Origin of the sequence: Nocardia transvalensis NBRC 15921 (assembly GCF_000308875.1) — a bacterium.
Classification (GTDB): Bacteria; Actinomycetota; Actinomycetes; order Mycobacteriales; family Mycobacteriaceae; genus Nocardia; species Nocardia transvalensis.
Map to the genome: position 1 here is coordinate 1 of NZ_BAGL01000016.1, position 48,280 is coordinate 48,280.

Genomic DNA, 48,280 nt, shown 5'->3' on the forward strand with positions numbered 1-48,280 from the left:
ACGGTCCCGCAGGCATGGTCTCCGCAGGGCCAGTACGGCGGCATGGTGCCGGGCCAGGTGCCCGGGCAGCCCATCGATCCGGCGCTCGCCGCGCAGATGCAGTTGCAGCAGCAGCTGATCTCGGCCGGCGTCCAGATCGGCACCTCGGCGATCAGCGCGGGCGTCGATATCGGCACCCACTTGATCGACAAGATCGCCGAGGTCGGCACGCACGCCATGGATACCGTGGCGGCCTCGGCGGACAAGGCGATCACCGAGGCCATCAATCCCGGTGCGGCCGACGGCGCCTCGACCGGCGGCAGCGGTAGCGGCAAACTCTTCGATTTCGGCGGTACCGGCCAGAGCGGTCAGTCGACCTCCCCCTCGGGGACGACGCCGGGCGGCGTCGTCATCCCGCCGGCCTCGGGTGCGCCCGCCGGTCCCGAGAAGGCGGACCTCAAGGCCGCCCCGGCCGCTCCGGCGACGCCGCCCCCGCCGCCGTCCCCGGTTGTGCCGCCGTCCGACAGCAGCCCGGAGGCGGCCCCGCCCGCACCGAAACCGGCCGCGCCCGACCATGTCCCGCCCGGCGCCGCCGGTGGTCTCGCACTGCCGCCGCCGTCCTCGGGCGATCAGGATCACAAGCCGCGCGGCGAGGGCCAGCTGGGGGTGACGGTCCCGGCGATGGTCGAGGAGACGGTCCCGGCCGCCGTCATCGGCGACTTCGGCGATGACACGCTCTGACTCAGGCCCGCCGGACCCGGACGACAGCAACCCGTTCGACACGGGCCTGCCGATGGTGCGGATGCCGGTTCACAAGCAGAAGCGGCGCCGGCCCGGCCGTCGCGGATCACGTCGTCGCCGTCCACCGCCGGAGGTCGACTTGCCCGAGGACCTACCCGCCGGGGGCGGGCCGCCGTACGACCCGGGCGACTGGGAGCAGTGGCTGAATCAGCCCGCCCGGCAACGGGAGTCGTCGGTCTCGGTGCAGCGGACCGAACCGCCGGAATCGTGGGGTGAGGAGTTCCCCGAGGAGGACAACTCGGGCCTCATCCCGGCGATCGTCGACCGGTCCGGGGGCAATCCGGGTCCCCGGCTGCGTCATCCGCGTCGGCAGCAGCACACCGACACCCGTCGCCGGGACAAGGCGGTCGCCGCGCTGACCATGATCGGCCTGGGCATCGTGGTCGTGGCCATCGTGCTGACCGTCATCCACACCAAGCGGGACCGGACGCCGACGGTAGCCGCCAAGACGACCGCGGCCCAGGCCGCTCCGCCCCGCGCGACGGCGGCTCCGGCGGCCCCGACCACCCAGCCCACGACGTTCGCGACGGACGACTGCGAGCAGCGCCGCACCGCCGATATCGTCTCCGGCACCGATCCCGGCGGCACCAGCAACGGCCCCGACGCCATCCTCGCCTTCGAACGCGCCTACTACGTGCAGCGTTCCGGTTTCGCGGCGCGCGCGGTGGTCTCCGACGACGCGAATGTGCCCGCGGCCGAACAGATCCAGCGCGGTATCAACCAGGTCCCCGTCGGCACCCGCTACTGCGTGCGGATCACCCGCTCCGGCGAGGAGGGCCAGTGGGAGGTCCGCCTCACCCAGCAGCAGCCCGAGGAGCAGCCGCACTCCTTCACCCAGATCATCACCACGCGCGTGATCTCCAACCGCACGCTGATCACCACGATCAACCCCGGGTGAGATCCGATCGCCGGTAGGGTGACCGACGATGTTCGCCTGGAGTCACAATGCCTTCTACAGCCGCATGCTCGCCCGCCGTGTGCCGCGGCCGAGCCGCCGGATTCTCGACGTCGGGTGCGGGACGGGCGCCTTCGCGGCCGAACTCGCCCGGTACGCCGAGCATGTGGACGCGATCGACCGCTCGCCGGACATGATCGACAGCGCGATGCGCACGGTCCCCGGCAATGTCACCTGCATTCTCGGTGACGTCCTGGACTGGGAGTTCCCCGAGGAGAACTACGACGCGATCGTCTCGGTGACCGCGCTGCACCACGTGCCGCTCGACGAGGCGCTGCCCGTCCTGGCCCGCGCGCTGCGGCCCGGCGGAGTGCTGGCCGCCGTGGCGCTTCCGCGATTCGATCCGCGCGAGGTGCCGTTCGACCTGGTGGCGATGGTCGCCCACCGGGTTCTGGCGGGCCTGTTCTTCCTGCTGCGCGTGCTCGGGCGTGGCCGCTGGTTCGCGGTCGATCAGGATCCCGCGATGCCCGTCGTCCTGGACCCGCCGCTGACCACCCGCGAGGCCCGGCGGGTGGCCGAGGCGCTGCTGCCCGGAGTGCGAGTGCGGCGCAGGCTGTTCTGGCGGTACTCGCTGGAGTGGCACAAGCCGACGGACGGCACGCGGTCGGAACCGCGCGTGTACGAAGCCGGCGAAAAGTACTAGGAAACCACCGATCTCACCGCTCTTCCCGGAGCCGGCCGCGGTCCATACTCCAGCGCCGCGTGGCGCGCACGCTCTCCAGCATGCGGCGGTCGTGGGTGACCAGCAGCAGTGTCCCGGTGAACGAGTCGACGGCCTGTTCCAGCTGTTCGATGGCGGGCAGGTCGAGGTGGTTGGGTGGGCTCGTCGAGGACCAGCAGGTTCACGCCGCGCGCCTGCAACAGCGCGAGGGCGGCGCGGGTGCGCTCGCCGGGGGAGAGAGTGTCGTTGGGGCGCAGCACATGTGGTCCCCGCAGGCCGAATTTCGCGAGGAGCGTGCGGATGTCGGCCTCGGCCCAGTCCGGCACCTCGGCGCTGAAAGTATCGGCGGGCGTGGCGTTTCCGCGGAACAGCCCGCGTGCCTGATCGACCTCGCCGACCGCCACCCCCGACCCGAGAGCCGCCGATCCACCGTCCGGCCGGATCTTGCCCAGCAGCACCGCGAGCAGCATCGACTTCCCGGATCCGTTGGCGCCGGTCAGCACGATCCGGTCGCCCCAATCCACCTGTGCCGTCACGGGTCCCAGCGTGAACTCGCCGCGGGTGACGGTGGCGCCGGACACCGTCGCGACCACCGATCCGCTGCGCGGCGCCGCGGCGATCGACATCCGCAGCTCCCACTCCTTGCGCGGCTCCTCGACGGCGTCCAGCCGTTCGATGCGGCGCAGCGTCTGGCGGACCTTCGATGCCTGTTTCTCGGTGGACTCGGCGCGCATCTTGCGACCGGCCTTGTCCGAGTCCACCTTTCGCGGATCGCGCGCCTTGCGCCGGGCGTTGCGCACGCCGTGTTCCATCCAGTTGCGCTGCGTCACCGCGCGCGACTCCAGCGCGGCCTTGGTGTCGGCGAACTCCTCGTAGGCCTCGCGGGCGTGGCGGCGGGCGATCTCGCGCTCGGCCAGATACGACTCGTAGCCGCCGTCGTACACGTCGACCTGCTGCTGCGCCAGATCCAGCTCGACGATCCGATTCACCGTGCGCGCCAAGAACTCCCGGTCGTGGCTGATCACCATCAGTGGCACCCGGACGCCGGTGACGAACCGCTCCAGTCGCTCCAGCCCGTCCAGATCGAGGTCGTTGGTGGGCTCGTCGAGCAGCAGGATGTCGAAGCGGGACAGCAGGACCGAGGCCAGCCCGGCCCGCGCCGCCTGACCGCCCGACAGCGCCGTCATGGGGGTGTCCAGGCCGTTCGGAAGTCCGTTCAGCAGGCCCAGTTCGGCCGTGACCTCCGCGGCGCGCTGGTCCAGATCCGCGCCGCCGAGCGCCAGCCAGCGCTCCAGGGCGGGGGTGTACTCGTCGTCGCCGTCCGCGGAATCGGCGAGTTTCTCGGCGGCGGCGTCCATGACCCGCTGCGCCGCGGCCACCCCCGTCCGCCGGGTCAGGAAGCCGGTGATCGTCTCGTCCGGTACGCGCTCGGGCTCCTGCGCGAGGTAGCCGACCGTCGCGTCGGGCGGGCTGAGCGTGATCTCGCCGGTCGCCGCGGTGCGATCGGCCAGCATCCGCAGCAGTGTGGACTTGCCCGCGCCGTTCACGCCGACGAGTCCGATCACATCGCCCGGCGCGAGGACCAGGTCGAGGTCGCTGAACAGGATGCGCTCGCCGTGACCGGCCGCCAGGCCGCGGGCATGCAGGGTGGCGCTCACGCCCACACCTCGCTGGCGCTCGGTGTCGCCGTGCGCGCCGCGCGCTGCATCCATGGTTCGCTCGCACGCTCGCTCACAGTGGTGAGTCTGCCGTGCTCGGGGTCCGACCCTGAGTCCGGCCCCGGGAAAATCAGGGTGCGGATGGGTCCGGCGCCCGATGCCGGGCGGGCACGCGGCGGCGCAGAGTGGAGTCGTACCGATCGAGAGAAGGAGAGATCCCATGACCGCCCCCACCCGCCGGCTCACCCGGTCCCGCAACGACAAGTGGATCGGCGGCGTCTGCGGCGGCCTCGCCGAATACTTCGGCTGGAGCGCCACCGTCGTGCGCCTGCTGTTCGTCCTGTCCTGCCTGCTGCCCGGCCCGCAGTTCATCCTGTACCTCATTCTTTGGGTGGTGATCCCGAAGGCGTGAGGCCGCGCGCGGGCGCGAGATCCCACCTTCCGGCTCCGCCCTGGCAAACCTGGTCGGCGCCGCGGCCCGGGTTCCGTTGCCAGGCAGCGGAACCGGTGTCCGGTCCGGTGGAACCCCCGAGGCGCTCATAGTTATCCACAGGCAACGACCTGCGTCGGATACGTGATCTCGCTCGCACCGGACCGGTTGTACACAGGAGGGCTGCGCGAGGACCCCGGCGGATGCCAAGATGGACGGAAATCCGCCGCACGCCCCGAGGAGCAGCACATGATGACATCGGACGATCTGCCGGGTCTGAACCTGCCGGACGTCGATGCGCACTCCGATCTCGGCGGCCTCGGCGCCGTCGAACTCCACCACCCCACCCAGGACATCGACGCGGACGGCATACCCGACACCGAATCCGTCCAAACCCCCAACGGCACCGACATCTGGACCGACACCGACCACGACGGCTACGCCGACCACGTCACCACCATGGAAAAAGACGGCGCCTACGCCGCCTGGGAATTCCACCAGCACCCCGACGGCACCAGCGAGTGGGTCCGGACGGACAAGGGGCAGCTGGGGAAGTAGATTCCCTGCGGGCCGGTCGCGCACGCGGTGCGTCGGCTGTCGATGGAACCGGGAGCCGTCGGCGCGCGTCAAAGGTTGGTAGGACTGAGCCGACCTCGGACCGTCCGAAGCCCGGAGGCCGAACGCGATGGAGGGGATGAGGTACGCGGATGACCGAAAATGTCGTCGTCGATACCGTAGCGCTGCAGCGGCTGGCACAGTCGCTGCGTAACTCGGCAACAGAGGTGAGCACCCGGGCGAAGGACGTCCACAACAACCAGTTCGAGGCTGCCAAGGCGGGGGCCGCCTATGCCGCGCAGGGCGCCAAGATCCACGACGGTCTCGAGAAGGTCGGCAGCTGGCTCGATCACTGGGTGCAAGCGACCAATGCGACGGCCGACGCATTCGGCTCCGCGTCGGTGACGTACTCGAATACCGACAAGGAGAACGCCACAACTCTGGACACCGGGAAAAAATGATGGTGGTGGGGTATCGCGGTATGTCGTCGTCCGTCCCCAGGGGGTTGATCAATGTCGGGTGAGAAGTTCAGTATCCCCGCCGATGCCGACGTCAAGACCCTTATGGACATCGCGTCCAAGAGCCTGTTGTACTTCGAGAATTTCGAGGTCAGATATCAGCGTGCGTGTGGCGGCAACCTGCCCGCCGGAACACCCGCATACGGCACCCTCGCGCAGCTGTACGACCAGCAGAAGGGCATGGACGACGCCAAGTTCGCGACGATGGCGACGGACTTGGAGAAGATGCTCGGCGCGGTCGGGACCCAGCTGGATACCCAGCGCCGCGAGGCCCAGAACCTGAGTTCGCTCTGGCAGGGGTCGTCGGCCGAGTTGGCCCTGTCGCTGCTGAACGAGCAGTTGGACCGCGCCGGGACGGATAAGGCGGCGGTCCAGGCCATCAAGGATTCCGTTGCCAAGGCGCCCGGTGGCCTGCGTGCGGCGGTTCGGATCAAAGCGGCTGTCGTCGAGCAGATTCTCGAAAACGGAATCGACATCAAGATCGACGGTAAGACGCCCGGAGATATCGACACCATTATTTCCGGTGTCACCGCCGGCGCGACATGGGACCTGGGCCTGTGGAATACCACGCTGATCAGCAGGATCAAGAATATATTCCCGGACCTCGATCCGGACGAGAACATTGTTTCGACTCTGCATTCCCTGGTTTCGGGTGCGGGTATCTACGACAGTGACAACGCCTATATTCACCGCGTTCAGACTCGGTGCCGGGAATGGGTCGAAGATATCTTCAAACCCGACTACCAGAACAAGGTGACGAAATTCAAGGAGGCCTGCACCCAGGCCAATGTGGGTGTCGAGGCGGTCTACAAGGAAATTGTGGACTCGATGGAGAAGCTGTCGCCCGCGGGCTATCCGCGTCCGGCGGGAACGCAGACTCCGTCGACGCCCGGTCCGTCACCCGGTCCGAGCCCCGGCCCGGGGCCGTCGCCCGGTCCGAGCCCCGCGACCACTCCGGTGACTCCGACCGGCACCACGCCGACCACGACGAGCAGTGTCGACGGCCTGGCTCAGCTCAGTCAGCTGGCCAGTCAGGGTACGCAGCTGGCCAGCAGCCTAGGCCAGACCCTGACGCAGGGGGTTTCGTCGCTGTCCGGGATGGTTCAGCAGGGCCTCGACGGAGCGATGGGGCAGCTTCAGCAGATTACGCAGCCGCAGAACGCGAGTGGGACGCCCAAGGCCGAATTCGATGTCGCTGGTAAGCATCTGAAGTTCGAGATGGGCCCCAACGGCGAGTTGAAGCTGGCGATGTCCGGAGACAATGGCGAAAAGAAGTCGTTCAGCGTGAAGCTGGACGAGCACGGCAATCCGGTGATCTCCACCGAGGAGGGGGAGCCCGGCGAGGGCGACCCGAAACCTGGTGAAGGCGACGGGGCCGACGAGGGCGGGTTGCCGGACGGCGAGCACAAGCCGGAGGGTTCGGGCGACCCCGCGCCGGGCGATCAGCGGCAAGGGCCTCCGCCCGGAGATCAGGACGGACCGCCCGACGGGCAGAACGGACTACCGCCCGGTCAGCCGAAACCCCATTCGGCCGGAGGTGACTCGAGTTCCGCGGGCGGACAGCAGGATCGGCAGCCTCCCCCAGATGGCCCGATATCCGGTCCGCCCGGCGGGCAGCGCGGGCAACAACCCGAGCACAAGCCCGACCAGGCCGCCGGCCCGCCACGGCAGAACCCCCCGAAGGCCCGTTCGACTCCGGGGCGGAACTGGCCGAAGCCGGACCGCTGTAGAGATGATCTGAGGTACCCACAAGGTGAGTCACGCCGAAGAAATCGAGCGCATCGCACAAGAATGCCGGCGCCGGGAACAGATACTGGTCGACGAACTGGCCGAATTCAACGCACACATCGCCAACCGCTCACGCGAATTGGCCGAACGATCCGCACAACAGATGCGCGAGTTCTGGGACGAGTACGGCGAAGAGCTCGAGAAGGCCAAAGCCGAGGCCGAGGAAAAAGAGCGCCTGGAAGCCGAGGCCCGCGAACAACGCGAAGCGATAGCCCGCGCCGCGGCGGCCCGCAAGGCCAACCAGTTCGTCGCCCCGGTCGACGACGAAGACGAGGACGACGCCTACTACCGCCGCAAGAGCTGGCTGGAGTGAGGGCAGTCCGCAACGCCCGTCAGTCGGGGGCGCGGTTGAGGATGTCGGTGTAGAGGAGGCGGCCGCCGAGCAGGCGGAGGGCGGCGGTGCGGGTTTCGGCGCGGCCGAGGGTTTCGGTGCGGCTGCCGCGTTCGTAGTAGAAGACGTCCCACCAGCCGTCGGGAGCCTGGATCAGGCACCAGGTCTGTTCGCGCACACGGCCTTCCGAGACGAGGGCGCCGGGGACGTCGACCTTGGAGAAGCGCGCGAGTTGGCTGATCGGGTCCTGCGGGAAAAGGTTCGCGAACGACGTCACTTGTCCATCTCCTCGATGAAACCCGCCCCGACCAGATCGGCCGCCGGCATCAGGGTGAAGTACTGCTTGCCGCCGCCCGGGCGACCGAACCACGGTGCGGTCGGCCCGACCCATACCGCGGTCGGCTTCAGCACACGCCACCGCCGGTAACCGGATTGCGCGTAATCGAGTGGCAGGGACCGTGTTCCGAAGGGAGTGCCCAAGTCGTAGAGCAGGCGCGTGAAGGTGGGGCCGAAGGAATCCATGAGACGACCGGGCTCGAGCCGGGCTGGTGCGCGATCGGTCGGTGAGGCGAACCCGTCCGGATGCTGCCTCCCGTCGGGCCAGATCAACCGGCGCTGCCCGATCGGAAGCCCGTGGTCCTCGGGAACGACGAACCGCTCGATCCATTCCTGCTCGGAGAGGCCGCCGAAGACGGTGCCCTCATCCCCGTCGATCAGACTCCGGACCGAGGGTTGCGCGATGGACGCGCCGCCGAGTGCGTTGCGGACCCCCTGCCCGCGCAGCACCGGCTGGATCCCACTCAGACCGCCGCCGATCAACCCGAGAAACCCGAAACACCCCGCCGACTCGCTGTCGTACACGCAGAAGTCGTATTTACCCCCACGCTCGTACCAGAAGACCTCGTATTTACCCTCATCGGTCGGCACCAGACAGTAGTGATCGTCCGCATACTTACCCACCGATGCCACGGAGTCGGGCACCCCGAGTCCTCGGAGAATCACCCCGAGTTCATTGAAATCCACTGGCAATCCCTCTCGTCCCCGCACCACTCACTTGTCGGAACCGAACTGGTTCTCGAGTTCCTGCGCCGCCCGTTCCAGTTCGTCCTCGGACAACTCGTCCGGCCGGAATTCCTTCGAGCGCGCGTGTTCGATGAATTCCGCAGGCACCTCGACTCCGTAATTCTTGACGAAATACCCCCAATACGCCGGCCACGCCCATTCACCGTCGGTGATCCACCCGTGCGGCACGGACCTCTTCTTGCTCGGATCGAGCGGATCGTCATCCGACTGGGTCACCATCAGGCACGTCGAATCCAGCAGATACTCCGACAGCGGTCCACGCAAATCGTCGGCGAGCCGCCCGATGCGCTCGCGGAGCGTCGTCCGGGGAAGCTTTTCTCCACCTTTGTGTTGCACTTCCTGAAACACCGGAAGCATGCGCACTTCAGATCATCCTTCCCATTCGGATCTGTCTGTCAGTTCCGTAACGTTGCCATCGGGCGAATATCGATGGAACGTGCCGGGCAGACGCTTGACGTCCCAGTACGAAATTTCTTTGTTTTCGCTGTCGACGCCCATCCTACCGTGACCGTTGAGATACAAGTATCCGTCCGGCGCGATAACGTCCGTGCCCAGCGCCTGCGCGAGTTGGCGTGCGAAGGTGCCGTCGGCATGCCCCGTATTGCACGACAGCAACCTGATAGGCGTCCCCGGTTCATAGTCGGATCTGTGGCGAATGATTTCGGCAAGTTCTCTCGGCGAGAGTGACCGGCCGTCGGTCGAGTCCATGGATACCGATCCGGGTGTGCCGTGCGCGACGACGTCGTAGTGTCCGGGCAGCGGTTTCAGTGCTTTTCGCGCGTTCCGGTAGAACTGGTCGTCCTCGGCCATCACCGAGAAGCCCGGGCGTCCCAACGGGTGGGTCTGCGGCGAGAGAACAGGAGTCCCGTTCTCTTCCAGACCGGCGGCGACCGGAACGTCATGATCATGGTCAGACGGCGGCTCCGTGCCGTGCCCGGACGAAGGCGCGTGGGCCTGCGGCGGAATTTCTCGCAGGTACCCGCCCTCGATCAGCGCGGATACCGATACCGGCAGGAAATGCTGGACGCCCAGCCCGGGTTCGCCCATCTGCGGCGCGATTCCGCCCTCCCACACGGGCAGTGGCCTGATCACCTCGTACTGGTGATAGGAGCTACCGTCCAGATTTGTCGGGGGCAGCGCCCGTTCCGGATACGGCACACCGGGCGGGGAGGTGAACTTCCCGTTCGGACCACCGAATCGGTCGATCACCCGGCCGGGTTGCAGCACGACCGGATGCCGATCGGTGGCGGACATGAACCCGTTGGGATGGACGGTGCCGTCGGCCCAGGCCAGATTTCCGTCCGGCCCGGTGATCGACTGGATCCGCTCGTCGCGGCTCATCCCGTGATTCGGGTCGTATCCGTCCGGCAGCAGTGCCTCGACCGCAGGATGGCCGCGCCCGACGCCCGGATCCGGGGTCGGCCAGCGTCCGTGCTCGTCCCGGTACGCCTGCGCGTCCGCGGACAGACGCCGCTCGATAGCTTGCAGCCGCTCCCGTTCGGTGGTTTCGAGATCGGGGTGAGTGAGATTCTCGGTCGGGATCGGCGTGCCGTCGGCGTCGAAATATTCGTCGTGCGGCAATGACGGTGTGTCGGCGGGCGAATGGCCGGCGACGGCCACAGGCCCCCTCTCGGCACCGTCGTCCGACGGCTTGTCGAACTGCCGATCGTCTCCCGCCGGCCCGTGCTCCGCGGGCTCCGGGTGCGCCGGTGCCGATGGCGCGGTGGACCGGGAAGCGGTCGGCGAAACCTGTTCGGGCGATAAGGTTTCCGGCGACCGAGACTCGGGCACGCCTACCCATCGACCGTCAGGACGCTGAGCGTCTAGTCCTCGAACGTCCCCTGTTCCGGCCAGGCTCCGTCCCGCCGGTTCTGCATTTCCGTCCACGCGAGCACTGTTTCCGCCAGCAGGGCCGGCGGCCGATAGGTGAGGGTCCGCTTGTCGATCGTCAGCCGGTACTCCTCGTCCGGGTTCGGCTGACCCAGATGCTCCACCGTCACTTGATAGTCGACGGTCTCCGGATTCTCCGCGGTCCGGCGATAGTTCACTCGCCATTGATGTGGGTAGATCTGTCTGCCCTGCGGGGGCCTGCCGGTCTGTACCGCGTCCGTGTAGTCCTCGGCCACCATCTCCATCGCCCAGCTCGGGTACTCGATCACCGTGCCGGTCCGGGAATCGACCATCAGCTTCGTCAGTCCGAGATCCCGTCCTGCCGCCGTCTCCTCCGGCGTCAGGACCGGCGTGCACACCCACCCGTACGGGGCCTCCAGCATCCGGAACCTGCGGTCGGGATGGAAGATCTGTGCCAGCAACTGTTCCACTTGTTCCCTGGTTTCCAACTCCGGCATTGCCTGCTCCTTGCTGCGGAGACGTTGTCATGAACATCAAATTGCTCGAATTACCGACCATTGAACTCGGCGGGTGATCCAGCATCGTTCTGGCCTGGGGGTCCCACCACACCGGTCCACTGGCGCCGTGCGGATAGACGATGGCGGTGGCATGACTGCCGCCTCCTTGCCACGCGTTGACTACCAGTGCGGAAGAGCCTGGTCCCATCTGGCTGACCCAATTGTGAAGTGCGGTGAATTGATCGGGCACAGCGCGACCGTCGTTGAAATTTTGCCAGGTGCCACCGATCCACGACTCGGCACGTTGTAGTCCACCTTGTTCTCCGCTTCTCGTGTCGTCGGAGTTGTCGGGAAGCAGGTCTCGCCACCGCGGCGCGGCGACCTCTGGTCGCCCGTGGAAGGAAGACAACGCCGACAACGAGCAATCCAGACAATTGTTGCCACGCCCACGTACGGTGTTGCCCCCGTCATTGATCAGCTGGCCGTATGGGTTCGTACGCGGGTCGGCACCGATGAGAAAACGGTTGCCGTCGCGTAGCGCGTCCTCGACGGCCGACTGATATTCGGGGCGCTCGACGCCACTGAGACGACCGATGCCAAATGCCCTGAGGTCCGACGGGTTACCGAACGGTGCCGGGGTATTCGCGTGTGCGATGTCGTTGCTTATCTGGCGGATGTCGTTGGGGCTGAGGCCGTTCCCGTTGTCCGGCGGGAGGCCGAGTTGGTCTCGGAGGGCGTGGGCGATGGCTTCGGGGTGGGTGTTCGGGTGCCAGGTGTTGGGGCCCGGGCGGTCGCTGACGTGCATGCGGACGTTGGCGGCGTTCGGGTCGGGGGTGTGGACGATGTCGATGAGGACTCGGTCGCCGGAGAGGAGGCGTTGGCCGTGGTTGAAGTTGCGGTCCGAGGCCAGTTGCATGTTTTCCCACAGCTGGTTGACCGCGTGGGGTGGGATGTGGCCGTCGACGGATACGTGGACTCGGACGCTGACGACCGAGATCGGGCCGCCGCGGGCGTTCGGGTAGCGGCGGACGTCGTAGGCGGGTGGGCGGTTGGGGTCGCCGGTGGTGACCGGGGTGGTGCGGCCGTTCTCCGGCATCTGGTTCCGGAAGAACTCGCGCGCCTGGCGGGCCTCGGCGGCGTGCTGCATCTCCGGCGAGGGCCGGTGGCCGGGGTCGGCGGGGTGGTGCGGTCCCGCCGGGACATTCGGTGTTTGCGACGGATGATGTTGGGTGACAGCGGGCGTCGGCCGGTGATTCGGCGGTAGCTGTGGCGCCGGCCGTTGGTTCGGCGGCGTAGCGGACTGCCGGTTGTCAGGCGGTGTGGAAGGTGTCCGCTGGTGGTTCGGTGAGACCGGGGGTGTCTGCTGACGGTTCGGCGAGACCTGGGGTGTTTGCTGGTGGTTCGGTGGGACGGTGGGTGTCGGCCGTTGGCTCGGCGGGACGGGGGAGTGTGGTGATGGCCCGGGCCGGTGGGGCTGGGGCGGGTTGTTCGGGTGCTGGGATCGGCCGACGTCCGGTGGGCCCGATTCCGGTGCGCGAGTGAGGTGTTCGCCCGGAATCTGTGGTTGTGCGCGGTCCTCGGGCCGCGGAGCGGAGTGGGGCTCCGATCGGTCGGGCGAGGCGGTATGGGTGGGGGCGGGACCATGGTCGGGTCCGGGGGTGTCGGCCGTGCGGGGCCACCAGTCGGGCAGCTGTGACGCTTTGACGTGGTGCAGTGGGTCCTGATGTGCCCACTGCGGCGATCCGTCCGGCCCGGGTGGGGTGGGTGAGTGGTCGCGCCCGTCGGCCGAGGGAGGCGCCGCATGCGTGGCCGGAACGTTCGACTCGGGAGCGTGTGTTGTCTGCCTCGGAGACGAATGGTTCTGTGGCTGTTGGTAATTCGGGGAAGAATCCGCGCGTTGCGACTCCAGGTACTTGCGTACCTGCACATCATCGGGGCTCTCGCCCGGCGGATGTGCCTTCGCGGTCTGGATCTCTTCCCAGGTCGGCTGGTACCGGCGGATTTCCGGGCTGTACATGCCGCCGTACATGGGGTCGGGCGGGATCAGCCGGCCGTTGTCGTACCGGGCGACATATTTGTGTCGTTCCGGGTCGAAGCCGTGGCGATCCGGCGGCTGGGCGACAGGTTCCGGATCTACTCCGAAGCGTTGCCCTGATTGCGCTCGATCCGCTTCAGTTCCGAGTCGCGCCAGCGGTCCCAGTTCTTCTGCTGTTCCTCGGTCGCCGGGGGCTGCTCGCTCTCCTCCATCTCCCGTAGCCAGGCGATAGCCTGATCCATCTTCGCTCGAGCTTCCGGACCGCGCTCGTCCCGCAGTGTCGGGCCGAGGATCTCCCGGGCTGTGCGCAGATTCTCCTCCGGAGTGATGGCCATCTGAATCTCTTCCTGGATTGGTCAGTGTCCCGTCGGGGCGTGCGGCGGGATCGGCACGGCGAGGGTCGGGACGCGAGCGCGCGGGATCGGCGCTGGTGGGTGGTGTCGTGTTCTCGTGGCGTGCGGGCTCTGAGGTAGGACGTCCAGGGGTGGTGCGAGGCGTGTTGTCGGGACGTTGTTGGGCTGCGTCCGGGCGGGTTGGCGTGCTGCCGGGGGGAGTGGGTGAGTTGAGGCCCGATGTCTCGGATGCCGGGGTGTGGGTGGGGGCCGTGGAGCGGTGCCCGGCGTCCGGGGTGGGCGAAGCGGAGCCGAGGCCACCCATGCTCGGGACTCCGGATGTGCCTGTCGTCGGCGGGGCAGAAGCGGTCTGGGTGGATGCGGCAGTGGTGTCGGAGGGGGTGTCGTGTGCACTGCCGGTCGACGAGGAAGGGTCTGTCGGTGCCGGATTGTGTTGCGGGCCAGCGGTATCTATGCCCGGAGTAGTCCCCGGAGTCGTGACGCCGGGGTCCTGGGATGGGATGTTGTGGGATGGCTGCGCGCCTGAATCATGTGGGCCGTGTTGTCCCAGGTCTGCCCCTGGCGATGACGTGTCGCCGGGCGAATGCGGGGTCGTCGCACCGCCGCTATCGGACGGCGAGCCCCCATCCGAAGAGTGTTGGGGCGCACCGGTCCCCGACGTTTGAGCGCCGGAATCCGACGGCTGACTGTGCGTGCCATCGGTGCCGGGATGCTGGGCGTGCGTATCACCGCTCGACGGCTCGGCCGGTGCGCTGTTGGTCCCAGCCGACTGCCCGGGCCCAGTGCCCGTCGGCTGGTTGTGCGCGCCGCTGTCTTGTGAGGGAGCGGGGGAGCCACTGTCCGATGGCTGCGTGTGCGTACCGGTGTCGGCGTGAGTAGGTGCGCCGCTATCCGACGAATTGGTCGGTGCGCCACTGGTTTCGGTGGGTTGGCTGGGCGTACCGGTGTCCGCGTGAGTAGGTGTGGCGCTATCTGATGGGTGGGTCGGTGCGCCACCAGGTTCGGACGAGTGGTTGGGCGTGCCGCTGTCGGGGTGAGTAGGTGCGGCGCCGTCGGACGGAGGCGCGCCGCTGTTCCCCGAGGGCTGGGTGGGGCTGCTGTCCGGTGAGTGGTTGGGCGAGTTGCCGGTTCCCGAGGGCTGGCTGGGTGAGCCGCCACCGTCGGATGGCGTGGCACCAGTCCCCGACGGCTGGGTGGGCGTGCCACCGGCACCGGACGGCTGAGTCGGCGTGCCACCAGCCCCTGAGGGCTGAGCAGGTGTGCCGCCGGACGGTTGGGGAGCAGTGTCGGTATTCCCCGCGGGCTCAGTAGGCCCCGGGTCACCCCCGCCACCCGAGTCGGGTTCCCCACCGTGTTCGCCCGAATCCGAGTGCCCCCCACCGTGTGTGAGCGCGCTGTGGGTGCCGCCGACGGCCGCGTTGGCGAGGCCGTCGGCGGTGAAATCGACCTTGAACTCCTGGTCCAGGAAGGCGGCGCCGAAGCCGGCGGAGGCCACCTGACCGGCGGCGTCGGCGGCCAGTTCGCCGCCGGTGTCGGCGACCGCGCGCCCGGCGAGTTTGCCGACGGTGCTGCCGGCGTTGTCGGCCAGGTCCCCGATGCCGCTCTTGCCGAATACCCCGCCGACCGCGCCGCCGGCGGCCCCGCCGACCGCGGCCTGGATCGAGTCGCCGATGCCGAGCTTGTCGGTGGAGCGGTCGCCCTTGGCGACTTGGAGCAGGCGGGCGCCGAGGTCGACGCCGCCCTCCTCGAGCGCGCCCCATCCGGCCTCGATCAGTGCGGCGCGGGCGGCGGCCTTGAGCGCGGCGCGGGTCAGCATTCGGGAGATCAACTGCCGGATCGCCATCCGGATGGTTACCTGCGCGGCGACTCGCGCCGCCGCGCTGACGGTCGCACCCACACCCGTCAGCGCCCAGGCCATCTGGGCGGCCGTGATGATCATCGTCGCGATGATCACCAGCTTGGTGTGCTCGATGTCGTTGGCGCCGTCGTCGAGCAGTTCGGCCTGCTTCTCGCACCATTTGACCATCTTCTGCAGTGCGCCGTCTTCGCCCGACAGCTGCTTACCGGCCTGGTCGAGGGCGTCGTGGGCCTGTCCGGCCTCGATCGCGCCGAGGACCGCGCCCATCAGCTGCGCGGCGTCGTCCTCGAGGCCGCCGAGTGTGGTCGCCGCCTGGGTCCAGCCGTCGGCGACGCGGCGCATGGCCGTCTCGTCGCCCTCGGGCCAATCACCCGCGCCCAGCACCCATTTCGCAACCCACTGCAGTGAGTCGGGGATCTCTATGCCCATGTCAGGACTGTTGCTGCTTCAGTGCGGCCGCGTGCTCCTGATCGGTCTGCTGCAACAGGTTCGCGGTGGCGGTCACCGAGTCCCCGAATTTGCCGACGGCGCCCGCGAGTGCGCCGATCCCCGTGAGCCCGTCGCCGACGCCCGGGGTGTAATTCTGCGCGAACGACTTTCCCGTCTCGTCGCTGCCCCAGCACTCGCCCTCGGCATCGATCACGCGCTTCAGGTCGGCCAGCGCGGTCCGCACCGTATCCGACAGCGTCGCGAACTTGGGCTGTGTCGCCCGCATCGCGTCAGGGTCGAAACGTATTCCGGCCACCGTGCTCACCCCATCTCCCCGACAACTCTCTCGATGAATCCGACGCAGCGGGGCGGCGTCCGGTTCCATCGACCGGGAGATTTCATCATCGAGCCGGTGGGCGCCGCAACGTCACCCGCCGCCGAAACGAGAACCTGTTACTTCCGCAGCATCTGAACCGCTTGCAGCAGTTGCAGTTTGGACGGCTTCTCCGGCTCCTCCTCGTCCACGGCCTCCGGATCGACGACGCGGGTGTGCGGGAGGGCGGCCTCGGGATCGGCGAAAGGCTTGTAGGTCTTATCGCCCAGCAGCTGGTAGGTGAGGTATCCGACGAGCAGGCCGCGGGTGGTGCGGTCGGTCTTGGTCTCGTACTTCGCGGCGCCCAGGGCGGCCAGGGCGCGGCGGCCCTCGACGATGCCGTTGTGGGTCGCCTTGTCGACCGCGCGCAGGATCATCGGGCCGCCCCAGGCCGCGGCGAGCGGGATGGCGTTGGAGCCGACCGAATCGATATCGTCGCCGGCCAGGATGAGGGCGGGCGACTCGATATCGGGCGCCAGCGATTCGGCGGACGGGGCGGTGGGCGCGGGGTAGAGCGCCGCGACGGCGGCGACCGGGCGCTGGGCCGCGGCGATGACGGCGGCGCCCGCGCCCATGCCGTGGCCGGCCAGGGCGAGTTTGTCGGGATGCACACTGACAGCGCCGTTGCCCAGGCGCACGCCGGTGCAGATATCGAGGGTGGTGACCAGGTCCGTCGCGAGGTTCAGGTGCGACGGGATCGGCCCGCGCTCGGTGTCCGGACCGGCCGCGACGAACCCCCAGGACGCGAGGTGTTCGAGCAGCTTGCGGTAGTTGCCGACACCGGCGAGCCAGCCGTGCCCGAAGACGACCGCGGGCAGATTGAGGCCCTTTTCCGGGGTGAACACCACGCCCGGCTGCCCCGCGATGCCCAGGTTGCCGCGCATGACCCGGTGCGGGCCGGGGGTGCAGAGGGTACTCAGAAGAGACTTCACTGACGCCGACACGCGCTCGAACTTATCCGATGACGGCCGCCGCGCGGCGTTTCGCCCGGCCCGGACGCGGCCGGCATATCGGTGATCGGGTTCACTCTCCCGGACACGCCCAGGTCGGAGCCCATCGCGCGCGCGAATCCGACGTCTTGACAGGCGGTTCGCGCGGACCCGATCACCGTCCGGATCCGGGCCCTGCGGCCCCGTCGCTCGTGCTCCCGGCTCCAAGTACGCTGAGACACCATGTGCGGAATCGTTGGCTACGTCGGATACCGGGACGCGCTCGGCGTCGTCGTGGACGCGCTACGCCGCATGGAGTACAGGGGGTACGACTCCGCGGGCGTGGCGATCCTGGACGGCGCGGGCGCCATCGCGGTGGAGCGCAAGGCGGGCCGGCTGGCCAATCTGGAGGCCGAACTCGGCGAGGCGGGCGCCGCCCGCTTCAGCGGGACGACCGGGATGGGCCACACCCGCTGGGCGACCCACGGCGCGCCGACCGACCGCAACGCGCACCCGCATCGCGACGCCTCGGGGTCGGTCGCGGTGGTGCACAACGGCATCATCGAGAACTTCGCCCCGCTGCGCGGCGAACTCGAGGCCGCCGGTGTGGAGTTGCGCAGCGATACCGACACCGAGGTCGCGGTGCACCTGGTCGCGCAGGCGTACGCCGCCGGACCGACCGCCGGTGATTTCGTCGCCAGCGCGCTGGCCGTGCTGCGCCGGCTGGAGGGCGCGTTCACGCTGGTGTTCACGCACGCCGATCACCCCGGCACGATCGTGGCGGCGCGCCGCTCCACGCCGCTGGTCGTGGGCGTCGGCGAGGGGGAGATGTTCATCGCCTCCGATGTCACCGCGTTCATCGAGCACACCCGCGAGGCCGTCGAATTGGGCCAGGACCAGGCGGTGGTGATCACCGCGGACACCTACGAGGTCACGGATTTCGACGGCGAGACCGACGGCGTGCGCACCCGCCCGTTCACCATCGACTGGGATCTCGCCGCCGCCGAGAAGGGCGGCCACGACTACTTCATGCTCAAGGAGATCGAGGAGCAGCCGGCCGGTGTCGCCGAGACGCTGATCGGTCACTTCGCGAACGGCCGCATCGTGCTGGACGAGCAGCGTCTCGCCGAACAGGAGCTGCGCGAGTTCGACAAGGTCTTCGTGGTCGCCTGTGGCAGTTCGTATCACGCGGGCCTGCTGGCCAAGTACGCGATCGAGCATTGGACGCGGGTGCCGGTCGAGGTGGAGCTGGCCAGCGAATTCCGTTACCGCGACCCGGTTCTGGACCGCTCCACGCTGGTGGTGGCGATCTCGCAGTCCGGCGAGACCGCCGACACCCTGGAGGCGGTGCGGCACGCCAAGGAGCAGAAGGCTCGCGTACTGGCCATCTGCAACACCAACGGCGCGCAGATTCCCCGCGAGTCCGACGCCGTGGTCTACACCCGCACCGGGCCCGAGATCGGGGTGGCCTCGACCAAGGCGTTCCTCGCCCAGATCACCGCGAATTACCTTGTGGGACTTGCCCTCGCGCAGGCGCGCGGCACCAAGTATCCCGACGAGGTGGCGCGCGAATTCGGCGAGCTGGAGGCGATGCCCACACTCGTCGAGCGGGTGCTGGAGACGGCGCCGCAGGTGCGGGCGATCGCCCGCCAGTTCGCGAACGTCCCGACGGTGCTGTTCCTGGGCCGCCACGTGGGTTATCCGGTGGCGCTGGAGGGTGCGCTGAAGCTCAAGGAATTGGCGTACATGCACGCCGAGGGCTTCGCCGCCGGTGAGCTCAAGCACGGCCCGATCGCGTTGATCGAGGACGGCCTGCCGGTGATCGTGGTGATGCCGTCGCCGAAGGGGCGCGCGGTGCTGCATTCCAAGCTGCTCAGCAATATTCGCGAGATCCAGGCCCGCGGCGCCCGCACCATCGTGATCGCCGAGGAGGGCGACGATACGGTGCGCCCGTTCGCCGATCACCTCATCGAGATCCCCGCCGCGCCGACGCTGTTCCAGCCGCTGCTGTCGACGGTCCCGCTGCAGGTCTTCGCGGCCGAGGTGGCGCAGACTCGCGGCTACGACATCGACAAGCCGCGCAACCTGGCCAAGTCTGTCACGGTGGAATAAGTCTCGGCGCGCCCTCTTTCGTCCCTGGCACGCCGTATTTCGTTTTCCCGGCATGCTTTTGGCCGGGATCCCTCGTCGGCCGCCGGGGTTTCCGGCCAAAAGCATGCCGGAAAAGGGGGCGGGATGGCCGGAAAGGGGGCGGGGACGGCCGGAAAAGGGCGGGGACGGCCGGAAAAGGGGGCGGTATGGCGGCCTCGATCTTGCGCTTCGACGGGTGTGGCAATTGATCTACAACTCCTCGCGAGGGCGTCCGGCCGGTTCACCGCACTGTGATCGATGACTCCATACCGCCTGCTCCGTGGATTTCTCTCAGCGTAATAGAACTATAAGTTCACCTGTAGTTCAGATTCTATTAACCTTTCGCAATCAGTCTGTGATGTGCCAGGAAACAGACCGCAAGTCTGTTTGCCGCGGGTGGTATCCGACGCCGAGACGTCCCTCCACCGCTACGGCTCCGCCTCTGTCGCCGATCCCGACTCGGCGCGCGGTGCACCGCGTCCTGTTCGCGGACAACTGAATCCCTCATTTCCACAACACACGCGATAAAAGAAAACAGCCCGCATCGACGACGCCGACAGCCACGGCCCCGGCGCCGCGGTACTCGCGCGCTGTCGGAGTTCCCCCATGCATATGAGAAGACTGTTGCCGCTCGCCGCCTTCGCCGCCGTGCTCGCGGTGCCCGCGCAGGCGTACGCCGAGACCCCGATCGCCGGTGTGCCGCCGGAGCTGCAGGAACCCGCCCAGCAACTGCAGCGGCAGGCCGGGCAGTTGCCGCAGGATCAGCAGGATCAGCTGCGGCAGTTCCTCCAGCCGCTCCCGCAGCCGCTGCCCGACCTGCTGCCGCCGGTCTTCACGAACGATCTGGACGGCTGGATCCACAACGCCCTGCACATCCTGGGCCAGCGCGGGATCCCGGCCACCTACGACGGCATCTACCGCAACATCATGCGGGAGTCGGGCGGCAACCCGGCCGCGATCAACCTCTACGACTCCAACGCCGCGGCCGGCATCCCCTCCAAGGGTCTGATGCAGGTCATCGATCCCACCTTCGCCGCGTTCCATGTGGACGGGACGTCGTGGGACATCTTCGATCCGGTCGCCAACATCGCCGCGGCCTGCAACTACGCCGCCAACCGGTACGGCACGATCGACAACGTCTTCTCGGCCTACTGATTCGCTCGCGTCACGGGCGTGTAGATCACCAGATGCAGGTCCGGGTGATCGGCGGGCGCGAGGCGATGGTGCTCGTAGCGCAGTTCGCCGCGCTCGGGATGGTGGAACATCCGCTCCCGTGAGGTGAAGCCCTCGATGTCGTGGCTGTTCCAGCCCGCGCGGAACTCCGGGCTGACCTCCAGCAGGCGCTGGATCGCCGGGGTCCGCGCGAGGTCGCCCAGCCGCGGACCGGCCTCGGCGCGGAATTCGGCGAGGAAGCGGCGGCTGGTCACCTGCCAGTCCGGCAGCAGGTCGCGCACGTACGGGTCGGTGAACACCAGCCACAGCAGGTTGCGGTCGGCCGGGGCGACCGTCGCCACATTCGGATACAGCTCGGCGTAGGCGCGATTCCAGCCGCTGATCTGCCAGTCCGGGGCGATGGCGTACGCGGGGAAGTCCAGCGCGTCGAGCAGGCGCTGGACATGTTCGGGCGCGGAAGCCGTTGTGGCGTCGGGTGATTCGTGCAGCGGCGCGTATCCGGCCAGCGACAGGATGTAGCTGTGTTCGGTGGGAGTCAGCCGCAGGGTGCGGGCGAGCGCGTCGAGCACCTGCCGCGACGGCTGGATCTCGCGCCCTTGCTCCAGCCACGTGTACCAGGTGGCGCTCACGCCGGACAGGGTCGCGACTTCCTCGCGCCGCAACCCGCCTCGCCGACGTGGTCCGGGTGGCGGCAGGCCGACCGCAGTCGGATCCAGGTGCCTGCGGCGCGCCTGGAGAAAGTCGCCCAGTTCCGCTCGCCGCTGGTCGCCGGGCCCGGATGTACGGTCACGCCGGCCGCTCATCGTTGTCCCGCCTCCGAGCCGGGGCCTAATGCGCGGGTCGACCGGGTATCAGCGCTGGTCCGGGACACCATCCCAGCCTAACTACTGGTACTCCCACTACCAGCACAACCGCCGTCTTCGCTCGTCCGCGGCGCACCAGCACGATCGGTTCATGCCTGAACTGAGATCACGGACGGTCACCCACGGACGCAATATGGCCGGCGCCCGCGCGCTCATGCGCGCCTCCGGGGTGCCGAGCGCCGATATCGGGGCGAAACCGGTTGTCGCCGTGGCGAACAGCTTCACCGAATTCGTGCCCGGTCACACCCATCTGCAGCCGGTGGGCCGCATCGTGAGCGAGGCGGTCCGGGAGGCGGGCGGCATCCCGCGCGAGTTCAACACCATCGCCGTCGACGACGGGATCGCGATGGGCCACGGCGGGATGCTGTACTCGCTGCCCTCGCGCGACCTGATCGCCGACTCGATCGAGTACATGGTGCAGGCGCACTGCGCCGACGCGCTGGTGTGCATCTCGAACTGCGACAAGATCACGCCGGGCATGCTGCTCGCGGCGATGCGGCTGAACATCCCGACCGTCTTCGTTTCCGGCGGTCCGATGGAGGGCGGTCGCACGGTGCTGACCGACGGGACCGCGCGGCGGCTCGATCTCATCACCACCATGAGCGAGGCCGTCAACGACACCGTGTCCGACGAGGATCTGTCCCGCATCGAGGAGAATGCCTGTCCCACCTGCGGATCCTGCGCCGGCATGTTCACCGCCAACTCGATGAACTGCCTGGTCGAGGCCCTCGGTCTGGGCCTGCCGGGCAACGGCACCACGCTGGCCACGCACACCGCGCGCCGCGACCTCTACGAGCGGGCCGGGCGCACGGTCATGGAGATCACCCGCCGCTACTACGAGAAGGACGACGATTCGGTACTGCCCCGCGCGATCGGCTCCCGCGCGGCCTTCGACAACGCGATGGCCCTGGACCTGGCGATGGGCGGTTCCACCAATACGGTGCTGCACCTGCTGGCCGCGGCCCGGGAGGCGGAGCTGGACTACACGCTGGGCGATATCGAGGACCGCTCGCGGAACGTCCCGTGCCTGTGCAAGGTGGCGCCCAACGGCAGCTATCTGATGGAGGACGTGCATCGCGCCGGAGGCATCCCGGCCATCCTCGGCGAGCTGTCCCGGGCAGGGCATCTGCATACGAATGTGTCTGCGGTGCATGCCGATTCGCTGGACTCCTGGCTGCGGGAGTGGGATGTGCGCGGGACCGATCCGGCACCGGAGGCCGTCGAGCTGTTCCATGCCGCGCCCGGCGGAATGCGGTCGGCCACGGCGTTTTCCCAGTCGGCGCGCTGGGAGTCCCTCGATACGGATGCGGAGCACGGGTGCATTCGCGATGTGGCGCACGCGTATTCGGCCGACGGTGGTCTGGCCGTGCTGCGCGGCAATCTCGCGCCCGACGGCGCGGTGGTCAAGTCCGCGGGCGTGCCCGACGCGATGCGCACCTTCACCGGCCGGGCGGTCGTGGCCGAATCGCAGGAGGAGGCGGTCGACGCCATCCTGTCCGGGCGCGTCCGGGCCGGGGATGTGCTGGTGATCCGGTACGAGGGCCCGCGCGGCGGCCCGGGAATGCAGGAAATGCTGCACCCCACCGCGTATCTCAAGGGCCGCGGGCTCGCGGGTTCGGTCGCGATCGTCACCGACGGGCGATTCTCCGGCGGCAGCTCCGGGCTGTCGATCGGCCACCTCTCCCCGGAGGCGGCGGCCGGCGGAGTGATCGCGCTGGTCGCCGACGGCGACACGATCGGCATCGATATCCCCGCCCGCACCCTAGTTTTGGACGTCCCGGACGAGCAACTGGCGGCCCGCCGCGTCCGGCAGTCCGACATTGGATTCCGTCCCATGAACCGCGATCGCCCGGTGTCGAAGGCCCTGCGCGCCTACGCCCTGCTGGCCCAATCCGCGGACAAGGGAGGTGTGCGCGAACTCCCCGATGGTGAGTGATCCGGCTTCCGCCGTTCGAGCGCGCCCGACAGCACCGCCAGCCCCAGCGCACTCCCGGACAGCAGTACCCCGACCCAGTTGGGGGCGGTGTAGCCGAACCCCGCGGCGATGACCAGGCCGCCGAGCCAGGCGGCCAGGGCATTGCCCAGGTTGAAGGCGCCGATATTGAGCGCCGAGGCCAGGGTGGGCGCGCTGGCCGCCTGGTCGAGTACTCGTTTCTGGAGCGGCGGGACGGTCGCGAAACCCAGTGCGCCGATGAGCATTACGGTGATTCCCGCGGCGATCTTGTTGTGCGCGGTCAGCGTGAACAGGCCGAGGACCACCGCGAGCGCGCCGAGCGTGATGTACAGCATGGGCATCAGGTGCCGGTCGGCGTAGCGGCCGCCGATCAGGTTGCCGATGAGGAAGCCGAGCCCGAACAGGACCATGATCCAGGTGACCGAGCTGTCGGCGAATCCGGTGACCTCGGTCATCATCGGCGCCAGATAGGTGATCGCCGCGAAGACGCCGCCGAAGCCGAGCACGGTCATCGCCATGGCCAGCAGCACCTGGGGATTCGCGAGCACCGCCAGTTCGTGGCGCAGCCGCGCGTCCCGCGGTGCGGGCTGCTCGGGGACCAGCGCGACGACGCCCGCGAAGGCGAGGACGCCGACCGCGGCCACCAGCGTGAAGGCCAGCCGCCAGCCGAAGTGCTGGCCGAGCAGGGTGCTCAGCGGCACGCCGACCACGGTCGCGACGGTGAGCCCGGTGAACATGAGTGCGATCGCACCAGCCCGCCGGTCCTTGCTCACCAGCCCGCCCGCGACGACCGCGCCGATGCCGAAGAACGCGCCGTGCGCCAGCGACGCGACGATCCGGCCGGTCAGCATCAGCCCGAAGTTCGGCGCGGCCGCCGACAGCGCGTTGCCGCCGATGAGCAGCAGCAGGCTGAGCAGCAGCATCCGCTTGCGGGAGACCCGGGTTCCGAGCCCGGTCATGATCGGCGCCCCGGCCAGTACGCCGAGCGCATAGCCCGTGACCAGCCATCCGGCGGTGGGGATGGAGACGGCATAGCTGTCGGCGATGCCCGGGAGCAGGCCGACCACGATGAATTCGGTGGTGCCGATGGCGAAGGCCCCGAGTGTGAGGGCGAGCAGTGCGAGCGGCATGGGGTGGAGCCTCCACTGAGTCTTGCGGGCGAGCATTACAGGCGTCGACATTAATTGCATACGCGGACTAATTGCAAGCGCTGGCTATTGCGTGGGCCGGTTATCCTGGTGGGACGTCCCGTACCCAGGAGGAATTCATGACCGCGGATGCCGCCCTGACCGGTCTCGCCGATGGCTGGTGCGCGCTGTCGGTGCTGCACGACCGGATCGAGGCGCATCTCGAGCGCGTGCTGCAGGCGCACGAGCTGAGCGTCCGCGAGTATTCGGTGCTGGTGGTGCTGAGCCGCCAGCACGACGGGCCGGGCGGGCATCTGCGGATGAACCAGGTCGCGGATTCGGTGGCGCTGAGCCAGAGCGCGACCACCCGCCTGGTCACCCGCCTCGAGGACCGCGGCCTGCTCCAGCGCTACCTGTGCCCCGACGACCGCCGCGGCATCTACACCGATGTCACCCCGGCGGGCATGGACCTACTCGCCCGCGCCCGCCCCGGCTACGACGAGGCCCTGGCGGGAGCCCTACGCCAAGCCGCCGCCGACCCCGAACTCGCCCCCCTGGTCGCCGCGGTCCAGGCACTGAACTCTTCGTCATCCCGAGGCGCCCGCACCCGCGAATACCGCCCGGCCTGAGGTCTATCGCGCGCGGGTCGCTACTGCACCGTGACGGTTCCCCGCATCTCCGGGTGGAGGGGGCACATGTAGCGGTAGGTGCCTGGGGTGGTGAAGGTGTGGCTCCACTCGCCCTGGGTGAGGATGGGGCTGTTGACGCCCATGGCGGCGTCGCCGATGCCTTGGACCGCGTGGGGCACCTTGTCGGAGAACTTCCACGTCACGGTGCTTCCGGCGGGGACGGTGATCGCGGCGGGGGAGAACTTCATGTCGTCGGCCTGGACGGTGGTGGTCGTGGACTGCGGCGCGCCGGTGGTGGCGGGGGCCGACGAGGCGGCGGCGGGCGTCGACGACGGCGTGGCGGTGGATTTCTCCGAGCCGCAGCCGGCCAGCGCCACTCCCGTCGCGGCAATCACGGTGATCAGAACACGCGCGGTCGGGACGCCCGCAGAGCCAGTCGACATGCGGGCCAGCGTAGTAGCCGCCGGTTGCGGGCGGTTCGCGACGGGTGTCCGTGGTGGGCGCTGTGCGGGCATGGGGATCTCCGGGGGGGTGAGTTCGGTCGCGTACTGCAACCACGCGACGAGGCGTGCCACGGTTCGCGCGGCACCGTGTGTCGGCCGGATCGCGTCCGATTCCGCACGCCCGCGGGGCGTAATCTGCACTCGTTGCGGGATACCGAGGCACCGAGCGGCCCGCGCCGGCGGGCGGCGGGTAGGAGGGCGAGTATGAGCGCATCGACGGTCCGCGGCTATTTCACCGCCGACGAGGTGCGGGCGGCCGAGGCGGAGCTGTTCAAGCGGGTCGCCGAGGGGGCGCCGATGCGGCGGGCCGCCTACGGGCTGGCCGAAGTCGTCGCCGCCGAACTCCGCGAGCGGACCGGGGGAATCGCCGGGCGCTCGGTGACGCTGCTGGTCGGGTCCGGGGACAACGGCGGCGATGCGCTGTGGGCGGGGTCGATGCTGCGCCGGCGCGGCGTCGCGGTGTCGGCGGTACTGTTGTCGCCCGAGCGCGCGCATGCGAAAGGCCTTGCGGCGCTGCGGCGTACGGGCGGGCGCGTCCGCGACGACCTGGGCGCGCCGGACCTGGTGATCGACGGCATCGTGGGCATCTCCGGCCGCGGACCGCTGCGGCCGCGCGCGGCGGAACTGGTTGCGGCGGTGGACGTACCGATCGTCGCCGCGGATCTGCCCAGCGGCGTCGACCCGGATACCGGCGCCGTCGACGGCCCCGCCGTGCGCGCCGACGTCACGGTGGCCTTCGGCGCCTACAAGCCGGTCCATGCCCTCGCCGCCCCGCACTGCGGCCGGATCGACCTGGTCCCGATCGGCTTGACGCTGCCCGAACCGAATCTTGCTGCCCTGGAACCCGTTTCGGTCGGCGCGGACTGGCCCGTGCCGAGCGCGGCGGACGACAAGTACAGCCAGGGCGTCACCGGAATCTGCGCGGGCGGCGCGCGCTATCCGGGCGCGGCGGTGCTGTGCGCCGGGGGAGCGGTGGCCGCCACCTCCGGCATGGTGCGCTATGCCGGAACCGGCGGCGCGGAGGTGCTGAACCACTACCCCGAAGTCATTGCCGCGCAATCGGTTTCGGAGACCGGCCGGGTGCAGGCCTGGGTATTCGGCCCCGGCGCGGGCACCGACGACGATGCCCGCGAACGACTGTCGGAGATCCTCGCCACCGACCTCCCGGTCGTGGTGGACGCGGACGGCCTCACGCTGCTGTCCGCCGATCCCGCGCTGGTCACCGGTCGCCGCGCACCCACCGTGCTCACGCCGCACGCGGGCGAGTTCGCCCGCCTCACCGGCCGCGACCCCGGCCCGGACCGAGTGGGAGCGGTCCGCACACTCGCCGAGGACTGGCAGGTCACGGTGCTGTTGAAGGGCCGCGCCACCCTCGTGGCCGGGCCCGGCCGCCCGGTCCTGGTCAACGAGGCGGGCGGCTCCTGGGCCGCGACCGCGGGCTCCGGCGATGTGCTGTCCGGCGTCCTCGGGGCCCTGCTGGCCACGGGCCGCGACCCGTCCTGGGCAGCGGCCGCCGCCGCCCGCGCCCATGCCTTGGCCGCCAACCTCGCCGCCCACGCCCAGAGCCCGGCCCCCGCCCCGATCTCGGCGTCCCCCCTGCTCCACCACCTCCGCCCGGCGATCAGAACCCTCCGCGCCCTCAGCGAAACTCCCTGACCTGCACATCCCCCCACGGCGTCCGCGCGCACCGAGTTCTGCTATCCCACAGCCCGGCTTACCGCTCTGCTGCGCGATCCCGGCCCACCGTCGCCGCCGAACCCGTTGCGCCGCAGGTCGATTCGGCTAGCGTCAGCGCGAACGCGTGCCTGGGACAGGAGGTCTGGTCAGTTGCCCTGGGCGGCAGCGGCTACCGGCTGCCATTCGCGCCACTCGGCCAGGCGGGATTCGTAATCCGCCGTGGCGATGGCGAGGGGCGCTTCGCCGAGGAAGGTGCGCAGCGGGGGGCGCTCGGCGTCGACCACGGCCAGGATGGCGGTGCGGGTGGCGGTGGGCTCGCCGCGGCGCTGTGCCGCACGGGTGCGGTTGCGGGAGTCGCGGACCTGGTCGTAGGCGGGGTTGGGGGTGCTGTGCCGGGCGGACGGGCCCGCCCAGTCGGTGTCGAACCCGCCGGGCTCGATCAGCGTGACGTGGATGCCGAAATCGGCGACCTCACGCGACAGCGCCTGCGAGAACCCCTCGAGCGCCCACTTCGACGCGTGATAGGCGCCGATATTCGGGAACGCACTGATCCCGCCGATACTCGACACCTGGATGATGTGCCCGCTGCCCTGCGCGCGCAGGATCGGCAGCGCCGCCTGCGTCACCCAGATCGCCCCGAACACATTGGTCTCCAGTTGCGCGCGGACCTCGTCCTCGGTGAGCTCCTCGATCATGCCGAACTGCCCGTATCCGGCATTGTTGACGACGACGTCGAGCCGCCCGAACCGCTCCGCGGCCTGCGCGACGGCAGCGAAGTCGCCGCCCCGGTCGGTCACGTCCAAGCGCAGCGGCAGGAAGGTGTCCGGATACTTGGCGACGAGGTCGTCCAGCGTCGTGAGATCGCGCGCGGTTCCGGCGACGCGATCGCCCCGCTCGAGCGCGGCGAGGGCCCACTCCCGCCCGAAACCGCGCGAAACGCCGGTGATGAACCACACTTTGCTCATGATGGCCTTTCCTCTGCTCTCAGGTCGGCGCGGACGTCCCCCCGACGACCGCGTTCTCAACGCTAACGACCTGGAGTGCACTCCAAGCAAGGCCCGATCTCGCCGAGGCAGCCGCTGCCGCCCCGATCGGCGCGAATGGCAGGATCGGTAGCTGTGAATACCGTCGACCCGCAGGTGGAAACCGTCATCGACCTGGACGCCATCGCGCACAACGTGCGGGTGCTGTCCGAGCACGCCGGCGACGCCGCGCTCATGGTGGTCGTCAAGGCCGACGGCTACAACCACGGCGCGGTCCCCGTCGCCCGCGCGGCACTGGCGGCCGGAGCGGCGGAACTCGGCGTCACCACCGTCGACGAGGCACTACAACTCCGCGCGGCCGGTATCGACGCGCCCATCCTGTGCTGGCTCAACCTCTCCGACGCCGACTACGCGGCCGCGGTGGCCGCGGATATCGAGATCGGCGTGTCGTCGATGGCGCACCTGCGCGGCGTCGAACAGGCCGCCCGCACCACCGGAACCACCGGGACCACCGGGACCGTGTCATTGAAGGTCGACACCGGCCTGAACCGCAATGGCCTCTCCGCCACCGAGTACCCGCTGGTCCTGGCCGCGTTGCGGGAACTGGCCGACGAGGGCGTGCTGCGGCTGCGGGCGATCTTCTCCCATCTCGCCCGCGCCGACGAACCCGACCATCCGGCCATCGACATGCAGCGTGACCGCTTCCTGGACGCCATCGCCGCCGCCAAGGAATACGGCCTGGAGCCCGAGGTGGTGCACCTGTCGAATTCGGCGGCCACGCTGACCCGCCCGGACCTGGCATTCGACATGGTGCGCCCGGGTATCGCCGTCTACGGGCTGTCCCCGGTGCCGGAGATCTCCGACTTCGGCCTGCGCCCCGCGATGACCTTCCAGGCCCGCGTCGCTCTGGTGAAACACGTCGCCGCGGGCGAGGGCGTCTCCTACGGGCACGAATGGGTCGCCCCGCGCGCCACGACCGTCGGGCTGATCCCTGCGGGCTATGCCGACGGCGTCTTCCGCCCGCTGGGCGGCCGGATCGCGGTGCGCATCGGCGACCTGCACTATCCCCAGGTCGGCCGGGTCTGCATGGACCAGTTCGTGGTCGACCTCGGCGACAACATCGACGGCGTCCGCGAGGGCGACACCGCCGTGCTGTTCGGGCCGGGACAGCCGCATCCGCAGCACTGGGCCGACCTGCTCGGCACCATCCACTACGAGATCGTCTGTTCCCCCCGCGCCCGGGTCGTGCGACGCTATGTGGGCGATTTCGCAGACCGAAAGGGTGGCGTATGAAACCCGAACGGCCGCACGGTTTTCGGGCGACGGCCTGGCGCGGCGGGATAGCGACCGCGGGCGCCCTCGGCGCGCTGGCCGGGGTGCACGCGCTGCGCCGCGTCGGCGCCTCGGTGAGCTGGCCCGCCCACCGGGACGACCTGCGCGACGAGGATTTCGGGCTGCTGGGCCGCGATCGGGCGGATACGGTCGTCGCCGAGGACGGCGTGGAGCTGGCGGTGCGCCACTGCGGACCCGAGGACGCCCCTGTCACAGCCGTTTTCGTGCACGGTTTCTGCAACAGCATGGAGTCGTTCCACTTTCAGCGCCGCGATCTCGAAAAGCAGTGGGGCCCACGGGTTCGCATGGTGTTCTTCGATCTGCGGGGGCACGGCGGCTCCGGCGTCCCGAGTACGGAGAGCTGCACCGTGCCGCAGCTGGGCCGCGATCTGGCGGCGGTGATCGAGCGCTGCGCGCCGGACGGCCCGCTGCTGCTGACCGGACATTCCATGGGCGGCATGGCGATTCTGGCCGCGGCCGCGCAGTTCCCGCGCCTGTTCGCCGAGCGGGTGCGGGCGGTGGCGCTGCTGTCGACCGCGGCGGCCGAGGTCACCGCGACGGGTGTTGCCCAGCTGCTGCGCAATCCGGCGATCGACGGATTCCGGATGGCGGCCCTCGCGGCGCCGGCCCTGGTGCAGGCGGGCCGGGTCACCGCGCGGCACGTCATCGCGCCGATCCTGTACGCGAGTTCGTTCCACGGTGAGGTGAGCCCGACGCTGTCCCGCTTCACCACCTCGATGATCGACCGCACCCCGGTCGAGACGATCGTGAAATTCCTGCGGGCACTGGAACTGCACGACGAATCGGCCGCCCTGCCCACCCTCGCCCCGCTGCCCGCGCTCGTCCTCGGCGGCACCCACGACCAGGTGATCCCGTTCCGCAATTCGCGGGCGCTCGCGCGGGAACTGCCCGACGCCGACCTGGTCCGCGTCACCGACGCCGCCCACATGGTGCACCTGCAGTATCCGGACCTGGTCGACGCCGCGTTGGACCGCCTGCTGCTGCGCAGCGGCGTACTGGGTGCGGGAGAACGCAGCGGAGTGCCGGGTGCCGGTCGCGGTGACGGGGAAGGAGTGGTGGGTGGCTGAGCAAGTGGGTACCGGCGAGGAGGGAATAGCCGGTGGCTGAACAACGAGTACTGCCGACCGTCGAGGACACCGAGGCGCTGGGGCGGGAGCTGGCCGGGGATCTGCGGGCCGGTGATCTGGTGGTGCTGGACGGTCCGCTGGGCGCCGGGAAGACCGCGCTCACCCGGGGGATCGCGGCGGGGCTCGGGGTCGAGGGGCGGGTCAGCTCACCGACTTTCATCATCGCCCGCCAGCATCGGGCGGGGCCGCGTCCCGGCGCGGTCGCGATGGTGCACGTCGATGCCTACCGGCTCGGCGGTGACCTGGACGAGCTGGACGCCCTCGATCTCGACACCGACCTGGACGACGCGGTGGTCGTGGTCGAGTGGGGCCTCGGTGTCGTCGAACATCTCTCAGACCGTCACCTGCGCGTGCTGCTGCGGCGCGCGGCCGAATCCGACACCCGAACCGCCACCTGGGAATGGGTGAGCGGGCCGGCGTCCGGAACATGACCAACCGGTATCGTTGACACAATTATGGCGCTTGTACTTGCCCTCGACACCGCGACTCCTGCCGTGACGGCGGGACTGGTGGAGCTGACCGCCGCGGAACAGGAGGCGGCGCCGCGGATCCACACCCTCGCGGCCCGGGTGACCGTCGACGCGCGCGCCCACAACGAGGTGCTGACGCCGCAGATCCTCGAATGCCTCGATGCCGCGGAGCGTTCCCGCGCCGACCTCGACGCGGTCGTCGTCGGCATCGGCCCCGGACCGTTCACCGGGTTGCGGGTGGGCATGGCGACCGCCGCCGCGTTCGGCGACGCCCTGGGCCTGCCGGTGTACGGCGTGTGCAGCCTGGACGCGATCGCCGCCGACGCGTGGCAGGAGATCACCGACGGCGGCGGGCGCGGGATCGCCACCGCCGCCGAATCCGAACTGCTGGTCGTCACGGACGCCCGCCGCCGCGAGGTGTACTGGGCCCGCTACCGGGCGCGGCCGTCGGCGGAATTCGCCGGGCCCGCCGCCGTGGGTTCCGGCGCTCGCACCGTGGGCCGCGTCGCGGGGCCGGGGGTGTGCAAGCCCGCCGATCTGGATACGCGCGAGTCGACCGTGATCGCCGGATCCGCCTCGCACGTCGACTTCTTCGATCTGCCGGTGCTGCCGGTCGAGACTCCGTCCCCGGCGGGCCTGGTGCGCTGCGCCGCCACCGAGGTGCTGTCGCGCGCCGGCACCGAACCACTGGCTCCGCTGTACCTGCGCCGCCCCGACGCCGTCGAGCGTAGCTACCAGGCGGCGTCATGACCGCACAGGATCCGCCGGCCGTCGATATCGAACCGATGGGGCCGGGCGATATCGCGCGCTGCGCCGAACTCGAGAAACTGCTGTTCCCCGAGGACGATCCGTGGCCGGAGGTGGCGTTCCACTCGGAGCTGGCGGGCGCGCACAATCGCTATCTGGTGGCTCGCGACGGCTCCGGCCGCATGGTCGGCTACGCCGGTATCGCGCTGCTGGGCACGCTGGCCCACCCCGAGGCCGAGGTGCACACCATCGGCGTCGATCCGGGCGTGCACCGCGGCGGCATCGGCACCGCGCTGCTGCGGGCGCTGCTGGCGGAGGCCGGAAAGCGCGGCGGCCCGGTATTTCTCGAGGTGCGAACCGATAACGCGCCGGCGATCGCGCTCTACGAGAAGCACGGCTTCCACATCATCGGCCTGCGCAAGAACTACTATCAGCCCAGCGGCGCCGACGCGTTCACCATGCGCCGTCCGGCGGTGGCCGGAGTCCCGCGGCCGGGCGCCCCGCAGAACTCAGAGGTCGTGTCATGATCGTCATGGGCATCGAGAGCTCGTGTGACGAAACCGGAGTCGGCATCGTGCGCTGGCGCCCCGCCGAGGACGGCACGGGGACCTGCGAACTGCTGGCCGACGAGGTGGCCTCGAGCGTCGACCAGCACGCGCGCTTCGGCGGCGTGGTGCCCGAGATCGCCTCGCGCGCCCACCTGGAGGCGATCGTGCCGGCGATGCGGCGGGCGCTGTCCGTGGCGGGCGTCGATCGGCCCGACGCGCTGGCGGTGACCATCGGCCCCGGTCTGGCCGGAGCCCTGCTGGTCGGGGTGGCGGCGGCGAAAGCCTATGCGGCGGCGTGGGATATCCCGCTGTACGCGCTGAACCACCTGGGTGGCCATGTCGCCGTGGACACCCTCGAGCACGGCCCGATGCCGCCGTGCGTCGCGCTGCTGGTGTCCGGCGGACACACTCATCTGCTGCACGTGACCGACCTGGCCGATCCGATCGTGGAACTCGGCAGCACGGTCGACGATGCGGCGGGGGAGGCCTTCGACAAGGTGGCCCGGCTGCTGGGCCTCGGTTTCCCGGGCGGCCCGGCGTTGGATGCCGCCGCGGCACACGGCGATCCGGCCGCCATCGCGTTCCCGCGCGGTATGACCGGCCCGCGGGACGCGCGCTACGACTTCTCCTTCTCGGGACTGAAGACCGCGGTCGCCCGCTACGTGGAGGCGGCGCAGCGGGCCGGAACCGAACTGCCCATACCGGATATCGCGGCCTCGTTCCAGGAGTCGGTCGCGGATGTCCTGACCGCCAAGGCGATTCGCGCCGCCCAGGACGTCGGCGTGGATACGCTGGTGCTCGGCGGCGGCGCCACCGCCAACTCCCGCATCCGCTCGATGGCCGAAGAACGCTGCGCCGCCGCGGGTCTCACCCTGCGCGTGCCGAAGCCGAGGTTGTGCACCGACAACGGCGTGATGATCGCGACCCTCGGTGCCCACGTGATCGCGGGCGGGGCGAAACCGTCCGCCCTCACCGTCGCCACAGACCCCGGCCTCCCGGTGTCCACCAGCCAGATCCGCTGAGCAGCCGGGAACAGAACGCCCTCACCAGCCGGATTCTCTGAGCGAGTGCCCGCGGCCGCGTCAGTCGGTCGGCTGGACCATGCCCGACCCCCCGGAGCCCGAGTTCGACCTCGGGAGGACGGGGGCGCGGTTGGGGGTCGGCGTGGGGGTGGTGGGGGCCGGGGTGGTCGTTCCCTCCGGCGTGGTCGTTCCCTCCGGGACGACCGGCTGCGGCGTGGTGGTGCCGAGCAGCGGGCCGAACAGGCGGGGCAGGTCGGGCAGCGGGATCTGCGGCAGGTTCGGGTCCGGGCGCAGGGGCGGGGCCGTGCTGGTCGTGGACGGCGTCGGCGTGGTTGTCGGGAGCAGGCTGGTGGTGGAGGTCGAGGACGGCGACGGCACGCTGGTGCCGACCGGCTGCCGGCCCGGCTGGTTCTGACCGGCGGGTGTGGTCGCCGATCCCGTCGGCGAGGGCACGGCCGTCGTGGTCGGCAGCTGCGCGGTATTGCTGGTGCCGACCGGGCTGACATCGTTGTGGGCGGCCGGGACCAGTTCCTTGACGCCGTAGCCGACCACGAGTCCCACCACCACGACCGCACCGGCCAGGGTGCCGACCAGCTTGGTGAAGGTGCCGGTCGACGCATCGCTGCCCAGGCTGATCACCGGGAAGGCCGACGGCTGGGCCGAATCCGCCACCAGCGCGGCGCCCTTCGCGGTGGCCGCCTCCGGCTCCGGCAGGGTGAGGACCGGGATGTCGAGCCGTTCGTCCAGGCCGGCGACCACGGTGGGGATATTGGCCCCGCCGCCGATCACGGCGACCGCCTGGGGCAGCTTCGGGGACCGCTCGAACACCGCGGAGGCGTACACCGCGGCCTCGCGCACGAGATCCGCGATCAGCTCCTCGAAGTCGGCGCGGGTCAGTTTCAGCGGCTGGCCGGCGACGTGGTCGATGGTCACGGCCGGCGCGATGGACAGGTGCTCCTTGGCCGCGCGGCTGCGGTTGATGAGCATGCCGCGGTTGGGGCGGGTGCCGCGGCGCGCGAAGTGGCAGTCCAGCAGGTGGTGGTAGATGAGTTCGTCGACCGTGGTGCCGCTGATGGCCGAGGTGCGCTCGGAGCGCAGCGTCGTATCGTCGGCCAGATCGGCGACCGTGACGGTCATGCCCGAGGCGCCGAGGTCGATGAGCGCGACCGTCTCGTAGCGGTCGAGCAGGCCGGTGTGCCGCAGGTAGGTGAGGGCCGCGGTGCTCTCCGGGATCAGCTGGATGTCGCGGCGCTGGCGGCCGATGGCCGAGCGGATCGCGACGGCCTGTTCCCGGTCGCGGTAGGCGACGGCGATGGCCCCCGGAGGCCCGGCGGGGGTCTCGGGGTGCGGGGCCGGGAGGCCGGCGGTGTGCGCGCCGACGGGGTGCACGACGTCGCGGGCGGGCCGCTGGGTCGTCATCAGTTCGATCGACGACGCCACCAGATCACCGAGATCGGAATGTGCGGCGTCCGCCGACACGACCCGGTAGTCGAAACTCTGGGCGCCGTTCGGAGCGGTGGCCACCAGCGCCGAGCACACCACTTCGTTCCCGGCGGAGATGCCGAGGGATGTTCGCATGTTCACCTCCCTTCGAGCGGATGGTCTTGGTGTCGCCGACCATCTCGAACGGACAGCGCGAGCCTCCGCATGGATGGCGGGCGACCCGAGCGGCGGATCCGGCCGGGCCCTCGTCCGTTCGGGGGTCGGGTCCAGCCAGCGATCACTTGCGGTCTTGCTCTCGTCTCAGGCGTGCGCGATGGTCGTCGCGCGGGTGGGTGACGCAGTTGTGGGCAGTACTCGACGGTTCTCGCGACGGGCGCCGACCCGCATGGCGGGCCGACAGACGCTACATCACGGAGCCGTCGTCCATAGTGTCACAATCCGTTATTGGAACGTTACAGATTTCGGCGAGGAATTGCCACGCTCTTGGGCGTGTTGTCTCGGTCCGATATAAGCAGCGCCCGGCCTTGAGCGCTGGCACTCGCGTGTATAGAGTGCTAGTTGGCACTTCGGATGTTGCGCGAGTGCCACCTACGACTGCTGAGCAGGGGTCCCGGAACCCGCGACGACGGGGCTGCGCACAGCGTCGACACATCGTGACCGAAACCCGTGCGCCCGGGGAACCGCCCCGGACGCGACGAATCCCCTGAAAGTGGAGGGCTCAACGTGGCGAGCGTGAACATCAAGCCGCTCGAGGACAAGATCCTCGTCCAGGCCAACGAGGCCGAGACGACGACCGCCTCCGGCCTGGTCATCCCCGACACGGCGAAGGAAAAGCCCCAGGAGGGCACCGTCGTCGCCGTCGGCCCCGGCCGCTGGGACGAGGACGGCGAGAAGCGCATTCCGCTGGACGTCAAGGAAGGCGACGTCGTCATCTACTCGAAGTACGGCGGCACCGAGATCAAGTACGACGGTGCGGAGTACCTGATCCTGTCGGCGCGCGACCTGCTGGCCGTCGTCAACAAGTGACCGCGCACCGCGCGGTCATCCCGGCGCAGGCCGGGATCGAGTCGTAACGACGACTGCCCCGGTGCCCCACACGTAGGCATCGGGGCAGTTTGTCGTTTACCTCCCACGAACCAAGGACATATCACCTATGGCAAAGCAGATCGAGTTCGACGAGAAGGCTCGTCGGGCGATGGAGCGCGGCGTCGACAAACTCGCCGACGCCGTGAAGGTCACGCTGGGCCCGCGCGGTCGGCACGTGGTGCTGGCCAAGGCGTTCGGAGGCCCGACGGTCACCAACGACGGCGTCACCATCGCCCGGGACATCGACCTCGAGGACCCCTTCGAGAACCTCGGTGCGCAGCTGGTCAAGAGCGTCGCCACCAAGACCAACGACGTGGCCGGCGACGGCACCACCACCGCCACCGTGCTGGCGCAGGCGCTGATCAAGGGCGGCCTGAAGAACATCGCCGCGGGCGCCAACCCGATCGGCCTGGGCGCCGGCATGAGCAAGGCCGCCGACGTGGTGTCCGAGGCCCTGCTGGCCGCCGCGAAGCCGGTGTCGAGCGAGCAGGCCATCGCGCAGGTCGCCACCGTCTCCTCGCGCGACGAGGAGATCGGCGAGATGGTCGGCAAGGCGCTGACCGTCGTCGGCAAGGACGGCGTCGTCACCGTGGAGGAGTCCTCCACGCTGAGCACCGAACTGGTCGTCACCGAGGGCGTGCAGTTCGACAAGGGCTACCTGTCGGGCTACTTCGTCACCGATCACGACAAGCAGGAGGCGGTCCTCGAGGACGCGCTGATCCTGCTGCACCGCGAGAAGATCTCCTCGCTGCCCGATTTCCTGCCGCTGCTGGAGAAGATCGCCGAATCCGGTAAGCCGGTGCTGATCATCGCCGAGGACGTCGAGGGCGAGGCCCTGTCCACCCTGGTGGTCAACGCGATCCGCAAGACCCTCAAGGTCGTCGCGGTGAAGGCGCCGTTCTTCGGTGACCGCCGCAAGGCGTTCCTGGACGATCTGGCCACCGTCAGCGGCGGTACCGTGATCAACCCGGATCTGGGCATCAACCTCCGCGAGGCGGGCCTGGACCTGCTCGGCAAGGCGCGGCGCATTGTCGTGTCGAAGGACGAGACCACGATCGTCGAGGGCGCCGGCACCCAGGACGCCATCGACGCCCGCATCGCGCAGCTGCGCGGCGAGATCGAGGCCACCGACTCCGACTGGGATCGCGAGAAGCTCGAGGAGCGGCTGGCGAAGCTGTCCGGCGGCGTCGCGGTGATCCGCGTCGGCGCGGCCACCGAGACCGCGCTCAAGGAGCGCAAGTACCGGGTCGAGGACGCCGTGAACGCGGCCAAGGCCGCGATCGAGGAGGGCATCGTCCCCGGCGGCGGCAGCGCGCTGGTGCAGGCGGCGACCAAGCTGGTCGAGCTGCGCGACTCGCTGTCGGGCGATCAGGCCGTCGGCGTCGAGGTGGTGCGCGTGGCGCTGCGGTCCCCGCTGTACTGGATCGCCAGCAACGCCGGAATCGACGGCGCGGTCGTGGTGAGCAAGGTCTCCGAGGGCAAGGACGGCTTCAACGCCGCCACCCTCACCTACGGCGACCTGGTCACCGACGGCATCGTGGACCCGGTCAAGGTCACCCGCTCGGCCGTCCTCAACGCCACCTCGGTGGCGCGGATGGTGCTCACCACCGAGAGCGCCGTGGTCGAGAAGCCGGCCGACGACGAGGGCGATGACCACCACGGTCACTCGCACTGAAATGTCTGCGCCGCCTTCGGCGGCGCGTGTTCGCGGCCTCTGAGGCCCGCCGTTCGGCGGTCGAGACTCGCGCTTCGCGCATGCGCTTCGACCACCGAACGACGGGCCGGCCGCGAACGGTCGCTCGTAAGGCTCGCTCCGTGTGGGTCGATGGAGTGGTCGTGGCAAGGGAATGGCAACGGGCCGTTTCACATTCCTTCGAATGTGGAGCGGCTCGTTTGTCGTTTCGGGGGATCAGTGGGGCTGGTGGCGGGCACCGGCCGCGGGGGCCTGGTCGTCGGCGATGGCGGCCAGGAGGCGGTCGCGGAGAGAGGCGGGAGGCTGCTCGGCCGGCGCCGAGGCGAACACGGTGAGGGCTTCCCTGGTCGATTGCACTTCCCTGGTGAAGTCCGCGCGCAGTGTCTCGTCACCCGAATCGAGTAGCTCTCGCACCGCGCGCTGGTCTTCGTCGCCGATCGATCCGAGCGCGACCGCGTGCGCGAGATCGATCTGGCTGTCGTTCATCTCAGGTCACTCCCAAACTCTTCTTCAGTCTTGTCAATCCGTCCCGAATACGGGACTTGACGGTCGGTAACCCCACGCCGAGATACTCCGCCACCTCGGCGTACGTCCGTCCGCCGTAGTAGGCCAGCGAGATGGCCTCCCGCTGCGTACTCGTCAGCGTGGACAGACCCGCCAGGACCGCCTGCTGTTCGAGTCTTCGTCCTACCTCTTCGGTGACTTCGTCGAATTCGTTACCGAGAGAGCTTGCGCCGTAGGCGACTTCGCGCTGGGCGTGGGCCTGCTCGGCGCGGACGCGGTCGACCGCCCGGCGATGGGCGAGGGTCATCAGCCAGGTGACCGCCGAACCCTTGGCGGAATCGAAGTTGGCTGCGGTACGCCAGATCTGGAGGTAGACCTCCTGAGTGGTCTCCTCGGCGTAGCCGGGGTCGTGTAGGACACGCAGCACCAAGCCGTAGACCCGGGCGCACGTTCGGTCGTACAGCTCGGCGAAGGCCTGCTGGTCGGATCCGCCGCAGCGTTCGAGAAGCGCGGCTAGTTCCATGCTTTCGGCTGCGCGCGCCGACACCGCAGAAGTTCCGCCGGGTGTACCCACCCGCTCGTCCCGGATAGCTTGCTGGAACGAGTCGCCCTCTGCGGCCGACGGCCGCGTTGTCACAACGCTCCATTCTGTGTCATCGGCCACTACCGTAGCGTGCCGCTATGACCTCCTCTCGGGAGGGGGTATCGGCAAAACTCCTGTACCCCAGCGGTTTTCGGACATTGCCCGAAACGCCGGAAAAATTGTGGTCGGACACGCCGCGACACGCCCGGGAACTGCCGACTCTCGCCGCCTCCGACGGTCCCGGCGTGTAGACGGGAACGGCAGGTGGGCAAGGGCTTCTGGCCCTCTCGGCAGGCTCGGCGGCGGTGGCGGCCGGCCTGCGCGCCTGTCTCGGTATTCACCGGCCGGTAGCTCAGTGGCCGGGTGTTTGCTAGGGATTCGGCGCACCACGGCTTCCGGATGGGAGCAATTTCGGGGTGTCCGCTCAGACCGGCATGCGACGGCGATTGCGCCGGGCGTGCATCTCGCGCTCGGTCTCCGACATCCCGCCCCAGATGCCGTACGGTTCGCTGACCTTCAGGGCGTGGCTGCGGCACTGCATGAGCACCGGGCACGTGCGGCAGATCTCCTTGGCGCGCAGCTCCCGTTGTGCACGGGCGCGGCCCCGCTCTCCATCGGGATGAAAGAATACGGCGGAGTCCACACCACGGCAGGATCCGCGCATCTGCCAGTCCCAGATGTCGGCGTTCGGACCGGGGAGGTGGGTGGGCATGGGCATGGTGAACTCCTAGTGTGCGAGCTCGTCGGCATTGTCGAGCGTGCTTGTCAGCAGCGGTCTGTCCGGACCCGCGGCGTGGTCGGATGAGACCTTGCCGAGATCGGGCTCGGACCCGTCTCGCCGGAGTCCCGGCGATCGCAGTTCGTGGTCGCCGCAATTTCACACGGCGCCGACGACGGCGATGTCGTACGTTAGGACGCGCGGCGAAATCCAGTCAATAGTTTCTCCTGCGACGATTTCAAAGTCGGAGGATCCGAGATTTAACCTTCCTGCTATTTACAACGGGGCCTTCTATAGCGATACTGATCGGTTGGCTAGATCAGTGGTTGCCGTATCGTGATCTGTGATATCTCATAAACTCGCAGGTCAACTTGTATTTCAATCGGAAAGTGCGGTATCCGACAGGGCCTCGTCATGCCGTGTGGTATGTGACGGGCGACACCGATCGGGTGAATGCGGGCGATACCCAGATGACCGTATCCGGGCGCCCAGGTTAATTATCCGAAAAGCATACGAATTCCTAACGTACGTGCTGGGCGATAGCCCGTCATGGTTTTACCCGATGGAAACATCTGCGCTGCATTCTTCATGCTGAACGGTTGCTCGCCGTCGCATACTCCGGCGGTGCGGGGCCGGGTGGACCACCGGATAAGGTTCGGCGGTGGATCAGTACTCCGCGGTGGCGGACCGGGCCTCGCACCCGCCGCGCGCGATATTCGCCACGGCCGCGTTCGGCGACCGCCCCGGTATCGCCGCTGCCGAATTGCCGGCCGCCCGCGACGCCGTCGAAGCCTGGCTGCGCGCGATCGTTCTCGGTGGCCAGGGACGTTATGCCGCCGCCCGCGCCGAACTGCGCCGCGCCCGTCGCGATACCCGCGACCCGGTGCTGCGCTCGCTGGTCACGAGCACCGAGGCGTCGCTGCTGCGCCAGCTCGGATGGCACGCCCGCGCGGCGGTCCTCGACGGCCGCGCCCTGGCGGCGGTCCTGCCGGACGCCCGCGACGGCGGGGAGATCCGGTCGGCGGCCCATCGCGAGGCGGTTTGCGACGCGTTGACCGGACTTGCCGCGGATGCGCTGGGGACCGCTCGCCCCGAACTCTCGGCTCGGCTGCTGGAACGTTGCCAGCTTTTTCTGGGCTCGATTCACTCGGCGCGTGTCAACTCGCCCGGGGACACGCTCGCGGCCGTACCGGACACCGCCGCCGGCCGGCGCGTCCTGGTGCGCTGGCACTGGGTGTCGGCGGAGACCGCGCTCGCGGCCCCCGGGGCCGGGCTGATCGCCAGGAGCGCGGCGCAGCATGCCGACACCGCGCTGGAGCTCGCCCAGCGGGGTCCGTCGGTGCGTCATCGCGTCAAGTCCCGTCTACTTCTCGCCGCGGCGGCAGCGGCCGCCGGAGATTTGGACAAGTCTCGTGTATTCGCCGACCAGGTCTCCTCCCAGAGCCGGGAAAACGGATTGCTGCCGCTGCGGTGGGCCTGCGCGATGCTGCGCGCGGGTGTCGCCGAGGGGCCCGCGGCCGCCTGGGCCTCGGCCGAAGCCGCAGCGTGTGCGCAGGACCTGGCCGGTCACGGCGGTGTATTGCGTTCGGACGTCGGGCTTCTCGGTAGTGGATGATCCCAGGTGTTGCTCGTGCCACGTTGTGAAGCCGCTATTGTTGGAGCCGTTCCGCCGACCGGCGGAAGCACTGGTCAGCAACCGACCGTGCCACTTGTAACGCCAGGAATATCTCTGACGATGACGCACACGGGCGAGGAGTTGGACGCCGCCGTCGCTGCCGCAGCGCAGGGCGATCGTTCGGCTTTAGCCCAGGTACTGGAGATCATCCGCCCGTTGGTAGTCCGCTACTGCCGTGCGCGGATCGGTTCCGCGGAGCGTGGGCAGCTCTCCGCGGACGACGTTGCGCAGGAGGTCTGTCTTGCCGTGATGACCGCCCTGCCGCGTTATCAGGACCAGGGGCGGCCGTTCATGGCCTTCGTGTATGGAATCGCTTCGCACAAGGTCGCCGACGCCCATCGCAACGCCGCCCGTAACAAGGCGGATGCGATGGCCGAAGTACCAGATGTCATATCCACCGACCAAGGGCCGGAGCAGCGCGCTCTCGATTCCGAAACCAGCAGGCAGATGAACAGCCTCCTGGCGACGCTTCCCGAGAAGCATCGAGAGATCCTGATCCTGCGTTTGGTCATGGGTCTGTCAGCAGAAGAAACTGCTGTCGCCGTGGGCAGTACGGCGGGAGCTATACGAGTGGCCCAGCACCGGGCGCTCGCGAAACTGAAGTCACAAGTGGCGAGGGCAGGTGAAATGTATGGCTAGGGATGGCGAGCGCGGTCGGGGCGACTGGAAGGCGCGGCTTGGATCGCACAACAGCGATCCCTACGCCGAGGCATCCGGTGATACAGGACCGGTCGACATCGCCGCGGTACGCCGCGACGATGCGCTGATCGATGCGATCGCCGGCGACGGACCCGTAACGACCGACAGCACGGAGGAATATCAGCTCGCGACGCTACTCGCGAACTGGCGTGCCGAGATCGTCGACGATCCGCTGCCGGCCGGCCCGGATCTGGATGCTGTTGTCGCGGCGGTCAATCAGGAAATCGGTGCCAGGCAGACGAGGGTTAACGTCGGGCAGCGAAATCATCTCAGGCTGGTCCGTCCGCTCATGGGCGCGGCCGCCGCACTGGCCCTGATCTTCGGCGGTATGACGGCGTTCTCGTACAGCGCGCAGCCGGGCGATCCGCTGTGGCGGGTCAAGGAAGTGGTGTTCAGCCAGCAGGCGCAGACCACCATCGCCCAGCGCGCGGACGATGATCTGGCCAAGGCCGAGACCCTGCTCCAGCAGAACCGTCCGGAACAGGCGAAGGCACTGCTGGCGAGCGCCGGCAATACGGCGACCCAGGTCGACGACGGCAAGCGCAAGAATGATCTGGAGGAGCGCTGGAATCAGCTCTGGGCACGGCTGAACTCGGTCGCTCCGGAGATCGCGGCCTCACTGACGCCGCCCAGCCCGCCGAAATCGACCGGTCGGCCGCAGGTTCCGAGCACCGGATCGACGGGGACCGAGCAGCCGGCCACCACCGGCAGCACCAAGCCGACCTTCGATCCGCGCACCCTGGGCACCGCGCCGACCGACGAGCCCGGCACCGGCGGTCCCGGTACGGGAGGCCCCGGTACCAATCCGGAGACCACCGTGCCGACCAAGCCGACGCTGCCCTCGGAGCCGACCACGGGCGGCAGCAAGCCCACCACGCTCCCGCAGGAACCGCCTACCGCCGAGCCCACCGTCGCGCCGACCACCATCGGCTCGACGGGGGCCTCGGTCCCGGTGTTCCCGCCGGGGCGCCCGGCCAGCGAGCCCGCCGAACCTCCGACCGTTCCCAATCGCCCGACCGTCCCGTCGCTCGGGACGCCGCCCACCGCCGCCGTGCCGCCGGCCGGATCGCTGCCGGGCGGGATCAAGTAAAGGCGAAGACGACAGATCACACCGATCGCTGTATGGCGGTCGGCTTTGTTGTCTGCGCGCGGACTCCGATGGTCACGCACGTTTCCGGCTGTCTACCGACGGCCTTTGATTGCTTTCAGTTGCCCGCGCAGGATCGGCGGTTGCCCACGCATCGAGGTGGGCCGGTGGGATCGGCTCAGGCGTCGAAGCCGTCGAATCCGTCGCCGTGCAGCGCCTCGTTCATCGATGCGTCGGCGTACCCGCGGCAGTAGTCCCACGTGACGTAGGCCTCGGGCGTCGGGTCGTAGGCGGGCTCGTGCGGGCGCACCGTGCCGTCGACCAGCAGTTGGAGCAGATTGGCGCGCAACATATCCCAGTCGTGATAATGATCTTGTCGGCAGTCCTCACAGCTGACCACGAGTCCGCGGATGCCCCGATGCGCCAGCAGCGCCTCGTATACCGCGAGGTCGGCGAGATCCTCCTCGACCGCTAGGCGCTCGTGAGGATCCAGCGGTTCCCCCGGCTCGATGGCATCGAGCGCGGCCGACGGGTCGGAGGGGTCTCCGGCGAACGGATCCGGCGGCAAGCCAGGTGGTAGATGGTCACGCACAATCCCACGGTACGCAGAACAGGGGTACCTGCGCCAGCGCTGGAAGGGTGTTTTTGAGGTGTGCTGCCGTCGCGGCCACGCCACGAGGGGTTTGCGACGGCCGTTCGGCGCGGTTTTCGGCGGCCTCCGCGCACTCCTTCGCCGCCCGTGTGCAGGCTGCCGAAAATCGGGCCGCACCGCAAACCACCGGCGGTTGCACAGGTAGCCGGGTCCGCCGTCGCGTCCGGTCGTCGCGATGGCGGGTGCGCTGCGAGTGTGGCGTTGCCCGAGCGGAGTTCGTCAGCGAGTTGCTCGAGGTTGTCGGCGTGTCGGCTTCTTACGGTGTGGCACAGATTACTGTGCCGAGTCGCGTGGCTCCTCGATTTGCGCGGTCGATACCATGGACGGAACAGGTGCCGGGTATAGATCTTCGGCTCCGCCGTCCGTCAGATGTTCGCGATCCGGGCCGCCCCCCGGATTGTTGCTTTCGAGGTCCAGGAGGGGTCGATCCGATGAGTAGTCCCGTGATGGGCGAACGTGCCGCCCGTCCGAGTGGTCAGGCCCCGGAGGAGGCAGCCGGCGTAACCACGCAGGGGCCCCGCTCGGGCGGCGTCGGATACGGCCCTCGTACGGGTGGTGACGATCCGAACAAGATCGCCATGCTCGGCCTCACGTTCGACGACGTGCTGTTGCTACCGGCCGCATCGGATCTCATTCCCAGCTCGGTCGAGACCTCCAGCCGGCTGACCCGTGAGATCACGCTGCGCACCCCGCTGGTGAGTTCGGCGATGGATACCGTCACCGAGGCGCGCATGGCGATCGCGATGGCCCGCGCCGGCGGCATGGGTGTGCTGCACCGCAACCTCGCCGCCGCCGACCAGGCCGCCGCGGTGGAGACGGTGAAGCGCTCCGAGGCCGGCATGGTCACCAACCCGGTGACCTGCCGCCCCAGCGACACCCTCGCCGAGGTCGACGCGATGTGCGCCCGGTACCGCATCTCCGGCCTGCCGGTGGTGGACGAGACCGGCGAGCTGGTGGGCATCATCACCAACCGCGATATGCGCTTCGAGGTCGACCAGGAGCGCCGCGTCGCCGAGGTGATGACCAAGGCGCCGCTGATCACCGCCCAGGAGGGCGTCACCGCCGAGGCCGCGCTGGGCCTGCTGCGCCGCCACAAGGTGGAGAAGCTGCCCATCGTCGACGGTAACGGCCGCCTGCGCGGGCTCATCACCGTCAAGGACTTCGTCAAGACCGACCAGTACCCGAATGCCACCAAGGACCGCGACGGCCGCCTGCTCGTCGGCGCGGCGGTGGGCGTCGGCGAGGATTCGTGGTCGCGCGCGATGACCCTGCGCGACGCCGGTGCGGACGTGTTGATCGTGGACACCGCGCACGGCCATCAGGCCCAGGTGCTGCAGATGGTCGCCAAGCTCAAGACCGAGGTCGGTGAGCGCGTCCAGATCGTCGGCGGCAACGTCGCCACCCGCGAGGGCGCGGCCGCGCTGATCGAGGCGGGCGTCGACGCCGTCAAGGTGGGCGTGGGCCCCGGCTCCATCTGCACCACCCGCGTGGTCGCCGGTGTCGGCGCGCCGCAGATCACCGCGATCCTCGAGGCCGTCTCCGTCTGCAACCGCGCGGACGTGCCCGTGATCGCCGACGGCGGCATCCAGTACTCCGGCGATGTGGCCAAGGCCATCGCGGCCGGCGCCTCGACCGTCATGCTGGGCTCGCTGCTCGCGGGCACCGCGGAGTCCCCCGGTGAGCTGATCCTGGTCAACGGCAAGCAGTTCAAGAGCTACCGCGGCATGGGCTCGCTGGGCGCCATGCAGGGCCGCGGCCAGGCCAAGTCCTACTCCAAGGACCGCTACTTCCAGGACGACGTCCTCGCCGAGGACAAGCTGGTCCCCGAGGGCATCGAGGGCCGGGTCCCGTTCCGCGGCCCCGTCAACCAGGTCATCCACCAGTTGGTCGGCGGACTCCGCGCGGCCATGGGCTACACCGGCGCGCAATCCATCGCGGATCTCCAGCGGGCCCAGTTCGTGCAGATCACGGCAGCCGGCCTGAAGGAAAGCCACCCCCACGACATCACGATGACCGTGGAAGCACCCAACTACACAGGCCGTGGTTGAGTTTCGGACATAGTCTCCACGACGTTTTTCGGCGCGGCGCGCGTTCAGCGGCCGTTTACGATGCGACAAAGGAGCAAGTAAACGGCCGCTGAACGCGCGCCATCCGGGCGCCGAAAAACCCGCCGCAGCGAAGCGGAGGCCAAAACTAAGGAGCAACCCAGTGCGCGACATGGTCGAGATCGGTATGGGCCGGGCCGCCCGGCGTACCTATGAGCTGGATGATGTCGACATCGTTCCGTCGCGCCGGACGCGGTCGTCCAAGCTGGTATCGCTGGCCTGGCAGCTGGATGCCTACCGATTCGACATCCCGCTGGTGGCCCATCCCACCGACGCGCTGGTCTCGCCGGAGTTCGCCATCGAGCTGGGCCGCCTCGGCGGGCTGGGCGTGATCAACGGCGAGGGCCTGTGGGCCCGGCACGCGGATGTGTCCGCGCGGATCGATCAGTTGCTCGAGGTGGCCGAGAAGGAGGGCACCGAGGCCGCGGTCGCGCTGCTGCAGCAGTTGCACGCTGCCCCGATGCAGCCCGACCTGCTGGCCGCGGCCGTGGCGCAGGTGCGGGCCGCGGGAGTGACGGTGGCGGTGCGGGTGAGCCCGCAGAACGCCCAGGCCCTGACGCCCGCGCTGGTCCAGGCCAATATCGACCTGCTGGTCGTGCACGGCACCATCATCTCCGCCGAGCACGTGGGCGACGGCGAGCCGCTGAATCTCAAGACCTTCATCGCCGATCTCGACGTCCCGGTCGTCGCGGGTGGCGTCAGTGACCACCGCACCGCGCTGCACCTGATGCGCACCGGCGCGGCCGGCGTGATCGTCGGCTACGGGTCCACCCCGGGCGCCACCACCACCGGCGAGGTGCTGGGTATCGGCGTCCCGCTGGCGACCGCGATCGCCGACGCCGCCGCCGCGCGCCGCGACTACCTCGACGAGACCGGCGGGCGGTACGTGCACGTCATCGCCGACGGCGACATCGTGTCCTCCGGCCAGCTGGCCAAGGCCATCGCCTGCGGCGCCGACGCGGCCGTACTCGGCGTGCCGCTCGCGCTGGCGCAGGAGGCGCCCGGCCGCGGCTGGTACTGGCCCTCGGCCGCCGCACACCCGTCGGTCCCGCGCGGCGCCCTGCTGAAGTTCTCCGACGAGGACGAGCGCCCCACCCTCCAGCAGGTGCTCTACGGCCCCTCGAGCGATCCGTGGGGTTCGGTGAATCTCGTTGGCGGCCTACGCCGTTCGATGGCCAAGGCAGGCTACAGCGAACTCAAGGAATTCCAACGCGTCGGTCTGACGGTCCGGGCCTGAGACGATTCCGGCCAAAAGCGCGCCGGAAAATATGGTTCTGGGCGCGCCCGCGCGTCCGAGAGTTTCCGGCACGCTTTTGGCCGGAATCACCTGGCCCGCGTGACCATCATGTCCCGCAGGAACCCCCGGATAGCCGCGTTCACCTGGTCCGGGTGGGTCATATTCACCGCCTGGCGGGCGTCTTCGATCTCCAGATAGCGCGAATTCACCAGGGCGCGAGCCATTTCCGTCGCGTGCGCGCGGGGGAGACCGGCGCGGGTGGGCTGGATGACCAGGGCGGGGCAGGTGATCTCCGGCAGCCGCTCCAGGATCGAATCGCGGCTGAGCAGGCAGCCGGCGGCCATCTCGGTGGCGTGCGGATCGCGGGCCAGCCAGCGTTCGGTCCACACCGCGCGATGCCACGGGTCCTCGCCGATCAGCCACAGGGCCAGGTGATCGGCCAGCGTCCGCCGGGCCCCGGGCTCGTTCCACCGGTCGAGGAATCGGCGGGAGGTGTTCAGCTCCTGCCGGGTCGGGCCGTGTGCCTCGGTGGCGATCAGGATCAGCGCCGCCACCCGCTCGGGGGCCAGCAGCGCGGTCCGCATCGCGCTGAACCCGCCCTGCGAGGTGCCGCCGACCACGGCGCGCTCGATTCCCAGCTGATCGAGGACGGTCAGGGCGTCGCGCGCGGCGGTCCAATAGGTGAAGGGCAGGCCCTTGTCCCGGGTATGGCCGTGCCCGCGCGCATCCCACGCGACGATGCGGAACTCCGGGGCGAGTGCGGCAACCTGCGCTGCGAACATCGTTCGGTCCATGAAGAATTCGTGCCCAAGGAGTACCACCGGGCCGTTGCCGCCACTGTCCTCGTAATGGATCTCGGCATCGATCGCACGGGCGAATGGCACGAGCACGAGGATAGCTGGATCGGACGAGGCGCCGTGGCGGGTTGCGCTGTCGGGTCGGTCGTGCTCGGTGAGCCGTACCGGTTGCCGAGGTGCTGCCGGTTCGCCGAGCAGGCACCTTGTGCCGCACCGGGATTCGGCGCGACCGATATCTTCGGGGCGTGTCGCCAGGGGGCGCGCCGCCCGGAACGTCCCCGACGTGCGAGCGTGCCGCTTCGCCCGGGCACGAGCTGCCCCGACGCGCTCACTAAACTGTGCGCGTGGCAGAAACCCAGCGACCAGTTCTCGTCATCGACTTCGGGGCCCAGTACGCGCAGCTGATCGCCCGGCGGGTGCGCGAAGCCAGCGTCTACTCCGAGGTGATTCCGCACACCACGACCGTCGAGGACATCGCCGCGCGGCAGCCCGCCGCGGTGATTCTGTCCGGTGGCCCGGCCAGCGTGTACGCCGAGGGCGCACCGCAGCTGGACGCGCGGCTGTTCGACCTGGACGTGCCCGTCTTCGGGATCTGCTACGGCTTCCAGGCC

The 48,280-nt window shown here is 69.3% G+C and carries 45 protein-coding genes and 4 pseudogenes; 26 read left to right on the plus strand and 23 right to left on the minus strand.

Going from position 1 to position 48,280, the window contains the following annotated elements; translation table 11 throughout:
* The 3 genes and pseudogenes from ON41_RS43365 to ON41_RS06595 form a co-directional block, all read left to right on the plus strand.
* Nucleotides 1-720 (plus strand): annotated as a pseudogene (locus ON41_RS43365) (hypothetical protein); the annotation flags it as partial.
* Between the two features lie 139 nt (nt 721-859).
* Entirely contained in the window at nt 860-1,678 is an 819-nt protein-coding gene (locus ON41_RS38825) for a DUF8176 domain-containing protein (protein WP_051161052.1), read from the plus strand.
* Nucleotides 1,679-1,706: 28 nt separating this feature from the next.
* Nucleotides 1,707-2,378, plus strand: a complete 672-nt coding sequence (locus ON41_RS06595; protein WP_051161053.1) for a class I SAM-dependent methyltransferase — start codon at nt 1,707-1,709, stop codon at nt 2,376-2,378.
* A 13-nt stretch (nt 2,379-2,391) separates the two neighbouring features.
* Here the strand turns inward: ON41_RS06595 and ON41_RS06600 are convergent.
* Nucleotides 2,392-4,054: pseudogene (locus ON41_RS06600) on the minus strand (ABC-F family ATP-binding cassette domain-containing protein).
* Between the two features lie 220 nt (nt 4,055-4,274).
* Here ON41_RS06600 and ON41_RS06605 point away from each other — a divergent pair.
* The 3 genes from ON41_RS06605 to ON41_RS06615 all read left to right on the plus strand — a co-directional run bounded on the left by ON41_RS06605 (nt 4,275) and on the right by ON41_RS06615 (nt 5,500).
* Nucleotides 4,275-4,466 carry a PspC domain-containing protein gene (locus ON41_RS06605; RefSeq protein WP_040746055.1) on the plus strand — a complete coding sequence of 64 codons (192 nt, stop codon included), beginning with the start codon at nt 4,275-4,277 and terminating at the stop codon, nt 4,464-4,466.
* Nucleotides 4,467-4,733: 267 nt separating this feature from the next.
* The gene (locus tag ON41_RS06610) at nt 4,734-5,042 is read left to right on the plus strand and encodes a DUF6802 family protein (protein ID WP_040746057.1); all 309 of its coding nucleotides are present in this window, start codon (nt 4,734-4,736) and stop codon (nt 5,040-5,042) included.
* A 149-nt stretch (nt 5,043-5,191) separates the two neighbouring features.
* A complete protein-coding gene (locus ON41_RS06615; protein WP_040746059.1) occupies nt 5,192-5,500 on the plus strand; it encodes a type VII secretion target in 309 nt (102 codons plus the stop codon).
* Nucleotides 5,501-5,548: 48 nt separating this feature from the next.
* Here ON41_RS06615 and ON41_RS06620 read toward each other — a convergent pair whose 3' ends face one another.
* Nucleotides 5,549-6,247, minus strand: a complete 699-nt coding sequence (locus tag ON41_RS06620; RefSeq protein ID WP_157185386.1) for a hypothetical protein — start codon at nt 6,245-6,247, stop codon at nt 5,549-5,551.
* Between the two features lie 366 nt (nt 6,248-6,613).
* Complete coding sequence (locus tag ON41_RS06625; protein WP_040746064.1) at nt 6,614-7,009, minus strand: hypothetical protein; 396 nt, start codon at nt 7,007-7,009, stop codon at nt 6,614-6,616.
* A 301-nt stretch (nt 7,010-7,310) separates the two neighbouring features.
* On the opposite strand from ON41_RS06625, the gene ON41_RS06630 reads away from it, so the two are divergent.
* Nucleotides 7,311-7,658 carry a hypothetical protein gene (locus ON41_RS06630; RefSeq protein ID WP_040746065.1) on the plus strand — a complete coding sequence of 116 codons (348 nt, stop codon included), beginning with the start codon at nt 7,311-7,313 and terminating at the stop codon, nt 7,656-7,658.
* A gap of 19 nt (nt 7,659-7,677) precedes the next feature.
* Here ON41_RS06630 and ON41_RS06635 read toward each other — a convergent pair whose 3' ends face one another.
* The 10 genes and pseudogenes from ON41_RS06635 to ON41_RS06685 form a co-directional block, all read right to left on the minus strand.
* Nucleotides 7,678-7,953: a hypothetical protein gene (locus ON41_RS06635; protein ID WP_040746067.1), complete on the minus strand. Its 276-nt coding sequence runs from the start codon at nt 7,951-7,953 to the stop codon at nt 7,678-7,680.
* Complete coding sequence (locus ON41_RS06640) at nt 7,950-8,657, minus strand: TNT domain-containing protein (RefSeq protein WP_246829462.1); 708 nt, start codon at nt 8,655-8,657, stop codon at nt 7,950-7,952. Before ON41_RS06640 ends, ON41_RS06635 begins: the two co-directional genes overlap by 4 nt.
* A 69-nt stretch (nt 8,658-8,726) precedes the next feature.
* Nucleotides 8,727-9,116 (minus strand): hypothetical protein, encoded by a 390-nt coding sequence (locus ON41_RS06645; RefSeq protein WP_040746072.1) that lies wholly within the window; start codon nt 9,114-9,116, stop codon nt 8,727-8,729.
* A gap of 12 nt (nt 9,117-9,128) precedes the next feature.
* Nucleotides 9,129-10,100: a glycohydrolase toxin TNT-related protein gene (locus tag ON41_RS42925; RefSeq protein ID WP_246460986.1), complete on the minus strand. Its 972-nt coding sequence runs from the start codon at nt 10,098-10,100 to the stop codon at nt 9,129-9,131.
* A 482-nt stretch (nt 10,101-10,582) separates the two neighbouring features.
* On the minus strand, nt 10,583-11,107 hold the full coding sequence (locus ON41_RS42930) for a hypothetical protein (RefSeq protein WP_246460988.1): 525 nt from the start codon (nt 11,105-11,107) through the stop codon (nt 10,583-10,585).
* Nucleotides 11,108-11,207: 100 nt separating this feature from the next.
* A pseudogene (locus ON41_RS43720) lies at nt 11,208-13,136 on the minus strand (toxin glutamine deamidase domain-containing protein); the annotation flags it as partial.
* A 104-nt stretch (nt 13,137-13,240) separates the two neighbouring features.
* Nucleotides 13,241-13,477 (minus strand): hypothetical protein, encoded by a 237-nt coding sequence (locus tag ON41_RS06670; protein ID WP_040746078.1) that lies wholly within the window; start codon nt 13,475-13,477, stop codon nt 13,241-13,243.
* Nucleotides 13,478-15,398: 1,921 nt separating this feature from the next.
* A pseudogene (locus ON41_RS43935) lies at nt 15,399-15,782 on the minus strand (WXG100-like domain-containing protein); the annotation flags it as partial.
* Between the two features lies 1 nt (nt 15,783).
* Nucleotides 15,784-16,068, minus strand: coding sequence for a hypothetical protein (locus tag ON41_RS06680; RefSeq protein ID WP_040746082.1), 285 nt, complete (start codon nt 16,066-16,068; stop codon nt 15,784-15,786).
* A 167-nt stretch (nt 16,069-16,235) separates the two neighbouring features.
* Nucleotides 16,236-17,099 carry a dienelactone hydrolase family protein gene (locus ON41_RS06685; RefSeq protein ID WP_040746085.1) on the minus strand — a complete coding sequence of 288 codons (864 nt, stop codon included), beginning with the start codon at nt 17,097-17,099 and terminating at the stop codon, nt 16,236-16,238.
* A 228-nt stretch (nt 17,100-17,327) separates the two neighbouring features.
* Here ON41_RS06685 and glmS point away from each other — a divergent pair, with 228 nt between their 5' ends.
* The gene (glmS, locus tag ON41_RS06690; RefSeq protein WP_040746086.1) at nt 17,328-19,196 is read left to right on the plus strand and encodes a glutamine--fructose-6-phosphate transaminase (isomerizing); all 1,869 of its coding nucleotides are present in this window, start codon (nt 17,328-17,330) and stop codon (nt 19,194-19,196) included.
* A gap of 624 nt (nt 19,197-19,820) precedes the next feature.
* Nucleotides 19,821-20,369 (plus strand): transglycosylase SLT domain-containing protein, encoded by a 549-nt coding sequence (locus ON41_RS40070; RefSeq protein ID WP_085995624.1) that lies wholly within the window; start codon nt 19,821-19,823, stop codon nt 20,367-20,369.
* Here the strand turns inward: ON41_RS40070 and ON41_RS06700 are convergent.
* The gene (locus tag ON41_RS06700) at nt 20,363-21,190 is read right to left on the minus strand and encodes a helix-turn-helix transcriptional regulator (protein ID WP_051161055.1); all 828 of its coding nucleotides are present in this window, start codon (nt 21,188-21,190) and stop codon (nt 20,363-20,365) included. The genes ON41_RS40070 and ON41_RS06700 overlap by 7 nt on opposite strands.
* Nucleotides 21,191-21,341: 151 nt before the next feature.
* Here ON41_RS06700 and ilvD point away from each other — a divergent pair, with 151 nt between their 5' ends.
* A complete protein-coding gene (ilvD, locus tag ON41_RS06705) occupies nt 21,342-23,186 on the plus strand; it encodes a dihydroxy-acid dehydratase (RefSeq protein WP_040746089.1) in 1,845 nt (614 codons plus the stop codon).
* On the opposite strand, the gene ON41_RS06710 is transcribed toward ilvD, so the two are convergent.
* Nucleotides 23,123-24,334 carry an MFS transporter gene (locus ON41_RS06710; RefSeq protein ID WP_040746121.1) on the minus strand — a complete coding sequence of 404 codons (1,212 nt, stop codon included), beginning with the start codon at nt 24,332-24,334 and terminating at the stop codon, nt 23,123-23,125. The two genes, ilvD and ON41_RS06710, sit on opposite strands and share 64 nt — an antisense overlap.
* Nucleotides 24,335-24,471: 137 nt before the next feature.
* Between ON41_RS06710 and ON41_RS06715 the strand changes: the two genes are divergently transcribed.
* A complete protein-coding gene (locus tag ON41_RS06715; protein ID WP_040746090.1) occupies nt 24,472-24,960 on the plus strand; it encodes a MarR family winged helix-turn-helix transcriptional regulator in 489 nt (162 codons plus the stop codon).
* Nucleotides 24,961-24,980: 20 nt separating this feature from the next.
* Here the strand turns inward: ON41_RS06715 and ON41_RS06720 are convergent, their stop codons facing one another.
* A complete protein-coding gene (locus ON41_RS06720) occupies nt 24,981-25,403 on the minus strand; it encodes a plastocyanin/azurin family copper-binding protein (RefSeq protein WP_040746092.1) in 423 nt (140 codons plus the stop codon).
* Between the two features lie 264 nt (nt 25,404-25,667).
* On the opposite strand from ON41_RS06720, the gene ON41_RS06725 reads away from it, so the two are divergent.
* Entirely contained in the window at nt 25,668-27,119 is a 1,452-nt protein-coding gene (locus tag ON41_RS06725; RefSeq protein WP_040746094.1) for an NAD(P)H-hydrate dehydratase, read from the plus strand.
* A gap of 167 nt (nt 27,120-27,286) precedes the next feature.
* Here the strand turns inward: ON41_RS06725 and ON41_RS06730 are convergent, their stop codons facing one another.
* Nucleotides 27,287-28,108: an SDR family oxidoreductase gene (locus ON41_RS06730; protein ID WP_085995625.1), complete on the minus strand. Its 822-nt coding sequence runs from the start codon at nt 28,106-28,108 to the stop codon at nt 27,287-27,289.
* A 132-nt stretch (nt 28,109-28,240) separates the two neighbouring features.
* Here ON41_RS06730 and alr point away from each other — a divergent pair, with 132 nt between their 5' ends.
* From alr to tsaD, 6 genes are read left to right on the plus strand one after another with little or no spacing between them, the layout of a single operon-like run.
* Nucleotides 28,241-29,416, plus strand: coding sequence for an alanine racemase (gene alr / locus ON41_RS06735; RefSeq protein ID WP_083905184.1), 1,176 nt, complete (start codon nt 28,241-28,243; stop codon nt 29,414-29,416).
* Entirely contained in the window at nt 29,413-30,543 is a 1,131-nt protein-coding gene (locus ON41_RS06740) for an alpha/beta fold hydrolase (RefSeq protein WP_051161056.1), read from the plus strand. Before alr ends, ON41_RS06740 begins: the two co-directional genes overlap by 4 nt.
* A 32-nt stretch (nt 30,544-30,575) precedes the next feature.
* The gene (gene tsaE, locus ON41_RS06745) at nt 30,576-31,034 is read left to right on the plus strand and encodes a tRNA (adenosine(37)-N6)-threonylcarbamoyltransferase complex ATPase subunit type 1 TsaE (protein WP_040746098.1); all 459 of its coding nucleotides are present in this window, start codon (nt 30,576-30,578) and stop codon (nt 31,032-31,034) included.
* 24 nt (nt 31,035-31,058) lie between these two features.
* Nucleotides 31,059-31,823, plus strand: a complete 765-nt coding sequence (gene tsaB / locus ON41_RS06750) for a tRNA (adenosine(37)-N6)-threonylcarbamoyltransferase complex dimerization subunit type 1 TsaB (protein WP_040746099.1) — start codon at nt 31,059-31,061, stop codon at nt 31,821-31,823.
* Nucleotides 31,820-32,347 carry a ribosomal protein S18-alanine N-acetyltransferase gene (gene rimI / locus ON41_RS06755; protein WP_040746100.1) on the plus strand — a complete coding sequence of 176 codons (528 nt, stop codon included), beginning with the start codon at nt 31,820-31,822 and terminating at the stop codon, nt 32,345-32,347. The genes tsaB and rimI overlap by 4 nt, the downstream gene beginning before the upstream one ends.
* Entirely contained in the window at nt 32,344-33,390 is a 1,047-nt protein-coding gene (gene tsaD, locus ON41_RS06760; RefSeq protein WP_040746101.1) for a tRNA (adenosine(37)-N6)-threonylcarbamoyltransferase complex transferase subunit TsaD, read from the plus strand. The genes rimI and tsaD overlap by 4 nt, the downstream gene beginning before the upstream one ends.
* A 60-nt stretch (nt 33,391-33,450) precedes the next feature.
* On the opposite strand, the gene ON41_RS06765 is transcribed toward tsaD, so the two are convergent.
* A complete protein-coding gene (locus ON41_RS06765; protein WP_040746102.1) occupies nt 33,451-34,968 on the minus strand; it encodes a DUF7159 family protein in 1,518 nt (505 codons plus the stop codon).
* A 588-nt stretch (nt 34,969-35,556) separates the two neighbouring features.
* On the opposite strand from ON41_RS06765, the gene groES reads away from it, so the two are divergent.
* A complete protein-coding gene (gene groES / locus ON41_RS06770) occupies nt 35,557-35,859 on the plus strand; it encodes a co-chaperone GroES (protein WP_040746103.1) in 303 nt (100 codons plus the stop codon).
* Nucleotides 35,860-35,986: 127 nt separating this feature from the next.
* Complete coding sequence (gene groL / locus ON41_RS06775; RefSeq protein WP_040746104.1) at nt 35,987-37,594, plus strand: chaperonin GroEL; 1,608 nt, start codon at nt 35,987-35,989, stop codon at nt 37,592-37,594.
* A 234-nt stretch (nt 37,595-37,828) separates the two neighbouring features.
* On the opposite strand, the gene ON41_RS06780 is transcribed toward groL, so the two are convergent.
* The 3 genes from ON41_RS06780 to ON41_RS06790 form a co-directional block, all read right to left on the minus strand.
* On the minus strand, nt 37,829-38,098 hold the full coding sequence (locus ON41_RS06780) for an RskA family anti-sigma factor (protein WP_040746105.1): 270 nt from the start codon (nt 38,096-38,098) through the stop codon (nt 37,829-37,831).
* 1 nt (nt 38,099) lies between these two features.
* Nucleotides 38,100-38,663: a sigma-70 family RNA polymerase sigma factor gene (locus ON41_RS06785; protein ID WP_373281324.1), complete on the minus strand. Its 564-nt coding sequence runs from the start codon at nt 38,661-38,663 to the stop codon at nt 38,100-38,102.
* A gap of 460 nt (nt 38,664-39,123) precedes the next feature.
* Complete coding sequence (locus tag ON41_RS06790) at nt 39,124-39,417, minus strand: WhiB family transcriptional regulator (RefSeq protein WP_040746107.1); 294 nt, start codon at nt 39,415-39,417, stop codon at nt 39,124-39,126.
* Between the two features lie 661 nt (nt 39,418-40,078).
* Here ON41_RS06790 and ON41_RS06795 point away from each other — a divergent pair.
* The 3 genes from ON41_RS06795 to ON41_RS06805 all read left to right on the plus strand — a co-directional run bounded on the left by ON41_RS06795 (nt 40,079) and on the right by ON41_RS06805 (nt 42,881).
* Nucleotides 40,079-41,032 (plus strand): hypothetical protein, encoded by a 954-nt coding sequence (locus ON41_RS06795; RefSeq protein WP_063709844.1) that lies wholly within the window; start codon nt 40,079-40,081, stop codon nt 41,030-41,032.
* A 120-nt stretch (nt 41,033-41,152) separates the two neighbouring features.
* The gene (locus tag ON41_RS06800; RefSeq protein WP_040746108.1) at nt 41,153-41,731 is read left to right on the plus strand and encodes a sigma-70 family RNA polymerase sigma factor; all 579 of its coding nucleotides are present in this window, start codon (nt 41,153-41,155) and stop codon (nt 41,729-41,731) included.
* Complete coding sequence (locus tag ON41_RS06805; RefSeq protein ID WP_051161058.1) at nt 41,724-42,881, plus strand: anti-sigma-D factor RsdA; 1,158 nt, start codon at nt 41,724-41,726, stop codon at nt 42,879-42,881. The genes ON41_RS06800 and ON41_RS06805 overlap by 8 nt, the downstream gene beginning before the upstream one ends.
* A 175-nt stretch (nt 42,882-43,056) precedes the next feature.
* Here ON41_RS06805 and ON41_RS06810 read toward each other — a convergent pair whose 3' ends face one another.
* Nucleotides 43,057-43,470: a DUF5319 domain-containing protein gene (locus ON41_RS06810; protein WP_019932909.1), complete on the minus strand. Its 414-nt coding sequence runs from the start codon at nt 43,468-43,470 to the stop codon at nt 43,057-43,059.
* A 638-nt stretch (nt 43,471-44,108) separates the two neighbouring features.
* Between ON41_RS06810 and guaB the strand changes: the two genes are divergently transcribed.
* Nucleotides 44,109-45,578 (plus strand): IMP dehydrogenase, encoded by a 1,470-nt coding sequence (gene guaB, locus ON41_RS06815; protein WP_040746109.1) that lies wholly within the window; start codon nt 44,109-44,111, stop codon nt 45,576-45,578.
* A gap of 160 nt (nt 45,579-45,738) precedes the next feature.
* Nucleotides 45,739-46,872, plus strand: a complete 1,134-nt coding sequence (locus ON41_RS06820; RefSeq protein WP_040746110.1) for a GuaB3 family IMP dehydrogenase-related protein — start codon at nt 45,739-45,741, stop codon at nt 46,870-46,872.
* A gap of 86 nt (nt 46,873-46,958) precedes the next feature.
* Here ON41_RS06820 and ON41_RS06825 read toward each other — a convergent pair whose 3' ends face one another.
* Nucleotides 46,959-47,756 (minus strand): alpha/beta fold hydrolase, encoded by a 798-nt coding sequence (locus tag ON41_RS06825; protein WP_040746130.1) that lies wholly within the window; start codon nt 47,754-47,756, stop codon nt 46,959-46,961.
* Between the two features lie 251 nt (nt 47,757-48,007).
* Here ON41_RS06825 and ON41_RS06830 point away from each other — a divergent pair.
* The coding region (locus ON41_RS06830) for a glutamine amidotransferase-related protein (protein ID WP_444543674.1) at nt 48,008-48,280 on the plus strand (273 nt) is incomplete at its 3' end.

What these genes read in the sequence shown, in the direction of transcription:
- ON41_RS06595 (WP_051161053.1), top strand. Translation starts at nt 1,707, where the DNA reads ATGTTCGCCTGGAGTCACAATGCCTTCTACAGCCGCATGCTCGCCCGC.
- ON41_RS06605 (WP_040746055.1), top strand. Translation starts at nt 4,275, where the DNA reads ATGACCGCCCCCACCCGCCGGCTCACCCGGTCCCGCAACGACAAGTGG.
- ON41_RS06610 (WP_040746057.1), top strand. Translation starts at nt 4,734, where the DNA reads ATGATGACATCGGACGATCTGCCGGGTCTGAACCTGCCGGACGTCGAT.
- ON41_RS06615 (WP_040746059.1), top strand. Translation starts at nt 5,192, where the DNA reads ATGACCGAAAATGTCGTCGTCGATACCGTAGCGCTGCAGCGGCTGGCA.
- ON41_RS06645 (WP_040746072.1), bottom strand. Translation starts at nt 9,116, where the DNA reads ATGCTTCCGGTGTTTCAGGAAGTGCAACACAAAGGTGGAGAAAAGCTT.
- ON41_RS42925 (WP_246460986.1), bottom strand. Translation starts at nt 10,100, where the DNA reads ATGAGCCGCGACGAGCGGATCCAGTCGATCACCGGGCCGGACGGAAAT.
- ON41_RS42930 (WP_246460988.1), bottom strand. Translation starts at nt 11,107, where the DNA reads ATGCCGGAGTTGGAAACCAGGGAACAAGTGGAACAGTTGCTGGCACAG.
- ON41_RS06670 (WP_040746078.1), bottom strand. Translation starts at nt 13,477, where the DNA reads ATGGCCATCACTCCGGAGGAGAATCTGCGCACAGCCCGGGAGATCCTC.
- ON41_RS06680 (WP_040746082.1), bottom strand. Translation starts at nt 16,068, where the DNA reads ATGCGGGCGACACAGCCCAAGTTCGCGACGCTGTCGGATACGGTGCGG.
- glmS (WP_040746086.1), top strand. Translation starts at nt 17,328, where the DNA reads ATGTGCGGAATCGTTGGCTACGTCGGATACCGGGACGCGCTCGGCGTC.
- ON41_RS40070 (WP_085995624.1), top strand. Translation starts at nt 19,821, where the DNA reads ATGCATATGAGAAGACTGTTGCCGCTCGCCGCCTTCGCCGCCGTGCTC.
- ON41_RS06700 (WP_051161055.1), bottom strand. Translation starts at nt 21,190, where the DNA reads ATGAGCGGCCGGCGTGACCGTACATCCGGGCCCGGCGACCAGCGGCGA.
- ilvD (WP_040746089.1), top strand. Translation starts at nt 21,342, where the DNA reads ATGCCTGAACTGAGATCACGGACGGTCACCCACGGACGCAATATGGCC.
- ON41_RS06710 (WP_040746121.1), bottom strand. Translation starts at nt 24,334, where the DNA reads ATGCCGCTCGCACTGCTCGCCCTCACACTCGGGGCCTTCGCCATCGGC.
- ON41_RS06715 (WP_040746090.1), top strand. Translation starts at nt 24,472, where the DNA reads ATGACCGCGGATGCCGCCCTGACCGGTCTCGCCGATGGCTGGTGCGCG.
- ON41_RS06720 (WP_040746092.1), bottom strand. Translation starts at nt 25,403, where the DNA reads ATGTCGACTGGCTCTGCGGGCGTCCCGACCGCGCGTGTTCTGATCACC.
- ON41_RS06725 (WP_040746094.1), top strand. Translation starts at nt 25,668, where the DNA reads ATGAGCGCATCGACGGTCCGCGGCTATTTCACCGCCGACGAGGTGCGG.
- alr (WP_083905184.1), top strand. Translation starts at nt 28,241, where the DNA reads ATGGCAGGATCGGTAGCTGTGAATACCGTCGACCCGCAGGTGGAAACC.
- ON41_RS06740 (WP_051161056.1), top strand. Translation starts at nt 29,413, where the DNA reads ATGAAACCCGAACGGCCGCACGGTTTTCGGGCGACGGCCTGGCGCGGC.
- tsaB (WP_040746099.1), top strand. Translation starts at nt 31,059, where the DNA reads ATGGCGCTTGTACTTGCCCTCGACACCGCGACTCCTGCCGTGACGGCG.
- rimI (WP_040746100.1), top strand. Translation starts at nt 31,820, where the DNA reads ATGACCGCACAGGATCCGCCGGCCGTCGATATCGAACCGATGGGGCCG.
- tsaD (WP_040746101.1), top strand. Translation starts at nt 32,344, where the DNA reads ATGATCGTCATGGGCATCGAGAGCTCGTGTGACGAAACCGGAGTCGGC.
- ON41_RS06765 (WP_040746102.1), bottom strand. Translation starts at nt 34,968, where the DNA reads ATGCGAACATCCCTCGGCATCTCCGCCGGGAACGAAGTGGTGTGCTCG.
- groL (WP_040746104.1), top strand. Translation starts at nt 35,987, where the DNA reads ATGGCAAAGCAGATCGAGTTCGACGAGAAGGCTCGTCGGGCGATGGAG.
- ON41_RS06780 (WP_040746105.1), bottom strand. Translation starts at nt 38,098, where the DNA reads ATGAACGACAGCCAGATCGATCTCGCGCACGCGGTCGCGCTCGGATCG.
- ON41_RS06790 (WP_040746107.1), bottom strand. Translation starts at nt 39,417, where the DNA reads ATGCCCATGCCCACCCACCTCCCCGGTCCGAACGCCGACATCTGGGAC.
- ON41_RS06800 (WP_040746108.1), top strand. Translation starts at nt 41,153, where the DNA reads ATGACGCACACGGGCGAGGAGTTGGACGCCGCCGTCGCTGCCGCAGCG.
- ON41_RS06805 (WP_051161058.1), top strand. Translation starts at nt 41,724, where the DNA reads ATGGCTAGGGATGGCGAGCGCGGTCGGGGCGACTGGAAGGCGCGGCTT.
- guaB (WP_040746109.1), top strand. Translation starts at nt 44,109, where the DNA reads ATGCTCGGCCTCACGTTCGACGACGTGCTGTTGCTACCGGCCGCATCG.